The 57671-nt window shown below is 70.5% G+C and carries 49 protein-coding genes; 31 read left to right on the top strand and 18 right to left on the bottom strand.

Features of this window, described 5'->3' with window-relative positions; translation table 11 throughout:
* Window positions 1–87: 87 nt before the first annotated feature.
* On the bottom strand, window positions 88–1062 hold the full coding sequence (locus ACIBQZ_RS00005) for an alpha-hydroxy acid oxidase (protein ID WP_396086780.1): 975 nt from the start codon (window positions 1060–1062) through the stop codon (window positions 88–90).
* Between the two features lie 353 nt (window positions 1063–1415).
* Window positions 1416–2372 carry an aldo/keto reductase gene (locus ACIBQZ_RS00010; protein WP_396086188.1) on the bottom strand — a complete coding sequence of 319 codons (957 nt, stop codon included), beginning with the start codon at window positions 2370–2372 and terminating at the stop codon, window positions 1416–1418.
* 152 nt (window positions 2373–2524) lie between these two features.
* Here ACIBQZ_RS00010 and ACIBQZ_RS00015 point away from each other — a divergent pair, with 152 nt between their 5' ends.
* A complete protein-coding gene (locus tag ACIBQZ_RS00015; protein ID WP_396086189.1) occupies window positions 2525–4129 on the top strand; it encodes a beta-1,3-glucanase family protein in 1605 nt (534 codons plus the stop codon).
* A 44-nt stretch (window positions 4130–4173) separates the two neighbouring features.
* Here the strand turns inward: ACIBQZ_RS00015 and ACIBQZ_RS00020 are convergent, their stop codons facing one another.
* From ACIBQZ_RS00020 to ACIBQZ_RS00030, 3 genes are read right to left on the bottom strand one after another with little or no spacing between them, the layout of a single operon-like run.
* Window positions 4174–4998: an SWIM zinc finger family protein gene (locus tag ACIBQZ_RS00020; protein WP_396086190.1), complete on the bottom strand. Its 825-nt coding sequence runs from the start codon at window positions 4996–4998 to the stop codon at window positions 4174–4176.
* A 1-nt stretch (window position 4999) separates the two neighbouring features.
* On the bottom strand, window positions 5000–8140 hold the full coding sequence (locus tag ACIBQZ_RS00025; protein WP_396086191.1) for an SNF2-related protein: 3141 nt from the start codon (window positions 8138–8140) through the stop codon (window positions 5000–5002).
* Between the two features lie 55 nt (window positions 8141–8195).
* Complete coding sequence (locus ACIBQZ_RS00030) at window positions 8196–8576, bottom strand: VOC family protein (RefSeq protein ID WP_396086192.1); 381 nt, start codon at window positions 8574–8576, stop codon at window positions 8196–8198.
* A gap of 66 nt (window positions 8577–8642) precedes the next feature.
* On the opposite strand from ACIBQZ_RS00030, the gene ACIBQZ_RS00035 reads away from it, so the two are divergent.
* From ACIBQZ_RS00035 to ACIBQZ_RS00135, 21 genes are all read left to right on the top strand, one after another.
* Window positions 8643–9398 (top strand): TetR/AcrR family transcriptional regulator, encoded by a 756-nt coding sequence (locus ACIBQZ_RS00035; RefSeq protein ID WP_396086194.1) that lies wholly within the window; start codon window positions 8643–8645, stop codon window positions 9396–9398.
* A gap of 33 nt (window positions 9399–9431) precedes the next feature.
* Window positions 9432–10673: a cyclic dehypoxanthinyl futalosine synthase gene (gene mqnC, locus ACIBQZ_RS00040; protein ID WP_396086195.1), complete on the top strand. Its 1242-nt coding sequence runs from the start codon at window positions 9432–9434 to the stop codon at window positions 10671–10673.
* 227 nt (window positions 10674–10900) lie between these two features.
* The gene (locus tag ACIBQZ_RS00045) at window positions 10901–12076 is read left to right on the top strand and encodes a hypothetical protein (protein ID WP_396086196.1); all 1176 of its coding nucleotides are present in this window, start codon (window positions 10901–10903) and stop codon (window positions 12074–12076) included.
* A gap of 367 nt (window positions 12077–12443) precedes the next feature.
* A complete protein-coding gene (locus ACIBQZ_RS00050; RefSeq protein WP_396086197.1) occupies window positions 12444–13139 on the top strand; it encodes a demethylmenaquinone methyltransferase in 696 nt (231 codons plus the stop codon).
* A 52-nt stretch (window positions 13140–13191) separates the two neighbouring features.
* On the top strand, window positions 13192–13473 hold the full coding sequence (locus ACIBQZ_RS00055; RefSeq protein ID WP_396086198.1) for a hypothetical protein: 282 nt from the start codon (window positions 13192–13194) through the stop codon (window positions 13471–13473).
* An 88-nt stretch (window positions 13474–13561) separates the two neighbouring features.
* The gene (locus ACIBQZ_RS00060; RefSeq protein WP_396086199.1) at window positions 13562–14857 is read left to right on the top strand and encodes a geranylgeranyl reductase family protein; all 1296 of its coding nucleotides are present in this window, start codon (window positions 13562–13564) and stop codon (window positions 14855–14857) included.
* Window positions 14858–14936: 79 nt separating this feature from the next.
* Window positions 14937–15302: an NADH-quinone oxidoreductase subunit A gene (locus ACIBQZ_RS00065; protein ID WP_396086200.1), complete on the top strand. Its 366-nt coding sequence runs from the start codon at window positions 14937–14939 to the stop codon at window positions 15300–15302.
* 3 nt (window positions 15303–15305) lie between these two features.
* Window positions 15306–15977 (top strand): NuoB/complex I 20 kDa subunit family protein, encoded by a 672-nt coding sequence (locus ACIBQZ_RS00070; RefSeq protein WP_396086201.1) that lies wholly within the window; start codon window positions 15306–15308, stop codon window positions 15975–15977.
* Window positions 15974–16666, top strand: coding sequence for an NADH-quinone oxidoreductase subunit C (locus tag ACIBQZ_RS00075; RefSeq protein ID WP_396086202.1), 693 nt, complete (start codon window positions 15974–15976; stop codon window positions 16664–16666). Before ACIBQZ_RS00070 ends, ACIBQZ_RS00075 begins: the two co-directional genes overlap by 4 nt.
* Window positions 16663–18003 carry an NADH-quinone oxidoreductase subunit D gene (locus ACIBQZ_RS00080; protein ID WP_396086203.1) on the top strand — a complete coding sequence of 447 codons (1341 nt, stop codon included), beginning with the start codon at window positions 16663–16665 and terminating at the stop codon, window positions 18001–18003. The genes ACIBQZ_RS00075 and ACIBQZ_RS00080 overlap by 4 nt, the downstream gene beginning before the upstream one ends.
* Window positions 18004–19098, top strand: a complete 1095-nt coding sequence (nuoE, locus tag ACIBQZ_RS00085) for an NADH-quinone oxidoreductase subunit NuoE (protein WP_396086204.1) — start codon at window positions 18004–18006, stop codon at window positions 19096–19098.
* Complete coding sequence (gene nuoF / locus ACIBQZ_RS00090; RefSeq protein ID WP_396086205.1) at window positions 19095–20411, top strand: NADH-quinone oxidoreductase subunit NuoF; 1317 nt, start codon at window positions 19095–19097, stop codon at window positions 20409–20411. Before nuoE ends, nuoF begins: the two co-directional genes overlap by 4 nt.
* Window positions 20411–22885, top strand: a complete 2475-nt coding sequence (locus tag ACIBQZ_RS00095) for an NADH-quinone oxidoreductase subunit G (protein ID WP_396086206.1) — start codon at window positions 20411–20413, stop codon at window positions 22883–22885. The genes nuoF and ACIBQZ_RS00095 overlap by 1 nt, the downstream gene beginning before the upstream one ends.
* Window positions 22882–24273: an NADH-quinone oxidoreductase subunit NuoH gene (gene nuoH / locus ACIBQZ_RS00100; RefSeq protein ID WP_396086207.1), complete on the top strand. Its 1392-nt coding sequence runs from the start codon at window positions 22882–22884 to the stop codon at window positions 24271–24273. Before ACIBQZ_RS00095 ends, nuoH begins: the two co-directional genes overlap by 4 nt.
* Before the next feature lies 1 nt (window position 24274).
* Complete coding sequence (nuoI, locus tag ACIBQZ_RS00105; RefSeq protein WP_396086208.1) at window positions 24275–24859, top strand: NADH-quinone oxidoreductase subunit NuoI; 585 nt, start codon at window positions 24275–24277, stop codon at window positions 24857–24859.
* Window positions 24856–25629: an NADH-quinone oxidoreductase subunit J gene (locus ACIBQZ_RS00110; protein ID WP_396086209.1), complete on the top strand. Its 774-nt coding sequence runs from the start codon at window positions 24856–24858 to the stop codon at window positions 25627–25629. Before nuoI ends, ACIBQZ_RS00110 begins: the two co-directional genes overlap by 4 nt.
* Window positions 25626–25925 carry an NADH-quinone oxidoreductase subunit NuoK gene (gene nuoK / locus ACIBQZ_RS00115; RefSeq protein ID WP_396086210.1) on the top strand — a complete coding sequence of 100 codons (300 nt, stop codon included), beginning with the start codon at window positions 25626–25628 and terminating at the stop codon, window positions 25923–25925. Before ACIBQZ_RS00110 ends, nuoK begins: the two co-directional genes overlap by 4 nt.
* A gap of 12 nt (window positions 25926–25937) precedes the next feature.
* Window positions 25938–27863, top strand: coding sequence for an NADH-quinone oxidoreductase subunit L (gene nuoL, locus ACIBQZ_RS00120; RefSeq protein ID WP_396086211.1), 1926 nt, complete (start codon window positions 25938–25940; stop codon window positions 27861–27863).
* Window positions 27860–29398: an NADH-quinone oxidoreductase subunit M gene (locus tag ACIBQZ_RS00125; RefSeq protein WP_396086212.1), complete on the top strand. Its 1539-nt coding sequence runs from the start codon at window positions 27860–27862 to the stop codon at window positions 29396–29398. Before nuoL ends, ACIBQZ_RS00125 begins: the two co-directional genes overlap by 4 nt.
* A gap of 2 nt (window positions 29399–29400) precedes the next feature.
* On the top strand, window positions 29401–30933 hold the full coding sequence (gene nuoN, locus ACIBQZ_RS00130) for an NADH-quinone oxidoreductase subunit NuoN (RefSeq protein ID WP_396086214.1): 1533 nt from the start codon (window positions 29401–29403) through the stop codon (window positions 30931–30933).
* A 506-nt stretch (window positions 30934–31439) separates the two neighbouring features.
* On the top strand, window positions 31440–32432 hold the full coding sequence (locus ACIBQZ_RS00135; protein ID WP_396086781.1) for a polyprenyl synthetase family protein: 993 nt from the start codon (window positions 31440–31442) through the stop codon (window positions 32430–32432).
* A gap of 97 nt (window positions 32433–32529) precedes the next feature.
* Here ACIBQZ_RS00135 and ACIBQZ_RS00140 read toward each other — a convergent pair whose 3' ends face one another.
* Window positions 32530–33753, bottom strand: a complete 1224-nt coding sequence (locus tag ACIBQZ_RS00140) for an MFS transporter (RefSeq protein WP_396086215.1) — start codon at window positions 33751–33753, stop codon at window positions 32530–32532.
* Between the two features lie 153 nt (window positions 33754–33906).
* On the opposite strand from ACIBQZ_RS00140, the gene ACIBQZ_RS00145 reads away from it, so the two are divergent.
* The 3 genes from ACIBQZ_RS00145 (at window position 33907) to ACIBQZ_RS00155 (ending at window position 35993) form a co-directional block, all read left to right on the top strand.
* On the top strand, window positions 33907–34701 hold the full coding sequence (locus ACIBQZ_RS00145) for an IclR family transcriptional regulator (RefSeq protein ID WP_212989640.1): 795 nt from the start codon (window positions 33907–33909) through the stop codon (window positions 34699–34701).
* Between the two features lie 69 nt (window positions 34702–34770).
* Complete coding sequence (locus ACIBQZ_RS00150; RefSeq protein ID WP_396086216.1) at window positions 34771–35286, top strand: sigma-70 family RNA polymerase sigma factor; 516 nt, start codon at window positions 34771–34773, stop codon at window positions 35284–35286.
* On the top strand, window positions 35283–35993 hold the full coding sequence (locus tag ACIBQZ_RS00155; RefSeq protein ID WP_396086217.1) for an anti-sigma factor family protein: 711 nt from the start codon (window positions 35283–35285) through the stop codon (window positions 35991–35993). Before ACIBQZ_RS00150 ends, ACIBQZ_RS00155 begins: the two co-directional genes overlap by 4 nt.
* A gap of 12 nt (window positions 35994–36005) precedes the next feature.
* On the opposite strand, the gene rarD is transcribed toward ACIBQZ_RS00155, so the two are convergent.
* The 4 genes from rarD to eccE form a co-directional block, all read right to left on the bottom strand.
* A complete protein-coding gene (gene rarD / locus ACIBQZ_RS00160) occupies window positions 36006–36953 on the bottom strand; it encodes an EamA family transporter RarD (RefSeq protein WP_396086218.1) in 948 nt (315 codons plus the stop codon).
* 63 nt (window positions 36954–37016) lie between these two features.
* Complete coding sequence (locus ACIBQZ_RS00165; RefSeq protein WP_396086219.1) at window positions 37017–37463, bottom strand: GNAT family N-acetyltransferase; 447 nt, start codon at window positions 37461–37463, stop codon at window positions 37017–37019.
* Between the two features lie 4 nt (window positions 37464–37467).
* Complete coding sequence (locus ACIBQZ_RS00170; RefSeq protein WP_396086221.1) at window positions 37468–37851, bottom strand: phage holin family protein; 384 nt, start codon at window positions 37849–37851, stop codon at window positions 37468–37470.
* 433 nt (window positions 37852–38284) lie between these two features.
* A complete protein-coding gene (eccE, locus tag ACIBQZ_RS00175) occupies window positions 38285–40138 on the bottom strand; it encodes a type VII secretion protein EccE (RefSeq protein WP_396086222.1) in 1854 nt (617 codons plus the stop codon).
* A 300-nt stretch (window positions 40139–40438) separates the two neighbouring features.
* Between eccE and ACIBQZ_RS00180 the strand changes: the two genes are divergently transcribed.
* The 4 genes from ACIBQZ_RS00180 (at window position 40439) to ACIBQZ_RS00195 (ending at window position 45014) form a co-directional block, all read left to right on the top strand.
* Window positions 40439–40759: a WXG100 family type VII secretion target gene (locus ACIBQZ_RS00180; RefSeq protein WP_396086223.1), complete on the top strand. Its 321-nt coding sequence runs from the start codon at window positions 40439–40441 to the stop codon at window positions 40757–40759.
* Window positions 40760–40782: 23 nt separating this feature from the next.
* Window positions 40783–41076, top strand: coding sequence for a WXG100 family type VII secretion target (locus ACIBQZ_RS00185; protein ID WP_396086224.1), 294 nt, complete (start codon window positions 40783–40785; stop codon window positions 41074–41076).
* Window positions 41077–43029: 1953 nt separating this feature from the next.
* Window positions 43030–44652: an SseB family protein gene (locus ACIBQZ_RS00190; RefSeq protein ID WP_396086226.1), complete on the top strand. Its 1623-nt coding sequence runs from the start codon at window positions 43030–43032 to the stop codon at window positions 44650–44652.
* Window positions 44649–45014: a hypothetical protein gene (locus ACIBQZ_RS00195; protein ID WP_396086227.1), complete on the top strand. Its 366-nt coding sequence runs from the start codon at window positions 44649–44651 to the stop codon at window positions 45012–45014. The genes ACIBQZ_RS00190 and ACIBQZ_RS00195 overlap by 4 nt, the downstream gene beginning before the upstream one ends.
* On the opposite strand, the gene ACIBQZ_RS00200 is transcribed toward ACIBQZ_RS00195, so the two are convergent.
* The 6 genes from ACIBQZ_RS00200 to acs form a co-directional block, all read right to left on the bottom strand.
* Entirely contained in the window at window positions 45015–45935 is a 921-nt protein-coding gene (locus tag ACIBQZ_RS00200; protein ID WP_396086228.1) for an alpha/beta fold hydrolase, read from the bottom strand.
* An 18-nt stretch (window positions 45936–45953) separates the two neighbouring features.
* Complete coding sequence (locus ACIBQZ_RS00205) at window positions 45954–46397, bottom strand: hypothetical protein (protein WP_396086230.1); 444 nt, start codon at window positions 46395–46397, stop codon at window positions 45954–45956.
* Between the two features lie 112 nt (window positions 46398–46509).
* Entirely contained in the window at window positions 46510–48894 is a 2385-nt protein-coding gene (locus ACIBQZ_RS00210) for an immune inhibitor A domain-containing protein (protein ID WP_396086232.1), read from the bottom strand.
* A 151-nt stretch (window positions 48895–49045) separates the two neighbouring features.
* Window positions 49046–49429, bottom strand: a complete 384-nt coding sequence (locus ACIBQZ_RS00215; protein ID WP_396086233.1) for a hypothetical protein — start codon at window positions 49427–49429, stop codon at window positions 49046–49048.
* A gap of 73 nt (window positions 49430–49502) precedes the next feature.
* Window positions 49503–51911, bottom strand: a complete 2409-nt coding sequence (locus ACIBQZ_RS00220; RefSeq protein WP_396086782.1) for an immune inhibitor A domain-containing protein — start codon at window positions 51909–51911, stop codon at window positions 49503–49505.
* 272 nt (window positions 51912–52183) lie between these two features.
* On the bottom strand, window positions 52184–54169 hold the full coding sequence (acs, locus tag ACIBQZ_RS00225) for an acetate--CoA ligase (protein WP_396086234.1): 1986 nt from the start codon (window positions 54167–54169) through the stop codon (window positions 52184–52186).
* 199 nt (window positions 54170–54368) lie between these two features.
* Here acs and ACIBQZ_RS00230 point away from each other — a divergent pair, with 199 nt between their 5' ends.
* A complete protein-coding gene (locus tag ACIBQZ_RS00230; RefSeq protein ID WP_396086235.1) occupies window positions 54369–55112 on the top strand; it encodes an oxidoreductase in 744 nt (247 codons plus the stop codon).
* Between the two features lie 42 nt (window positions 55113–55154).
* Window positions 55155–55634 (top strand): PH domain-containing protein, encoded by a 480-nt coding sequence (locus ACIBQZ_RS00235; RefSeq protein WP_396086236.1) that lies wholly within the window; start codon window positions 55155–55157, stop codon window positions 55632–55634.
* A gap of 273 nt (window positions 55635–55907) precedes the next feature.
* Here ACIBQZ_RS00235 and ACIBQZ_RS00240 read toward each other — a convergent pair whose 3' ends face one another.
* On the bottom strand, window positions 55908–56708 hold the full coding sequence (locus ACIBQZ_RS00240) for an HAD family hydrolase (RefSeq protein ID WP_396086237.1): 801 nt from the start codon (window positions 56706–56708) through the stop codon (window positions 55908–55910).
* 553 nt (window positions 56709–57261) lie between these two features.
* A complete protein-coding gene (locus ACIBQZ_RS00245) occupies window positions 57262–57396 on the bottom strand; it encodes a hypothetical protein (RefSeq protein ID WP_396086239.1) in 135 nt (44 codons plus the stop codon).
* Between the last annotated feature and the right edge of the window lie 275 nt (window positions 57397–57671).

The raw sequence follows: 57671 nt of genomic DNA on the forward strand, positions 1-57671 counted from the left end.
TCGTACGAATCAAGGAGACACGACGTCAGCGGGCGACCAACACGATTTTCAGCCCGGAACGGGCCACCTCGCCAGAGGCGACAGGGACTAGCCCCTGGTGACGACGTCGGCGGTGATGTCCTCGACCGCCGGCAGGCCGGCCTGCGCCATCGTCCGCGCCAGGTCGGCCCGATAAAGATCAAGGCAATCCCGTACGCCGTCAGCCCCGCCGGTCGCCAGCGCCCACAGCACCGGCCGGCCGAGCAGCACCGCCGTCGCCCCCAGCGCCAACGCGGTGAGCACGTCCCCGCCGTCCTGGATCCCGCCGTCCACCAGCACCGGCACCCGCCCCGCGACCGCCGCGGCGACCGGTCCGAGCGCCCGCGCGGTGGCGACCGTCCGGTCCAGCTGGCGACCGCCGTGGTTGGAGACGATCACGCCGGCGGCCCCCGCGTCGACGCACGCCACCGCGTCCCGGGCCCCCAGCACGCCCTTGACCAGCACCGGCTTCCCGGAGATCCGGGCCAGCCACCCGATCGCGCCGAGCTCGAGCGCCGGATCCTGCTCCATGCCGACGGTGCGGGCGGCGGGCGAAAGCTCCCCGGCCTGCGGCACCGGCCGCAACGGCACGTACGGGGCATCCGCGGTCAACACGATCGCACCCGCCCCGGCAGCCACCGCCGCGCGCACCTGCCGCTCGGTGATGTCCCGATCCCGCAGCACGTACGACTGGAACCACCAGGGCCGCGTCAACGGAATCTCCGAGAGCGGCCGACCCGCCCGGGAACTGAGCACCAGCAGCGAACCCGCCGCCTCGACACCCCGCGCCGTCTCGGCCTCACCCTCCGGATGCGCGAGCGTGTGCAGCGCGGTCGGCCCGGCCAGCACCGGGCCCGCGAGCCGCGCGCCGAACAGCTCGACCTCGGTGCTGACCCGGGAGACGTCACGGAACAACTGCGGCACAAACCGCCAGTCGCGCCACGCGGCGGCCGCCTCGTCCCGGCTCACCTGCGCGCCGAAGCCGTCCTGGTAGTAGTCGAAGACGGCCGGGGGGAGAACCGCCCGGGCCGCTTCCTGCCGCATCGTCACGCTGCGCTCATCCCTGCTGTCATCGGCGTTTGCTCGCTCCCAGCTTGCCGGGAGCGGCATCGAACGTCACTTGGTCGCTCAGCCCACTGACATCGACCTTTCGGCGCCGCCCGGTCGATCCCGCGGCGCCGCGACGCGCGACGACCGCGGACAGGTCCCGGCCGACGCCCAGCGTGACCGGGCGGCGGGCCGCCGGTGGCGGAGCGCTGCGATCGCTCAGCCGGCCGGAACCGGGCGGCTTGCCGCCGGTGGCCCCGCCGCTCAGCGGTTGGTCTGGGCGGCTTGCCGCCGGTGGCCCGTCGCTCAGAGAGTTGGCTCCGGGCGGCTTGCCGCCGGTGGCTTGTCGTTCAGCGGGTCAGGATCTGGTCGAGGGCCGCGACGTCCTCGACAGTGAGGCGCCACTGGCCCGCCGCCGCGTTCGCTCGCACCTGGTCCGGTGTCGTCGCTCCCGCGATCACGCTGCTCACCGCGGGCTGGGCGGCGAGCCCGGCGATCGCCACGTCCAGCAGGCTGTGCCCCCGCTCCTTGCCGTACGCGGTCAGCGCCTCGATGGTGTCCCAGTCCGCACCGTCGAGCCAGCGCTGGTACCGCTCCTGGGCCAGCCGGGTCCCCGCCGGCGGCGTCTCGCCGCGCTGGTACTTGCCGCTGAGCAGGCCGCTGTCCAGCGGGAAGAACGGCAGCAGGCCCAGCCCGAACTGCTCGCAGGCCGGCACCACCTCGTCCTCGACCTCGCGGTGCAGCAGGCTGTACTGGTTCTGCGCGCTGATGAACGGGGTTTGCCCGGCCGTCCGCGCGGTCCAGTCGGCGTCGGCGATCTGCCAGCCGGCGAAGTTCGAGTTGCCCAGGTAGCGGACCTTGCCGGCGCGGACCAGGTCGTCGAGCGCCGCGAGGGTCTCCTCGATCGGGGTCGCGTGGTCCGGCGTGTGGATCTGGTAAAGGTCGAGGTAGTCGGTGCCGAGCCGGCGCAAGGAGGCCTCGACCGCCCGCATGATGTAGGACCGCGAGCCGCGGGCGCCGTGGTCCGCGCCGTTGCCGCCCGCCATGTCCATGCCGAACTTGGTCGCCAGCACAACCTGGTCGCGCCGGCCCTTCAGCGCCGCGCCGAGGCACTCCTCCGAGGCCCCGTGCGGGGTGCCGTAGATGTCGGCGGTGTCGAACAGCGTGATCCCGGCGTCGATGGCCGCGTCGACGACGGCGCGGGTCCCGTCGGCGTCGAGCTTGCGCCCGAAGTTGTTGCAGCCGATGCCGACAACCGAGACCACCAGACCCGAGGTGCCGAGGCGGCGGTAGCTCATCTCACTCATGATCCGAGCCTATGCCGCCCGCGCTGCCGAAATAATCCGGCAATACATCAGCAGCTGTCTATTGACACACCGTGTTAACCATTTGATGCTGTGAGAGCGCTCTCTGGCGCCGTCCCCGCATCCCCTGCGCCGTCCGCCCCCGAGGAGTCATCGTGCGTATCCGTCCAAAACTCCTGCATGCGCTAGCCGCGCTCGCGATCACCGTCCCGCTGGCGGCGGTGGCCGCCGCCGCGCCGGCCCAGGCCATCGGCCCGGCCGTGTTGCCGGTCAGCGTCACCAACAACTCCGGCCGCGGCGAGGCCGTCTACCTGTACGTGATCGGCATCAACCTGAGCACCGGCCGCCTCGGCTACGGCAACCAGGGCGGCACCTTCACCCCGTGGCCGGCCGGTTCGCTGCCACCCTCGCCCGCCCCCGACGTGGCGATCGGTGGCCCCGGCAACGGCGGCACCACCACGATCAACTTCCCGCGTGGCTTCTCCGGCCGCGTCTACTTCTCGCTGGGGGAGAAGCTCAAGTTCTTCCTGACCCCGGACGGCCTGGTCCAGCCGGCGCCGTGGGCCAGCGGCGACGCGAACTACAACATTCTGTTCGACTGGAGTGAGTTCACCTACAACGACGCCGGCCTGTGGCTGAACAGCTCGCAGGTCGACATGTTCGCGGTGCCGCACGCGGTCACCGTGACCGGGGCGTCGGGCGCGACGAAGAAGACCGGCGAGCCGGTGAGCAACGGACGTAACAACGTGATCAACGGCATCAAGGCGCAGCCGGGCTGGGCGAACACGGTCTACACCCGCTCGGACGGCACGGTGCTGCGTGCGCTGGCGCCGGGCAAGGCGGCGGGTGCGGGACTGTTCAGCACGACGTACCTGGACTCCTACATCACGTCGGCGTGGAACGCGTACACGACCAAGACGCTGACCGTGGTGCCGTTCGGCGACCAGCCGAACACGAAGTACTTCGGCCGGACGTCCGGCAACGTCATGCGATTCACCAACAGCGCCGGGGCGCAGGTGGCGTCGTTCAACAAGCCCTCGTCGGCCAGTGTCTGGGGCTGCGACGGTGACCTGCCGGCCCCGAACGACCTGGTGGTCGGGCCGATCTCCCGCACCCTCTGCGCGGCCCTGAACCGGGGCACACTGGGCACCGTCGACACCCAGCCGAGCACCAACGCGGCGCAGTTCTACCAGAACAACCCGACCAACCAGTACGCGAAGCTGATCCACCAGAACATGGCGGACGGCAAGGCGTACGCGTTCGCCTTCGATGACGTCGGCGCCTTCGAGTCGCTGGTGCACGACGGCGACCCGCGCTCGGCCGGCCTGATCCTGACCCCGTTCGGCGCGGGCGGCCCGACCACGCCCCCGACCGGCGGCGGGCAGGCGCTGATCAGCGACTGGAACGGCAAGTGCATCGACGTGCCGAGCGGCAACTTCGTGGACAGCGCGCCGCTGCAGACGTGGAGCTGCAACGGCTCGAACGCCCAGAAGTGGACCGCGACAGGCGGCGCCCTGCAGGCGCAGAACAACAAGTGCATGGACGTGGCCGGCGGAGCAACCGCCAACGGCTCGGTGGTGCAGCTTTACACCTGCAACGGTACGGGCGCCCAGCAGTTCGTCCTGTCGGGCGCGGGTGACCTGGTGAACCCGCAGTCGAACCGCTGCGTGGACATCAAGGACTGGAACGGCGCGGACGGCGGCCGGCTCCAGCTCTGGGACTGCGCGGGCACGGCGAACCAGAAGTGGCACAAGGGCTGACCAAGAGGTTGGCGGCGGGCCTGTGCGATCGGCGCAGGCCCGCCTCACTGTGGATCGGCCAGGTCCCGGTACGCCGGGCGCAGGATGTCGACCAGCGGAATGTGCCGGACCCGGAGCGGGGGTGCGTCCAGCACGCGCAGCAACAGCTCCGGTGGCGCCGTCAGCCGTCCGGGGCGCTCCCGCAGACGGCTCAGCGAGATGGCCGGGGTGTAGAAGTCGGCCAGCCGGGCGTCCAGCTCCACCTCGTCCACGGCCAGCGGGTCGATGGTCTCGACCGGCTCCGGCAGGCCGCGCAGGGCGGCCAGCAACTCCTCCCGGCCGCGTCCCCGCCAGGCCAGCACCAGGAACGGATCGTCGTCGAAGGCCTCCGCCAGCACGTACAGCACCGCGGACACGTGTTTGCAGGGCTTTCCCCAGTCCGGGCATGAGCACGTCATGTCCAGCTCGGACGGGAAGAGTGGCAGCTCCAACTCGTCGAAGAGCTCCACCAACTCGTGCGGGATCTCGCCGGCCAGCAACGCCGCGCGATACAACGCCTGCGCGCCCAGCGCCACAAGGATCCGCGTCCACTGTGCCTCGTCGTAGGCCGGGATGGCGATCGTCACCCGGTACGGCTCCGGCCGGGAACCCTGCACGCGTCCCGCGACCCGGCCGGGCGTCAGCTCGAAGTCGATGACCTGGCCCTTGCGGGCGTACGTCCGGCCGCGTGCCAGCCGGCCCGGGTCGCAGGAGCGTTCGAGGATGTCGACGAACTTCCGGGACCACCACTGCTCGCCGATCTTGCCGCGTTTGGCGCGTACGGCGATGCCGCCGTCCACCCGGATCGGCCCGGTGCTGTCGAACCAGCGTCCCTGCGGGTCCACCGGCATGTCAGCGCACCGCCGCCGGGTCGAGCGAGAACAGCTCGCGCAGCTGGTCGGTGTTGAGGTCGGTCACCCAGTCCTCGCCCGTGCCGACCACGGAGGATGCCAGCGCCTTCTTGCGCTCGATCATCGCGTCGATCTTCTCCTCCAGCGTGCCGGTGCAGATGAACTTGCGCACCTGCACGTTGCGTGACTGCCCGATGCGGAACGCCCGGTCGGTGGCCTGGTCCTCGACCGCCGGGTTCCACCAGCGGTCGACGTGGATGACGTGGTTGGCGGCCGTGAGATTGAGGCCCGTGCCGGCCGCCTTGAGCGACAGCAGGAACAGCATCGGCTCGGTGTCGTTCTGGAAGCGCTCGACCAGCTCGTCCCGCTTCGCCTTCGACAGCCCACCATGGAGCCACAGCACCGGCCGATCCAGATGCGCGGCCAGGTACGGCTGCAGCATCGTGCCGAACTCCGAATACTGCGTGAAGACCAGCGCCTTGTCGCCGTCCTCGATGATCTCCTCGGTCAGCTCCTCCAGCCGGGCCAGCTTGCCCGACCGCCCCGGCAGCCGGGAACCGTCCTTGAGCAGGTGGGCGGGGTGATTGCAGACCTGTTTGAGTTTGGTCATCGCGGCGATCACGTTGCCCCGCCGCTGGATGCCCTCGCTGCTGTCGATGACGGCCATCATGTCCTCGACCACGGCTTGGTAGAGCGTCGCCTGCTCGGCGGTGAGCGTGCACCACGCCTTCATCTCGTTCTTCTCCGGCAGGTCGGAGATGATCGACTTGTCGGTCTTGAGGCGCCGCAACACGAACGGGCCGGTGGCCCGCTTGAGCGCGGCCGTCGCGTCGGCGTCGCCGCGCACCTCGATCGGCTCCTGGAACCGGCGGCGGAACCGTTTCGCGGGCCCGAGCAGCCCGGGGTTGCAGAACTCCATGATGGACCAGAGCTCGGCAAGGTGGTTCTCCACCGGCGTACCGGTCAGCGCCAGCCGCGTCCGTGCCGGAATGGCGCGCACGGCCTGGGCCTGCCGGGTGCCGCTGTTCTTGATGGCCTGCGCCTCGTCACAGGCAACCCGTCCCCATTGGACCTCGCGGAGCGCGGCGAGATCCCGCAGGGCGGTGCCGTAGGTGGTGATGACAACGTCGGACGAGGTCACCGCCGACCGGAAGTCGTCATCCCGCTTGCGGGCGCCGCCGTGGTGCACGTGCACCCGCAGCGACGGCGCGAACCGGGCGGCTTCCTTCTGCCAGTTGCTGACCAGCGACATAGGACAGACGAGCAGCGTCGGCGCCACCGCCACCCTGGGGTCGGACCGCTCGGCGAGCAGCAGCGACAACGTCTGCGCCGTCTTGCCGAGCCCCATGTCGTCGGCGAGGATGCCGCCCAACCCGAGCCGCGCCAGGAAGTGCAGCCACGAAAGCCCCCGTTCCTGGTACGGCCGCAGCGTCCCCTGGAAGCTCGCGGGCGTCGGCACCGGCGCGAGCCGCTCGGCCGCCTGCCCGGAGATCAGGTCACCGAGCGCACCGTCCGCGTCCACCTCGACCAGCGGCAGATCCTCCTCGCCGCCGTCCACCACCTGCTGCAGCACCTCGCCGGCGGTGAGCTCACCTTCACGCCGCCGGCCGACGGCCTTGAGCGCGGCCTTGAGCTGCCGGTCGTCCAGCTCGACCCACTGCCCCCGGACCCGGACCAGGGGCACCTTGAGCCGGGCCAGCTCGGCCAGCTCCTCCGCGCTGACCGTGCCGTCGCCGATGACCAGGTCGATCCGGAAGTCGACCAGCTGCTCCAGCCCGAAGCCGGAGTCGGCGGCCGCCTTGCCGGACGGCGTCTTGCTGCGCGTCCGGGTGGTCAGCTTGAGCCCGACCGCCTTGCGCCCGGCCCAGGACGGCAGCTGCACCCCGAAGCCGGCGGCCTGCAGCAGGGGAGCGGCCTGGCGGAGGAAGTCGTGGGCCTCGCCGGTGTTCAGCGCCATGCCGTCGGGCTGGGCGTCGAGCAGAGCCTCATGCAGGGCGGGGAAGAGCCGAACCGCCCGGCCGAGCCCGGCAAGCAGCGTCTCGTCGGGGTTGGCGGGCAGGCCGGGCATCCGGGCGCCGGCCCAGAGATCACCGGCGGGCAGATAGAGGCTCGGGTCGTCGGCCGACTGCAGGGCGAAATCCAGCGCCCAGTCGTCGGTGCCCGGCGCCGGCTCGGTCAGCCGGAAACTGACCCGGATCGGACCGTTGGCATCGTGAGCGGACCGCAGCCAGCCGACCAGTGGCTTGGCCAGCTCGGCGACGTCGGCGGCCTTGGCGCCGGGCAGGGTGGGATCGGCGCTGGTCAACGAGAAGAGCCAGCGCTCGGCGAGGGCCGTCCTCGGCCCGGGCCGAAGACCCAGCAACATCCGCTCGGGCATCAGCGCTCGGGCAGCGCAGTCGACCAGCACCTCAAGCGCATCCCGCAAAGTCCGCCCGACACTCCCACTCCCCGCGGACCCGCCCGAGCCCGCGCTTCCCGGGGGTCCACCCGAGCTGCCCGCGCCCCCGATCGAGCCGCCCGGATCATCTGTGCCGGCCGTGCCGCTGCCGCCGGCCGCCCGGCAGACCGGTGGCATGGCCGCCGCGAAGTCTCGATAGCTTGCCGCGTCGGCCCCCGTCAGCACCGGCCGCCACCGCCCCGCCGGCGTCCCCGATTCCACCACCAGCTGCGGCAACATCCGGCCCCGGCGGGCCAGGTCGCACGCGTGCCCGGCCAGCACGCACAGATAGCGCAGCGACGCCGCCGCCATCCACGGCCCGTCGGGATCCGGCTCCGCGAGAGCCCCCAGGGCCGTCAACGCCTGCTCGCCCGGCACCACCAGCGCCGGCGTCTCCCACGTCGTGAGGCGCAGGCCGCGCCCCGGTGTCTCGCTGCCCGCCTCCGGTGACGCCAGCGGGCCCTTCGGCGTGCCGGGCAGGTGCAGGGTCAGCTCCGACTCGGCTGCCTTGGCCAGGGCGTCGCGGACGTCGTCCGACGAGCCGGTCAGCGCCGACGCCAGAGCCTCGGCCGGCACCGCGAACGGGTGCGGCCGCCGGCGGGCCCGGGAAGAGGTGGTCAGGGGGAGAGCGGGGTCCTCGGCCCAGAGCGCGAGCCTTCCGGGCGCCGACTCACCGGCGATCCACACGCCATGCACGACGAGCACTGCGACTCCGATTCCGATCGACCTGTCGAGATTAACGACTCAGCGTGCCGGTGGCTCATGACGCGGCCCACTCGACCAGTTCGTACGAGATGCCGTTCGGGTCCTCGACCATGAACAGGCGCTCGCCCCAGGGCTCCTCGCGCAGCGGGAGGGTGATCGGCACGCCTTCCGCGCGCAGTCTCTCCTGCTCGGCCTCCAGATCGTCGACCACGAAGGCCACGATCACGCCGGCGGCCCGCTGGTCGCGCAGGGGCTCGGGCAGGACCTCGATGCCGCGGCGCAGGAAGACCACGTCCATCGCGGCGTCGTCGCGGCCCAGGGAGGCGAACCCGTCGGCCGCCATCCGCTCGACGAAGCCGAAGTGGCTGGCGAGAAACTTGCTCGAGGCGGTCACATCGTCGACGGTGAGCGAGACGGCAGAGGATGAGATGCGCACGGTGCCCCCAGGTCGTTTAGTTGGACGCCGTATAAGATACGCCGTACAAGAAAGGAGCGCCACCCCGTGGCCGAGGCCCGACGCACGATCGACCTGCTCTGGTTCGAGGAGCCGGCGCACCGGCGTGGCCGGAAGAAGGGCCTGACCGTCACCCAGGTCGTGGATGCCGCCATCGCGCTCGCCGACGAGGAGGGGCTCGACGCGGTCAGCATGCGCCGGGTCGCGCAGGAGCTGGGTGTCGTCCCGATGACGCTCTACACCTACGTGCCGGACAAGGCCGCGCTGCTCGACCTCATGCTCGACGCTGTCTACCTGCGCATGCCGCGGGAGGACACCGCGCACGCCTCCTGGCGTGAGCGGCTCGCCGCGGTGGCCGAGGACAACCGCGTTCTCTACTCCCGGCACCCCTGGGCGGCCGGGGTCGCGCAGAGCCGGCCGCCGCTGGGCCCCGGCCTGATGGCCAAGTACGAGCACGAGCTGCGCGCCTTCGACGGCTCCGGCCTCGACGACGTGGAGACCGACTCCGCGCTGACGTACCTGCTGGGTTTTGTCCGCGCCTCGGCCCGCGCGGCCGCCGAGGCCCGCGCCGAGGCCGAGCGCAGCCGGCGCAGCGACCACGAGTGGTGGGCCGAGAACGGTCCGCTGCTGGCCAAGGTCTTCGATCCGGAGAGCTACCCGACGGCCGTGCGGGTCGGCGGCGCGGCGGGCGCCGAGCTGGGCGGCGCCTTCAACCCCGATCACGCGTACGTGTTCGGGCTGGAGCGGGTGCTGGACGGGCTCGGCGTGCTCATCGAGCGACGCGGCAGTGACCGACGCCGCTGACGATCGCCGGATCGGGCACGTAGGCTTCGAGTCGTGACGGCGAACCCGGAGATCAACAGCATCCTGCAGCGTGGGGCCGACGGTGGGCGGATCACGCCCGAGGAGGCGCTGCTGCTCTACACCGATGCGCCCTTCCACGCCCTGGGTGAGGCGGCCGACGCGATCCGGCGCCGGCGCTATCCGGACGGCATCGTCACGTATCTGATCGACCGCAACATCAACTACACGAACGTCTGCGTCACGGCCTGCAAGTTCTGCGCCTTCTACCGGGCGCCGAAGCATGCCGAGGGCTGGTCGCACCCGATGGAGGAGATCCTGCACCGCTGCGGCGAGGCGGTCGAGCTCGGTGCGACGCAGGTGATGCTGCAGGGCGGCCACCACCCCGACAACGGCGTGGAGTACTACGAAGACCTCTTCTCCTCGGTCAAGCGGGCCTACCCGCAGCTGGCCATCCACTCGATCGGCCCCAGCGAGATCCTGCACATGGCCAAGGTCTCCGGCGTCTCCATCGAGGATGCGGTCCTGCGGATCAAGGCCGCCGGCCTCGACTCGATCGCCGGCGCGGGCGCCGAGATGCTGCCCGACCGGCCGCGCAAGGCGATCGCGCCGCTCAAGGAGTCCGGCGCCCGCTGGCTCGAGGTCATGACGGTCGCGCACCGCAACGGCCTCAGCTCCACGGCCACCATGATGATGGGCACGGGCGAGACGAACGCCGAGCGCATCGAGCACATCCGGATGATCCGCGACGTGCAGGACCTCGCCGTGGCCAACGGCTACGTGGACTCCGCGGTCGAGGCCGAGGGCAGCGTCGGCGGCTTCCGCGCGTTCATCCCGTGGACGTACCAGGCGGAGAACAACCACCTCAAGGGCCGCACCCAGGCCACCACGATGGAATACCTGCGCTTCATCGCGGTCTCCCGGCTCTTCTTCGACAACATCGCGCACCTGCAGGCGTCCTGGCTGACCACCGGCAAGGACGTCGGCCAGCTGGCGCTGCACCTGGGCGTCGACGACCTCGGCTCGATCATGCTGGAGGAGAACGTGATCTCCTCGGCCGGCGCCAAGCACCGGTCGAACCTGCACGAGCTGATCTGGATGATCCGTACGGCGGGCCGCATCCCGGCGCAGCGCGACACGCTGTACCGGCACCTCGCGGTCCACGCGACGGAGGCGGACGACCCGACGGACGAGCGGGTGGTCTCGCACTTCTCGTCGATCGCGATGCCCGGCGGCGGCGCCGGGCGCACCGAGCTTCCGCTGGTCGACGTCTCCTGAAGAACGGTACGAGACCGTCCCGACGCCGGTAGCTGCGACATCACCCGCTGTGCAGCTCGAATAGGCCGTTCGGATGAGTGGCGCGCCCCCTGTAGGTCTTTGCATTTCGGGCATAGGGAGCAGTGCCGACGGAATTGATGATGATCTTTCGCTTTCGGGTCGCGCACCGTGCAGGTCGCTCCTAGGCTTCAGCCCTCAATTCGTCCGTTCCAACGGGAGCTTCCTTCATGGCGATGCGTTCTGTGACCCGGCTCTGCACGGCCAGCCTGCTGGCCGCCGGCGCCCTCACGCTCACGGCGACGCCGGCCCTCGCGGCCGACGTCGACTTCGGTGTCGACATCAAGGGCACCACGTTGGCCCTCGGCGCGAATGAGAAGCAGTCCCCGATCACCTTCTCGAACTACGGCAGCACCAAGCCGTCCGAGGTGAGGATCAAGGTCAGCGCTGACGCGGACCTCCGTGGCAATGCAGAGGTGGCTCTGTACGGCAACGCCAGCCCCCAACCCTGCGAGCTGGACGAGCAGGGCCGCGCCGACTGCCTGCTCGACAAATCGCTCATTCCGGCTCCGGGTGGCTCGGTCGACCTGAACGCGTTGATCCAAAAGATCGGCTCGGCCTCGGGCAAGGCCGGCACGCTGACCGTGACGGTCGAGGTGGCCGGCGACAGCAACAAGGAGAACGACAGCGACACCGTCGATGTCACCTTCTCCGAGACTAAGGGCGTCGACCTGACCGTCTTCGCCGCTGACGTGACGCAGTACGACGTCGACGAGCACCACACCGGCAAGCCGATCCCGCCCGGCGGCAAGAGCGTGGCCGAGGCGTTCATCTACAACTTCGGTGACCAGACCGCGGGTGGCTTCACCGCCGTGGCGAACTTGCCCGAGGGAGTGACCTTCGTCGACCAGGAGGCCGACGACTGCGACTTCTCCGTCGACCGGCGTTCCGTGCGCTGCGTGGTCGGGGCCGACCAGCTCCCCCTGCCGCCGAGGACCGCGGCCGTCGTCCAGCTGAACGTCGTCGTGGCCCCGGACGTCAAGGGGCCGGTGACGCTGCAGGGCGGTGAGTGGACCTTCGAGGCCGGCGAGACCGTCGACCCGGATCGCGCCCGGATCGCCGCCGCTGGGGCCCTGCCGGACTACGTCTCCCTGGTGGACCCGGCCGAGATCGCCGAGCTCGACCCGGCCGACAACGTCGACGGCTTCGCGGTCATCGTCGCCGGCCCGGCCGGCGGCACGGGTGGCGGCACCGGTGGCGGGGACGACCCGGGTCTGCCGGTGACCGGCCCGGTCGCGGGCACCATCGCCGGCGCCGGCGGTGCGGCCCTGATCGCCGGTGCGGTCATGTTCCTGGTGTCGCGCCGCCGCCGCGTTGTGCTGGTGACCCCGGGCGACGGCAAGTAGCGGTGGGCTGAACCCCCGGGCTGAGGGGTGTTGATGGGCCGGATGACCGAGGTAGTCGGCCGATCGGCCAGGTGCGCCTCGGTGGACCGGTGAGGGGCTGATTGCTCCTCGGTAACGAGCTGCGTGTGTCTCTGGTACGCGACGTTCGCGCTGGTTACGTTGCCTTCGTAACACCGCAACACTGAAGCGTCGCCACGACTCATGACCGTCGGCGGCGGGGTCGGACCCGACCGATGGCGGTCGTATATATAACGCACAAGGCACGGGCGGGATGGGTCACCATCCCGCCCGTTCTGTGTTGTGAGACAGGCTTCAGTCCGGTCACGGGTGGCGGGTGGGGCGGTCGGATGGGGCAGAGTACACAGGCGTGACGCGCGCAGATCTGGACAAGCAGCCGCACGAGGTCGCCGAGATGTTCGACGGCGTGGCCGAGCGGTACGACCTCACCAACACCGTGCTCTCCTTCGGGCAGGACCGCGGCTGGCGCCGTGCCACCCGGGCCGCGCTCGGCCTGCGCCCGGGGGAGCGGGTCCTCGACGTGGGTGCCGGCACCGGGGTGTCGACCGAGGAGCTGGGCCGGTCCGGGGCGTTCGCCGTCGGCGCGGATCTGTCGACCGGCATGCTGCGGGCCGGTCGGCGCAGCGGGCGCGGTGTGCCCCTGGTCGCCGGAGACGCGCTCAAGCTGCCGTTCCCGGACGCGACCTTCGACGCGGTGACCATCTCGTTCGCCCTGCGCAACGTCGTCGACACCGGCGCGGCGCTGCGCGAGCTGGGGCGGGTCACCCGGCCGGGCGGGCGCCTGGTGGTGTGCGAGTTCAGCCACCCGACCAACGCGGCGTTCCGCACCGTCTACTTGTCGTACCTGATGCGCAGCCTGCCGACGGTGGCCCGCGGGGTGTCGAGCAACCCGGAGGCGTACGTCTACCTGGCCGAGTCCATCCGCGCCTGGCCGGACCAGTCCGGTCTCGCCGCCCGCATCGCGGGCGCCGGGCCGTGGGCGCGGGTCGGCTGGCGCAACCTGACCGGTGGGGTTGTTGCCCTGCACAGGGCCACGAAGATGTAGAGAATGGGCGTTTGCCCGGTTCGCAATGGTCCGGGGTGTTTAGCTCGGCTACATGACGACAATCGACTGCCAGGTCGACGACTCGGACATCGACGTCCCGATCGACGACCGTGACGAGGGTGAGCGCCGGGCCCTGGAGCTGGCGCATCGTATCCGGTTGGTGGCCGCGCAGGACCCGGAACAGGCGCAGCGGTTGGTGGATGAGCTGATCGTCGCGCTGGACACCGCGATGGGCGGTACGTTTTCGGAGCACCTGGACGGAGTCGCCCGCGAGGTCCTGCGCCGGGCCCTCGCCAAGAGCCGGAACTGTTCCGAAACAGTTAGGGTTCCCTAACCCCTATCCGCTTCGATGGCCGTCTTAGACTCCGACCTGGGCTGGCTTGTGAACTGTTTCACGAGCCCGCGCTTGACGGAGGTGAGCCGTGAACGACCTCGCTGTTTCAGGAGGAACCGTCGCCGACGAGGCCGACGTGATCGTGGTCGGGGCGGGGCCGGGCGGATCCGCCGCGGCCTACCACATGGCGCGGCACGGCCTGCGCGTCCTGCTGCTGGAGAAGACCGAGTTCCCGCGCGAGAAGGTCTGCGGTGACGGCCTCACTCCACGCGCGACCCGCCAGCTGATCCGGATGGGTGTGGACACCTCCGAGAAGGCCGGCTGGCTGCACAACCGCGGCCTGCGCGTGATCGGCGGCGGCGTCCGCCTCGAGCTGGACTGGCCGGAGCTGGCCAGCTTCCCCAGCTACGGCCTGGTCCGCACCCGCCTCGACTTCGACGACATGCTGGCCAAGCGCGCGGTCGAGGCCGGCGCGCTGCTGCGCACCGGCGTCACCGTGACCGGTCCGGTGCTCGACGCCGACGGCCGCGCGATCGGGGTCGAGGCCAAGGGCCCCGATCGGGAACCGGTCCAGTATCGAGCGCCGCTGGTGATCGCGGCGGACGGCGTGTCCGGCAAGTTCCCGCTCGCGATGGGCCTGGCCAAGCGCGACGACCGCCCGCTCGGCGTGGCCGTCCGGCGCTACTACCAGTCACCGGTACGCGCCGACGACGACTACCTGGAGTCGTGGCTGGAGCTGCGCAGCGCGCAGGACCGCGACCGGCTGCTGCCCGGCTACGGCTGGATCTTCGGCCTCGGCGACGGCCGGGTGAACGTGGGCCTGGGCATCCTCAACTCCTCCAGCGCCTTCGGCCGGACCAACTACCGCGCCATGCTCACCGACTGGCTGAACACCACACCCGAGGAGTGGGGCATGCGCGGCGAGGCCAACGCGGACGGCCCGATCCTGGGCGCCGCGCTGCCGATGGGTTTCAACCGGGTGCCGCACTACACGCGCGGCGTCATGCTGGTCGGCGACTCCGGTGGCATGGTCAACCCCATGAACGGCGAAGGCATCGCGTACGCGATGGAGTCCGGCGAGCTGGCGGCCGAGGTGGCCGTCCAGGCCCTCGCGCGCCCGGCCGGCGCCGACCGCGAGCGCGCACTTCAGGCCTACCCCGCGGAGTTGAAGGTCCGTTTCGGGGGGTACTACCGCCTCGGTGGTGTGTTCGTGAAGCTGATCGGCAACCCGCAGATCATGCGGATCGCCACCAAGCACGGCATGCCGCATCCCACCCTGATGCGCTTCGTGCTCAAGCTGCTGGCGAACCTCACGGACCCCCGGGACGGCGACGCGATGGACCGGATCATCAACGGCCTGACGAAGGTCGCACCGGCGGTATGAGAGACAAGGCCACCCCGGTCGACCAGACGCCAAAGCGGATTAATAGTGTGAAGCGGCTAACAGTCGAGCAGGAGACGGTATGACGCTCAATCCCTACGTACCGATCGTCGGGCTGCTGATCCTCGGCGCGCTCTTCGCCCTGTTCTCGGTGTCGGTCGCGCCGATCGTCGGCCCGAAACGCTACAACCGGGCCAAGCTCGAGGCGTACGAGTGCGGCATCGAGCCGGCGCCCCAGCCCATCGGTGGCGGTCGCTTCCCGGTCAAGTTCTACCTGACCGCGATGCTCTTCATCGTCTTCGACATCGAGACCATCTTCCTCTACCCGTGGGCGGTGTCCTTCGAGGCGCTCGGCCTGTTCGGCTTCGTCGAGATGGTCCTCTTCATCGTCACTGTCTTCATCGCCTACACGTACGTGTGGCGACGCGGCGGATTGAACTGGGACTGACATATGGGAATCGAAGAGAAGCTACCGAGCGGCATTCTGCTGACCTCGGTGGAGAAGCTTTCCAACTGGGCCCGCAAGTCGTCGTTCTGGGGCGCCACCTTCGGCCTGGCCTGCTGCGCCATCGAGATGATGGCGGCCGGCGGGCCGCACTACGACCTCGGCCGCTGGGGCATGGAGGTCTTCCGGGCCTCGCCGCGGCAGGCCGACCTGATGATCGTCGCCGGCCGGGTGAGCCAGAAGATGGCCCCGGTCGTGCGGCAGATCTACGACCAGATGCCCGAGCCGCGCTCGGTCATCTCGATGGGCGTCTGCGCCTCGTCGGGCGGCATGTTCAACAACTACGCGATCGTGCAGGGTGTGGACCACATCGTGCCGGTCGACATCTACCTGCCGGGCTGCCCGCCGCGGCCCGAGATGCTGATCGACGCGATCCTCAAGATGCGCGAGAAGGTCATGGCCGCCCCGCTGGGCCCGAACGGCCGCAAGATGCTCGAGGCCCGCAAGGCCGAGGGCAAGATGCCGCTCGTCGCCGCCGGCGCCATGCCGTCCTCGTACCGGGTCGACAAGGTCCGCCGGGCCGAGTGGACGCAGGCCGTCAAGGAGGGCCGCGAGGAGCAGTTGCGCATCGAGAACTGGATGAAGCTGCAGCCGCATCTCCGGGAGGATGGCAAGTGAGCGTCGCATCGACTCCGGAGGGCGCGCAGCTCGGCTCACCGGCGGAGACCCCGCCCAGCCCGGACAAGGGCATGTTCGGCGTCGAGGGCACCGGTGACGTGTCCGGCTTCGGCGGCCTGGTCCGCCGGCGGCCCACCGATGTCGACAGCCCGCGCCCGTTCGGCGGCTACTTCGACGAGGTGTACGACGCGCTCGAGGAGGCCTATCCGGGCTTCGCGGACGCGATCGAGAAGGTCGTCGTCTACCGGGGCGAGCTGACTCTGCACATCAAGCCGGAGCGGATCGCCGAGGTCTGCCAGATCGTGCGGGACGACGAGTCGCTGCGCTTCGAGCTGTGCTCCTCGGTGGACGCGGTCGACTACCTGGGCAGCGACCCCCGCCGCTTCCACATCTCGTACCAGCTCACCTCGATGACGTACCGCCGCCGGGTCCGCCTGGAGGCGGCGGTGGCGGAGGGCGTCAGCCTGCCGAGCGTGACCAGCATCTACCCGACCGCCGACTGGCAGGAGCGGGAGATCTACGACATGTTCGGCGTGGTCTTCGCCGGCCACCCCAACCTCACCCGCATCCTCATGCCGGATGACTGGGAGGGGCACCCGCAGCGCAAGGACTATCCGCTCGGCGGCGTACCCGTCGAGTACAAGGGCGCCGTAATTCCGCCGCCGGACCAGCGGAGGGTCTACCAATGACAAGCCAGACGACCAGCGGAGCCGGGTACGCCACCGAGCGTGAGACCACCGAGGGCCGGGTCTTCACGGTCACCGGCGGCGACTGGGACAGCATCACCGGCAGTATCGACCCGCTGAGCAACGAGAAGATCGTCGTCAACATGGGTCCCCAGCACCCGTCGACGCACGGCGTGCTGCGGCTGGTGCTGGAGCTCGAGGGCGAGACCGTCACCCAGGTGCGCCCGGTCGTCGGCTACCTGCACACCGGCATCGAGAAGAACCTCGAGTACCGCAACTGGACCCAGGGCACGACCTTCGTGACCCGGATGGACTACCTGGCGCCGCTGTTCAACGAGACCGGCTACTGCCTGGCGGTCGAGAAGCTGCTCGGCATCACCGACGACATCACCGAGCGGGCGAAGACCATCCGGGTGCTCTTCATGGAGCTCAACCGGATCTCGTCGCACCTGGTCTGGATCGCCACCACGGGCATGGAGCTCGGCGCGATCTCGATGATGCTGTACGGCTTCCGCGAGCGCGAGTACATCCTCGACATCTTCGAGGAGACCTCGGGCCTGCGGATGAACCACGCGTACATCCGCCCGGGCGGGGTCGCGCAGGACGTGCCGGAGTCGGCCATCCGCAAGATCCGTGACCTGCTCGTGTACCTGCCGAAGAAGCTCAAGGAATACGAGGCGATGCTCTCCGGCCAGGTCATCTGGCAGGAGCGCACCCAGGGCGTCGCGGTGCTCGACGTGACCGGCTGCCTGTCGCTGGGCATCACCGGGCCGGTGCTGCGCTCGGCCGGGCTGGCCTGGGACCTGCGCAAGACCATGCCGTACTGCGGCTACGAGGACTACGAGTTCGACGTGCCGACCGCGACCACCGCCGACGTCTGGGGCCGCTACCTGGTCCGGATGGCGGAGATCCGGGAGTCGCTGAAGATCGTCGAGCAGGCCCTGGACAAGCTCAAGCCGGGCCCGATCATGATCGCGGACAAGAAGATCGCCTGGCCGGCCCAGCTGGCCGTGGGCCTCGACGGCTCGGGCAACTCGCTCGAGCACGTCGCCAAGATCATGGGTCAGTCGATGGAGTCGCTGATCCACCACTTCAAGCTCGTGACCGAGGGTTTCCGGGTGCCGGCCGGCCAGGTGTACGTCGGCATCGAGCACCCGCGCGGTGAGCTGGGCGTCCATGCCGTGTCCGACGGCGGCACCCACCCCTACCGGGTGCACTACCGCGACCCGAGCTTCGTGAATCTCCAGGCCATCCCCGCGATGGCCGAAGGTGCGCTGCTGGCCGACGTCATCGCCGGCGGCGCCTCCCTGGACCCCGTGATGGGTGGGTGTGACCGCTAAATGTCCGATACCACACTGGACTTCTCCCCCGCAGCAGCGCCGCTGGCCGAGAAGCTCCTGGCGCCGGCGCGCGAGATCCTCGCCCGTTACCCCGCCGGCCGGGAGCGTTCCGCACTGCTCCCGCTGCTGCACCTGGTGCAGACCGAGGAGGGCTTCGTCAGCCCCAACGGCGTCGCGTTCTGCGCCGAGATCCTGGGCATCAACAAGGCCCAGGTGGGCGCGGTCGCCACCTTCTACACGATGTACAAGCGCCGGCCGACCGGCGAGTACCTGGTCAGCGTCTGCACCAACACGCTGTGCAACGTGCTCGGCGGCCAGGAGGTCTACGACGGCCTCGTGGAGCACCTCGGCGTGGGGCACGACCAGACCACGGCCGACGGCAAGATCACCCTGGAGCACGCCGAGTGCCTCGCGGCCTGCGACTACGCGCCGGTCATGACGGTCAACTACGACTTCGCGGTGGACAACACCACTCCGCAGGACGCGGTCGAGCTGGTCGAGCAGCTGCGCAAGGGCGAGCGGCCGATGCCGTCCCGCGGCGCCCGGATCTGCTCGCTCAAGGAGATGCAGGTCCAGCTCGCCGGGTTCGCCGACGAGCGGGACGGCGCGGTCGCCGACGGCCCGGCCGGCGCGCCCACGCTGCGCGGCGTGACGCTGGCCCAGGAGCACGGCGTCGCGGTGGCGAACTTCAACATCGACACCCCGATCACCACCACCAAGCCGGCCCGCGACGAGTCCGCCAAGGCGGTCAAGGACCCGGGCCCGGCGGCGGCGCAGCCGGCCGAGGACAAGCACCCCGGCCTGGTGGCCGGCGTGGCGAAGAAGGTCAAGACCGCGGCGGCCACGGTGGTGGACAAGGTGGAGCACCGCAAGGCGGGCGCACCGGTCCAGGCCGGCGACGTCAAGGACCCGGAGGTACGGGCGGCCGAGACGCGCAACCCCACCGCCGACACCCCGACCCCGGACGCGTCGAAGACGGCCGCCGCCACGCCGGTGCCGTCCAACCCCGCCGAGGCCGCCGGACTCGCCGACAACCAGCCCGCCGGCGACGGTAAGCCCGCCGGCGACAGCGTTGGCAACGAGGAGAAGAAGTGACTCAGCCCCGGCGTGAGGTTCTTCAGAAGCTCACCCCCGTCCTCACCAAGCGCTGGCTCTCGCCGGACGCCTGGAAGATCGACACCTACGAGCGGCTCGACGGGTACGCCGCGGTCCGCAAGGCGCTGGACGTCCACCCCGACGACCTGATCCAGCTCATCAAGGACTCCGGCCTGCGCGGCCGGGGCGGCGCCGGCTTCCCGACCGGGCTCAAGTGGGGCTTCATCCCGCAGGGCGACGGCAAGCCGCACTACCTGGTCATCAACGCCGACGAGGGCGAGCCGGGCACCTGCAAGGACCTGCCGCTGATGACCTACGACCCGCACTCGCTCGTGGAGGGTGCGATCATCGCCGCCTACGCGATCCGGGCCAGCCGGGCGTTCATCTACATCCGCGGTGAGGCCGTGCACGCCGCCCGCCGGCTGCGCCACGCCATCAAGGAGGCGTACGCCAAGGGCTACCTCGGCGAGAACATCCTCGGCTCCGGGTTCGACCTGGACCTCGTGGTGCACAGCGGCGCGGGCGCGTACATCTGCGGCGAGGAGACGGCGCTGCTGGACTCGCTCGAGGGCTTCCGCGGCCAGCCCCGGCTGCGCCCGCCATTCCCCGCGATCGCCGGCTTGTACGCGAGCCCGACGGTGGTCAACAACGTCGGCACCATCGCGTCGGTGCCGTACATCGTGCTGGGCGGCGCGGAGTGGTGGAAGAGCATGGGCACGGAGAAGTCGTCCGGCCCGATGATCTACTCGCTCTCCGGCCGGATCGCCAACCCGGGCCAGTACGAGTGCGGCCTGGGCATCACCCTGCGCGAGCTGATCGAGCTGGCCGGCGGCATGCAGCCGGGCCACAACCTGAAGTTCTGGACGCCCGGCGGCTCGTCGACCCCGCTGCTGACGGCCGAGCACATCGACACCCCGATGGACTTCGAGGGCGTCGCCGCGGCGGGCTCGATCCTGGGCACCACCGCGATGCAGATCTTCTCCGACCAGGACTGCCCGGTCTACGCGACCTGGCGCTGGCTGGAGTTCTACCACCACGAGTCCTGCGGCAAGTGCACCCCGTGCCGCGAGGGCAACTACTGGATGGTCCGCACGTACCGCCGGATCCTCTCCGGCCAGGGCACGGTCCAGGACCTGGACACCCTGCAGGACACCGCGGACAACATCTTCGGCCGGTCGTTCTGCGGCCTCGGCGACGGCGCGGCCACGCCGGTCATGTCGACGCTGAAGTTCTTCCGGCAGGACTACCTCGACTACATCGAGGGCCGGACCGCCCCGCGGCTGTCCGAGAAGGCCCTGGTAGGAGCCCACTGATGACCGACGTCGCCAAGAAGACCGACATGGTCGCCCTCACCGTCGACGGTGTCGAGGTGACCGCCGCCAAGGGCGAGCTGGTCATCCGGGTCGCCGAGCGGATGGGCATCGCGATCCCGCGGTTCTGTGACCACCCGCTGCTGGCCCCGGCCGGCGCCTGCCGCCAGTGCCTGGTCGAGGTGGAGGGCCAGCGCAAGCCGGTCGCCTCCTGCACTCAGACGGTGGCCGAGGGCATGGTGGTCAAGACCCAGCTCACCTCGCCGGTCGCCGCCAAGGCGCAGGGCGGCGTGATGGAGCTGCTGCTGGCCAACCACCCGCTGGACTGCCCGACCTGCGACAAGGGCGGCGAGTGCCCGCTGCAGAACCAGGCGATGTCCGCCGGCCGGGTCGACACCCGCTTCCACGAGCACAAGCGCGAGTACGAGAAGCCGATCCACATCTCCAGCCAGGTGCTGCTGGACCGGGAGCGCTGCATCCTCTGCCAGCGCTGCACCCGGTTCTCCGAGGAGATCGCCGGCGACAAGTTCATCGACCTGATGGACCGCTCGTCCGGCGAGCAGATCAACGTCTACCGCGACGACTTCTTCGGCGGCGAGGGCTACGGCGACGGCAACGCCGGCGAGGACCCGGGCGACGTCCCGTTCAACTCGTACTTCTCCGGCAACACCATCCAGATCTGCCCGGTCGGCGCGCTGACCGGCGAGCAGTACCGGTTCCGGGCCCGCCCGTTCGACCTGGTCTCCTCGCCGACCGCCTGCGAGCACTGCGCGGCCGGCTGCGCGATGCGGGCCGACCACCGGCGCGGCAAGGTGCTGCGGCGCCTGGCCGGCGACGACCCGGCGGTCAACGAGGAGTGGAACTGCGACAAGGGCCGGTGGGGCTTCCGCTACACCACCGGCTATGACCGCATCACCACCCCGCTGGTCCGCGACGCCAAGACCGGCGAGCTGCGGGAGGCGGCCTGGAGCGAGGCGCTGCTGGCGGCCGCCGAGGGGCTCCAGGCGGCGAAGGGCCGGGGCGTCGGCGTGCTGACCGGCGGCCGGCTCACGGTTGAGGACGCGTACGCGTACGCGAAGTTCGCCCGGGTCGCGCTCGGCACCAACGACATCGACTTCCGGGCCCGCCCGCTCTCCGGTGAAGAGGCGGACTTCCTCGCCTCCTCCGTTGCCGGCGTCACCGACGTGACCTACGAGGACGTCGAGAACGCGCCGGCCGCGGTCATCGTCGGGCTCGAGCCCGAGGAGGAGTGCCCGATCCTGTTCCTGCGGCTGCGTAAGGGCCACGGGAAGAACAAGCTCAAGGTCACGGCCGTGGCGCCGTACCTGAGCAGAGGTTTTGAGAAGCTCGGCGCGACGCTGGTCGCGGCCGTGCCCGGTGACGAGGCCCGGCTGCTCGGCACCGACGCGACGGTGGCCGCCGCGCTCGCCCTGCCCGGCGCTCTGCTGATCGTCGGCGAGCGGCTCGCGAGCGTGCCCGGTGGCCTCTCGGCCGCCGCCGCGCTGGCGGCCCGCACCGGCGCCCGGCTCGCCTGGGTGCCGCGGCGCGCGGGTGACCGGGGCGCGGTGGACGCGGGCTGCCTGCCCAACCTGCTGCCCGGCGGTCGCCCGGTCACCGACGCGGGTGCGCGGGCCGAACTGGCCGCGGCCTGGGACGTCGAGGCCGGTGTGCTGTCCGGCACGGTCGGGCGCGACACGGACGCGATCGTCGCGGCCGCCGCGGACGGCACCCTGGGCGGCCTGCTGGTCGCCGGCGTGGACCCGGCCGACCTGGCCGACCCGCGGCTCGCCGGGCAGGCGCTCGACGCGGTGCCGTTCCTGGTCAGCCTGGAGCTGCGGCAGAGCGCGGTCACCCGCCGCGCCGACGTCGTGCTGCCGATCGCGCCGGCCGCGGAGAAGGCCGGCACCTTCATGGACTGGGAGGGCCGGCTGCGGACCTTCGAGGCCGTGCTCAAGACCGCCGCGATGACCGACGGCCGGGTGCTGGAGGCCATCGCCGCCCTGATGGAGGTCACGCTCGGCACCGGTGACGTGGCCGCGGTCCGGCGGGAGCTGGGCAGCATGCCCGCGAGCCGCTCGGCCCGCCCGGCCGCGCCGGCCGTCGCCGCGGCGGCGCTGCCGCAGCTCGGCGCGCAGGACGCGGTGCTCGCCTCCTGGCACCACCTGATCGACCTCGGCTCGCTGCTCGACGGTGACGAGGTGCTGGCCGGCACGGCTCGCACCCCGGTGGTCCGCCTGGGCAAGGGCCTCGCCAAGACGCTCGGCGTGGCCGACGGCGACGCCGTCACGGTCGGCACCGACCGCGGCGCGATCACCCTTCCCGCGGCGATCACCGATCTGCCCCCGCAGGTCGTGTGGCTGCCCACGAACTCGCCGGGCTCGACGCTGCGTCGCAGCCTCGGCGTCACCTCGGGTGCGGTGGTCCGGCTCAGCGCCGGCAAGCCGGGTCCGATCCTGGCTCAGGGGGCTACCGCATGAACCAGCTGATCCTGGCGCAGGATCCGACGCTGCAGACGTTCGAGAACGACGTCTGGTGGATCGTTCTCATCAAGCTGCTCGGCGTCTTTGTCATCCTGCTGCTGCTGACGCTGTTCACGATCAACTACGAGCGCAAGGTCGTGGCCCGGATGGCGGTCCGGCCGGGCCCCAACCAGGTCGGGCCCAAGGGCTGGCTGCAGAGCCTCACGGACGGCGTCAAGCTGCCGTTCAAGGAGGAGATCATCCCGAAGACCGCCGACAAGGTGGTGTACTTCATCGCCCCGGTGATCTCGGCGACGGTCGCGTTCACCGCGTTCTCGGTGATCCCGTTCGGGCCGGTCGTGTCGATGTTCGGCCACAAGACCGCGCTCCAGCTCACCGACGTGCCGATCTCGGTGCTGGTGCTGCTCGCCTGCTCCTCGATGGCGGTTTACGGCGTGGTGCTGGCCGGCTGGGCCTCGGGCTCGACGTACCCGCTGCTCGGCGGTCTGCGCTCGGCCGCGCAGATGATCTCGTACGAGGTCGCGATGGGCTTGAGCATCGTGGCGGTGTTCATGACCGCGGGCACCATGTCCACGTCGCAGATCGTCGCCGCCCAGGCGGGCAACAACCCCACCACGGCGTTCGACATCTTCGGCTGGAGCCCCACCGCGCCGAGCTGGTACGCGGTCCTGCTGCTGCCCAGCTTCATCATCTACTGCATCGCGGCGGTCGGCGAGACCAACCGGGCGCCGTTCGACCTGCCCGAGGCGGAGTCCGAGCTGGTCGGCGGCTTCCACACCGAGTACTCGTCGTTCAAGTTCGCGCTCTTCTTCCTCGCCGAGTACATCAACATGATCACCGTCTCGGCGTTCGCCACGACGCTGTTCCTCGGCGGCTGGCGCGCACCGTGGCCGATCACCGAATTCTGGGCGGGCGCCAACTCCGGATGGTGGCCGCTGATCTGGTGGCTGGGCAAGGTGCTGCTGCTGCTGTTCGGCTTCATCTGGCTGCGGGCCACGCTGCCCCGGATGCGGTACGACCAGTTCATGCGCTTCGGCTGGAAGGTGCTGATCCCGGTCAACCTGGTCTGGATCCTGTTCCTGGCCGGCGTCCGGGTCACCAACGACCGGATCGACGGCGGCGCCCGCTGGCTCGTCTACCTCGCCGCGGCGGTGGTGGTGCTCGGCATCGCGCTGCTCTGGCCGGCCAGCAAGAAGCCGCGTGAGTTCTCCATCGAGGAGCAACTGGCCGCCCGGCCGCCGGGCAGCTTCCCGGTTCCGCCGATGGACCTGCAGGTGCCACCCAGTCCCCGGGCCCGCCGGGCGGTCGCCGAACGGCTGCCCGCCACGGTCGGCGGCACCACCCCTGCCGACAGCCTGAACGACACGTCAGACAAGGAGGTGTGACGTGGGAACGTTCACCGGCTCGTTCAAGGGCTTCGGGGTGACCTTCGCGCACATGTTCCGCAAGGTCATCACGACCGATTACCCGTTCACCCCGCCGACGCCGGCGCCGCGCTACCACGGGCGGCACATCCTCAACCGGCATCCGGACGGCCTGGAGAAGTGCATCGGCTGCGAGCTGTGCGCCTGGGCCTGCCCGGCGGACGCGATCTACGTCGAGGGCGGCGACAACACCGAGGAGCAGCGCTTCTCACCGGGTGAGCGGTACGCCAGCATCTACCAGATCAACTACGCCCGCTGCATCTTCTGCGGGCTCTGCATCGAGGCCTGCCCGACCCGTTCGCTGACCATGAGCAACGAGTACGAGCTGGCTCGCGACAACCGTCAGGATTTGATCTTCACCAAGGAAGACCTCCTGATGCCACTGCTGCCCGGTATGGAGCAGCCGCCGCACCCGATGCGGCTGGGTGACACCGACAAGGACTACTACCTCGGTGCGCTGACCAACCCGGGCACATCGGCCGGCGCCGAGCGGGCGCCGCTGACCGTGGCGGTCACCGAGGACGCACTGGGCGAGGTGGCTCGATGATCGAGTACGCGGCCGCCGCGGCCAGTCAGGTCTCCACCGGCGAGGAGTGGGGCTTCTGGATCCTGGGCACGCTCGCCGTCATCGGCGGCCTGGGCATGGTCATCGCGCGCAACGCGGTGCACTCCGCCCTCTGGCTGGTCGTCACGATGCTGTGCCTGGGCTTCATCTACGTGATCAACCAGGCGCCGTTCCTCGGCGCGGTGCAGATCATCGTCTACACCGGCGCGATCATGATGCTGTTCCTGTTCGTGCTGATGCTGGTCGGCCGGGACGCCTCCGACTCGCTGATCGAGACCCTGCGCGGGCAGCGGATCGCGGCGATCCTGCTCGGCGTCGCGTTCGGCGTGCTGGTCGCGACCGGTCTGGGCCGCTCGTTCGACGGCGCCACGGCCGTCGGCCTGACCGAGGCGAACAACGCCTACGGCGGCAACGTGCAGGGCATCGCCCGGCTGCTGTTCACCAAGTACGTCTTCGCCTTCGAGATCACCTCCGCGCTGCTGATCACGGCGGCCGTCGGTGCGATGGTGATGGCGCACGTCGAGCGCGCCAAGGAAGACATCGCCGACCAGGTCACGCGCATGAAGGCGCGTTTCCGGCCGGGCTCGTACCCGGGGGCGAAAGCGGGCCCGGGCGTCTACGCGAACACCATGTCGGTGGCCGCGCCGGCCCGGCTGCCGGACGGCAACGGCTCGGAGCGCAGCATCTCGGCGATCCTGCCCGTGCGTGAGCTGAGCGCGAGTGAAGCCGCACTGAAGAGGACAGAGAAGTGACTCCTGACTACTACCTGGTGCTGGCGGCGATCCTGTTCACCATCGGCGCCACCGGCGTCCTGGTGCGCCGCAACGCCATCGTGCTGTTCATGTGCATCGAGCTGATGCTGAACGCCGCGAACCTCGCCCTGGTGACCTTCAGCCGGATCAACGGCTCGCTCGACGGCCAGATCATCTCGTTCTTCGTGATGGTGGTCGCCGCGGCCGAGGTCGTCATCGGACTGGCCATCATCATGTCGATCTTCCGGACGCGGCGTTCGGCCAGCGTCGACGACGCCAACCTCCTCAAGTACTAAAGGGGCCTTCACGTGGAACAGACAGTGGAGTACGCCCACGCGACGGGGCTGCTGAGCGGAATCTGGCTGCTTGTCGCCATTCCGCTCGCTAGCGCCACGGTTCTGCTGGTGCTGGGCAAGAAGGCCGACAAGTGGGGGCACTGGCTCGGCGTCGCGGCGGTCGCCGCCACGTTTGTGCTCGGCCTGTCGATGTTCCTCAGCCTGCGCGGGCTCGACCCGGAGGCCCGGTCGGCGGAGCAGAGCCTGTGGGACTTCATCGCCGTCGGCAAGCTGCACGTCGACTTCGGGTTGCTCTTCGACCCGCTCTCCGGCGTGTTCGTCCTGCTGATCACCGGCGTCGGCTCGCTGATCCACCTGTACGCGGTGGGCTACATGGAGCACGACGAGGGCCGGCGGAAGTTCTTCGGCTACTTCAACCTCTTCGTCGCCGCGATGCTGCTGCTGGTCCTGGGCAACAACTACGTGATGCTCTACTTCGGCTGGGAGGGCGTCGGCCTGGCGTCGTACCTGCTGATCTCCTTCTGGTACACCCGGCCGTCCGCGGCCACCGCCGGCAAGAAGGCGTTCCTGATGAACCGGGTCGGCGACGCCGGCCTGGCCATCGGCATCTTCCTGATGTTCGCCACCCTGGGCACCACCCAGTACGACGAGGTCTTCAACGGCGTCAGCGCGCTGTCCGCCGGCACCGTCCTGGTCATGGGCATCCTGCTGCTGCTCGGCGCGGCCGGTAAGTCCGGTCAGTTCCCGCTGCAGGCCTGGCTCCCCGACGCGATGGAGGGCCCGACCCCGGTCTCGGCCCTGATCCACGCCGCGACGATGGTCACCGCCGGCGTCTACCTGATCGCCCGGTCCAACCCGATCTTCTCGGCGAACGCCACGCTGCAGACGATCGTGGTCAGCGTCGGCGCGCTCACCCTGCTGATCGGCTGCATCATCGGCGCGGCCAAGGACGACATCAAGCGGGTGCTGGCCTGGTCGACGGTCAGCCAGATCGGCTACATGTTCCTCGGCGTCGGGCTGGGCGGCGGCGCGTACGCGCTGGCGATCATCCACCTGCTCGCGCACGGCTTCTTCAAGGCCAACATGTTCCTCGGCGCCGGCTCGGTCATGCACGGGATGCACGACCAGGTCGACATCCGGCGGTTCGGCGGGCTGAGCAAGTACATGAGGTGGACCTGGCTCACCTTCATGATGGGCTGGCTCGCGATCATCGGCATCTTCCCGCTGTCGGGCTACTGGTCCAAGGAGCCGATCATCGCGGCGGCGTTCGAGCGGGGGGACTGGACCTCCTGGCTCTTCGGCGGCGCGGCCCTGCTCGGTGCCGGCCTGACCGCCTTCTACATGACCCGGCTGTTCGTCCTCACCTTCCACGGCCCGAAGCGGTGGACCGAGGACATCCACGAGCCGCACGAGTCGCCGCTGATCATGACGGTTCCGCTGATGCTGCTGGCGCTCGGCTCGATCGGCGCCGGTTACCTCATGCACACCAGCGTCGCGCAGTGGCTCGAACCGGTCCTGGGTGCCGAGGAGGCGGCGCACGAGCCGGTGATCGGCCACGGCTGGATCACCGCGCTGGCGACCCTCATCACCATCGCCGGTGCGGGCCTGGCCTGGGCGCTGTTCCGCAACGGCACCGCCAAGGTGGCGGAGCCGGCCGGTGTGGTCGTCACCGCGGCCCGCCGCAACCTCTACACCGACGCCTTCAACGAGGCCGTCTTCGAGCGGCCCGGCATCTACCTGACCCGCGCGCTGGTCTTCCTCGACAACAAGGGCATCGACGGCGCCGTCAACGGCCTCGCGGCCGCCGTCGGCGGCAGCTCGGGTCGCCTGCGCCGGCTGCAGACCGGTTTCGTCCGCTCGTACGCGTTGTCCATGCTCACCGGCGTAGTCCTGGTCGTCGGTGCCTTCCTCGCAATCCAGTTGGGATGGTTGGCGTGACCGACTTTCCGTTCCTGTCCATCCTGACGCTGTTCCCCCTGCTGGGGGCGGCTGTGGTGGCCTTCATCCCGAAGACCAGGGCGCACCTGGCCAAGACGGTCGCCCTGGGCTGGTCGCTGGCGGTGCTCGCGCTGAGCATCGTCATGTGGATCGTGTTCGAGGCCGGCGGCGACCGCTTCCAGTTCCGCGAGTCCTACCAGTGGATCCCCACCTGGGACGCCCGGTTCACCTTCGCGGCGGACGGCATCGCCCTGGTGATGCTCATGCTGATCGCGATCCTGGTGCCGGTGGTGATCCTGGCGTCCTGGAACGACGTCGAGGAGACCCAGCGGTCGGTGCCGATCTACTTCGCCCTGCTGCTCGCCCTCGAGTGCACGATGATCGGCGTCTTCGCGGCCGCCGACGTGTTCCTGTTCTACGTGTTCTTCGAGGTCATGCTGGTGCCGATGTACTTCATCATCGGCTCGTACGGCGGCGCCCGCCGGCAGTACGCGGCGGTCAAGTTCTTCCTCTACTCGCTGGTCGGCGGTCTGTTCATGCTGGCCGCCGTGATCGGCCTCTGGGTCGTCGGCGGGCACACGTTCGACTGGCAGAAGCTCAGCGAGGTCTCGGGAGCGTTCGACACCACCACCGCACGCTGGCTGTTCCTCGGCTTCTTCATCGCCTTCGCGGTCAAGGCGCCGTTCTTCCCGTTCCACACCTGGCTGCCCGACGCCGGTGTCGCCGCCCCGGCGCCCGCCGCCGCGCTGCTCGTCGGTGTGCTGGACAAGGTCGGCACCTTCGGCATCCTGCGGTACTGCCTCTCGCTGTTCCCGGAGGCGTCGCGCTGGTTCGCCCCGGCGGCGCTGATCCTCGGCGTCATCGGCATCATCTACGCCGCGCTGCTGGCGGTCGGCCAGAACGACCTGAAGCGGCTGGTGTCGTACACCTCGATCGCCCACTTCGGGTTCATCGGGATCGGCATCTTCGCGTTCACCACCCAGGCGGGCACCGGCTCGGTGCTCTACATGGTCAACCACGGCCTCGCCACCGGCCTGCTGTTCCTGGTCGTCGGCATGTTCGTGGCCCGCCGCGGCTCCTCGCTGGTCAGCGACTTCGGCGGGGCCGGCAAGCTGCTCCCGGTGCTGGCCGGCGTGCTGTTCTTCGCCGGTCTGGCCTCGCTGGCGCTGCCCGGCACCGCGCCGTTCGTCAGCGAGTTCCTGGTGCTGATCGGCACGTTCACGGTGCACAAGGTCTACGCGGTCATCGCCACCGTGGGCATCATCCTGGCCGCCGCGTACGTGCTCTGGATGGTGCAGCGCACGACGCAGGGCACGCTCAACCCGGCGCTCACCGAGGTCCCGGCGATGCACAAGGACATCAGCCTCCGCGAGAAGTTCGTGGTCGCGCCCCTGGTGGTCCTGCTGCTGATCCTCGGCTTCTACCCGAAGCCGGTCACCGATGTGATCAACCCGGCGGTGGAGGCAACCATGCAGGACGTCGGCACGACCGATCCGGCGCCGACCGCGGTCGCGAACGGAAAGGTGGCTCCGTAGCCATGGGAGACCTCAAACTACCGGAGATCAATTACGGCGCCCTGTCGCCGATGTTGATCCTGTTCGGCGCGGCCTGCCTCGGCATCCTGATCGAGGCGGTGCTGCCGAAGGGCCGGCGCAACGGGGTGCAGCTGACCCTCGCGCTCGCCTCCCTGGTCGCGGCGCTGGCCGCGGTCATCCTGACCCGCAACACCCGGGTCGTGACCATCGGCGGCGCGGTCGCCATCGACGGCCCGACGCTGTTCCTGCAGGGCAGCATCCTGCTGCTCGGCGTGGTGTCGATGCTGCTGATCGGCGAGCGCACGGTCGAAGCCGGCGGCGCGTTCGTGTCGCAGGCGGCGATCACGGTCGGCTCGGAGAAGGACCTGCGGCAGGCGGGTGGCCGGCCCGGCGCCACCGAGGTCTACCCGCTGACCATCTTCTCGCTCGGCGGCATGCTGCTCTTCGTCGCCGCGAACGACCTGCTGACGATGTTCGTCGCGCTCGAGGTGCTGTCGCTGCCGCTGTACCTGCTGTGCGCGCTGGCCCGGCGCCGGCGCCTGCTCAGCCAGGAAGCGGCGCTCAAGTACTTCCTGCTCGGCTCGTACGCGTCGGCGTTCTTCCTGTTCGGCGTGGCCCTGATCTACGGCTTCGCCGGCGCGGTCGACCTGGCCGCGATCCACGACGCCGTCGCCGACCCGGCCCGCAACGAGGTGCTGCTCTACGGCGGCCTCGCCCTGGTGGCCATCGGCCTGCTGTTCAAGGGCGCGGCGGCGCCGTTCCACGTGTGGACGCCGGACGTGTACCAGGGCGCACCGACGCCGATCACGGCGCTGATGGCGGCCTGCACCAAGGTCGCGGCGTTCGGCGCGCTGCTGCGCATCCTCTACGTCGCCTTCGAGGGCGTGGTCTGGGACTTCCAGCCGGTGCTCGGCGCGATCGCCGTCCTGACGATGCTGACCGGCGCGATCCTGGCGGTCACCCAGACGGACATGAAGCGGCTGCTGGCGTACTCGTCGATCGCCAACGCGGGCTACCTGCTGGTGGGCGTCCTGGCGCTCAACAAGGAGGGCCTGTCCAGCACGATGTTCTACCTGGTCGCGTACGGCTTCTCGGTGCTGGCGGCGTTCGGCATCGTCTCGCTGGTACGCGACGCGGACGGCGAGGCGACCCACCTGTCCCGCTGGGCGGGCCTGGGCCGCAAGAGCCCGCTCTACGCGGGTGCCTTCTCGTTCATCATGCTCGCCTTCGCGGGCATCCCGCTGACCAGCGGCTTCACCAGCAAGTTCGCGGTCTTCGGCGCGGCGATCGAGGGTGGCCAGACCTGGCTGGTCATCGTGGGCGTGGTCACCAGCATGCTGCTGGCGTTCCCGTACCTGCGGGTGATCGTGATGATGTGGCTGTCCGAGCCGGGCGAGAGCACCCCGACGGTGTCGATCCCGGGCTTCCTGACGTCGGCGGCGCTGGTGATCGGCGTGATCGTGACGCTGGCGCTGGGCGTGATCCCGGCACCCCTGCTGGACCTGACCAACGACGCAGCCCAGTTCGTGCGATAACCGGAAAGCACTCCGGCCGGCTCCGTTCCGGCCGGGGTGCTTCCATCAAGATCAAGGTCATGTCGTGCGTGGTTGCATGGCGCCGACCGTCGCTCCCGCCGAGACCGGGCAAGGGCGACCAATCGCCTGGCGGCTCATGACCGGCCACCCTTACCCTGCCAGCTGATTGCACCCCCGCCCCCTTCGGGGCTGGTCCCGAGACCTTGGTAAATATCGGCCCCTATGAGGGCCACTTTTTACCAAGGTCTCCGAGTTGCACCTCCCGGCTGGACCGGTGGGAGAGCAGGGTCACTTGTGCCAAATTCTCTGCGCTCGCCTCGGCCATCGACCCGGCCGGTAGCGGCCTGATCAGGGTGAGTTGGCAGGTGCTCGGGTGCCGTGGCGGCGGGACTTTTCCGGTTCCGTACCTTCGCAGTGTTTTTGATCTTGCTGGTGGGACCCCTGGGCCCGCCCGGGTCGGGGTCGTATGGCATCGTGAAACTGTGGTGAGCACCGGTGACAGCGCGCTGACGTCGTTCGGCCTCGACATCGATCCTGCGGTCGACGCGTCGGTGACGGCGACGCTTGCCGTGGTGGAGGATGCGCTGCGCAGCAACGTCGCCAGCGCCGATCCGCTGGTGTCCGAGGCCGCGCGGCACCTCATGGATGCCGGCGGCAAGCGGTTCCGGCCGCTGATCCTCGCCCTCGGGGCGCAGATGGGCGACCCGACGCGGGCCGAGATCGTGCCGGCCGCGCTGGTCGTCGAGCTGACCCACCTGGCCACGCTCTACCACGACGACGTCATGGACGAGGCCACCGTGCGCCGCGGCGCGCTCAGCGCCAACGCCCGCTGGGGCAACTCGATCGCCATCCTCGTCGGTGACTACCTTTTCGCGCAGGCCGCCGACATCGCCGCGTCGCTCGGGCCCGAGGCGGTGCGGCTGCAGGCGCGCACGTTCGCCCGGCTCGTGCACGGCCAGATCGCCGAGACCGCCGGGCCGCGCGGTTCCGACCCGATCGCCCACCACCTGCACGTGATCACCGAGAAGACCGCGTCGCTCATCGCGACGTCGGCGCGCTTCGGCGGCCTGTTCTCCGGCGTCACCCCCGAGCAGGTCGAGGCCCTCACCGGGTACGGCGAGACGATCGGCATCGCGTTCCAGCTCTCCGACGACCTGCTCGACATCGCGTCGGAGTCGGTGCAGTCGGGCAAGACGCCGGGCACCGACCTCCGCGAAGGCGTGCCGACCCTGCCGGTGCTCTACGCACTCGCCGGCGACGACACCGACGCTTCCGCCGTGCGGCTGCGCGAGCTGCTCGCCTCCGGGCCGCTGGTCGACGACGCGCTGCACGCCGAGGCGCTGGGGCTGCTGCGGGAGTCCGGTGCGATGAAGCGGGCCCGGGAGACCGTCCGCACCTATGCGGAAGAGGCCCGCTCGCGCCTCGTGCCGCTGCCGCAGGGATCGCCGCGGCAGGCCATGGAGTCGCTCTGCGACTTCATCGCCGACCGCACCGGCTGAGCCGCGACCGCACCGGCTGAGCCGCGACCGCACCGGCTGAGCCGCGACCGCACCGGCTGAGCCGTGACGGCTGAGCCCACCGCGGCGGCTGGGCCCGTCAGCCGGCCTCTGTGAGCGCCGCAGCGCGGTTTGCATGGCGGTGCAGCATGCGGCTGCCGAGCACCATCGCCGCCGCCGCCCACAGCATCGCGATTCCCGCCACCGTCCACATCGTCGGGTAGCCCGCCGCCGTGGCCACCGCGCCCAGGCTCAGCGGGCCGATGCAGCCGCCCGCGTACACGCCGGTCTGGGTGATCGAGGTGGCCGCCGCCGGGGCCTGCGGGTGCAGCCGGACCACCGCGAAGTTCATCAGCCCCGGCCACGCCCACCCCAGGCCGAAGCCCAGCACCACGCCCACGATCAGCGGCGCCATGCCGGCCTGGGAGAGCAGCGCCAGCCCGCCGGCGCCCACGGCCAGCATCCCCGCGATGACGCCGATCTGGCGGTCCGGAAGGCGATCCGCCAGCCAGCCGCCGCCGATCCGGGCCAGCACCCCGACCGCGCTGCCCAGGGTCAGCGCCAGCCCGGCCGGTCCGGGCGCCAGGCCGCGGGACACCGCCGAGTCGACCAGGAAGGTGCCCAGCGCGTTCGCGGAGCCGGCCGCCAGGGTCGCGCCGATGCCGATCACCACCAGCGCCGCGGTGGCCCGGTCGCCGCCGTTTGCCGCCTTGTGCCGGCGCTCGTTGCGTTCGGCCGGCACCAGCAGCAACGCCGCCGCGGCCCCGGCAGCCGCGAACACGAACGCCCAGCGCCATCCCACGGTCAGCGCCACCACCGGCACCGCCGCCCCGGCCAGCAGTGTGCTCACTGGGATCGCCGCCTGCTTCACGCCGAACGACAACCCCTGCCGGCGCACCGGTACGTGCCGGGACAGGCTGGTGTTGCTCGCCAGCTGGCCCATCGCGTTCGCCGCCGCGCCCAGAGCCAGGATCGCGATCAGGCTCCACAGTGAGCGGGCCGCCACCGCTATCGTCAGCAGGGACACCGCGGCCAGGCTGATCCCGGCCCGGGCGATGGCGGTCGAGCCGTACCGTTCGACGAGGGCGCCGGCGGGCACGGAGGCGAGCGCGCTGGCGCCGAAGTACGCCGAGACGGCCAGTCCGAGCCCCGCGGGGCTGAAATCCAGTTCCTGGCTGATCTGGACCGCGAGACCGCCGACGAGGAAGACCGGAACCGAACAGGCGATGGTGGTCGTCAGCGCCCCGGTCGCGGCGCGCAGCGGGCGGGCCGCGTTCGCGCTGGTAGCGGCGATTTCGGCGGGGGAGGTCTGCGGCTCGGCCATCAGTCGGAGCGTATGCCGCGGCGGTGCCGACCCGGGACAGTGAGTGTCAATGACCACACGTCGCGTAGAGATCGGTCATGGTCGACACGCTTCAGGCATTCCGTCCGAGGAAGATTATTCATATGGTGTAAGTCCCCGGCGTCGGAGGTGGCTGTGCGCGACCCCCTGGCGGAGCCGTCAGATCTCATCCGGAGCGTGTCACGCGCCCTGCGCGTGCTCGAATCGGTGGGTCGGGCCCCGCGCGGACTCACCGTGAAACAGATCGCTCGGCGATGTGAGCTGACCGTTGCGACGACGTATCACCTTGTCCGTACCTTGGCGTACGAGGGCTATGTGATCCGTCGGGAAGACGGCACCTACATTGTCGGCCTGGAGATCGCGGACCGGTACCGCGAGCTCGTCTCCGCCTTCCGCGGGCCGCCGTCGGTGGGCGAGGCGTTGCGCCGGGCCGCGGTCGAGACCGGTTACAGCCACTATCTGGGCCGCTTCGTCGGCGGCCGGATCGCGGTGACCGCGTCCGCCGAGGGCGCCCGGTCGCCGTTCATGGACGACATGGTGCCCGGCTTCGACGAGGGCGGTCACGCCACCGCGCTCGGCAAGGCCCTGCTCGCCACGCTCACGGCCGACCAGCGCGCCCGCTATCTGCGCGACTGGGGCATGCGGGCGTTCACCCCGGCCACGCTGACCTCGCCCGAGGCGCTCGAGGCCGACCTGGCCGCGGGCGAGCGGCGCGGGATGCAGCTCGAGATGGGCCAGTTCCGCCAGGGGCTCGCCTGCGCCGCGGTGAACGTAGTCGCCGACCGGGACATGGAACGCCGGCTGGTGCTGGCCTGTGCGCTGCCGGCTGCGGAGATGCTGACCTCTGCCCGGGTCGTGCGCGCCAAGCTCACCGCCGCCGCCCGCAGCGTCGCCGAGGCCCTCTCCGCGGGAGACGCCGCCACTGCCTGACCTGCCGTTGAACCGCCCGCCCACCCGGCACGTAGTACGGGTTGGAGCGCGCGGAGGAGGTCGGCAGGCTTGGAAGATCAGGATGCCGAGTTGCTGCGCGCCCTGCAGGACGAGCACGGGGAAGCCCTGTTCGCGCACGCCGTACGGCTCTCCGGAGGCGACCGGCAGCGGGCGGAGGACCTGGTGCAGGAGACGCTGCTGCGGGCCTGGCGTTACCCGGAGGCACTCGACCCGGAACGTGGCGCGGTGCGGTCATGGCTGTTCACCACCGCGCGCAACCTGGCGATCGATGCCTGGCGGCGCCGGTCGGTCCGGGTGGGCGAGGTGGTCACCGACATGATTCCCGAGCCGCCGCCCAGCGCGGACGAGGCCGACCGGGCCGTGGAGGCCTGGACGGTCGCGGAGGCCCTCGGACGGCTGTCCCAGAGTCACCGCGAGGTCCTGGTGGAGTGCTTCTACCAGGGGCGTTCCGTGGCCGAGGCGGCCGCGCGGCTGGGGGTGCCGCCGGGCACGGTCAAGTCGCGGACGCACTACGCCCTGCGCTCGCTGCGCATGGTCCTGGACGAGATGGGGGTGACGGGATGAGGTGCGACCACGAGCACGACGACGGTGCGTACGTCCTGGGCGCCCTGTCTCCCGCCGAACGCGCCGCCTACGAGCGCCACCTGGCGACCTGCTCGTTCTGCCGCGAGGCGGTGGCCGACATCGCCGTGCTGCCGGGGCTGCTCGGCCGGCTGGACCCCGCCGACTTGGAGAAGCTGCTCTCGCCCGATCCGCAGCCCATGCGGACCCGCCGCACCAGCATGAGCATGCCGGACCTGGTCACGGCGGCCCAGTCGACGCGACGCGACGAGCGCCGCCGGGTCCGCTGGCGGGTGCTCGGCTCGGCGCTCGCCGCCGCCTGCCTGGCGCTGGTCGTCGGCGTCGGCGCGGTCTTCTGGATGGGCCGCGGCGCCGGTCCGGATCCTGCGGTGCCCGGCCCGGCGATCGCCATGACCCCGGCCAACGAGCGGGTGCAGGTGTCCGCCCGGATCAACCTGGCCGGTGCGGCCGGTGGCACCAAGGTCGAGCTGGAGTGCTTCTACAACGGTGACAAGGACTCGCAGCCGTACACGATCCGGCTGATGGCCTACGGCCCGGATGAGGAGAGCGAGCAGCTGGGCTCGTGGACCGCGTCGCCGGGCAAAGAGGTCAAGATGTCCGGCCTGACGCACTTCACCACCGGGACGCTCTCGCGGCTTGCGCTGGTGCGCACAGACGATCGCACCCTGCTCTCCTACAACGTCCCCTGACGGGTTCGCCCGTCAGCGTGGCGGAAGGGCGGCGGCTGGTTCGGCGGTGGCGGCCGCTGCGGCAGCCGCCGCCCTCCCATTGGCCGCGGTCCGCGCGCCGCGCAGCCCGTCCACGGTGAAGATGATCAGCGCGATCCAGACCAACCCGAACCCGGCCAGCCGGGCGGGTGGCATCGGCTCGTGGAAGAGCAGCACGCCACAGGCGAGCTGCAGGATCGGCGCGACGTACTGCAGGATGCCGATGCCGACCAGCGGCACCCGGTTGGCCGCGCCGGCAAAAAGCAGCAACGGTACGGCGGTAGCGACGCCGGACAACAGCATCAGCGCGGTGTGCCCGGCCGACACGTGCCCGAACTCGGCGCCGCCGGTGAGGTTCAGCCAGGCGAGGTAGCCCAGGGCGGGCACCGCGAGCACGGCGGACTCGATGAAGAGCCCCTCGGCCGGCGGCAGCGAGAGCCGCTTCTTGATCAGGCTGTACGACCCGAAGCTGGCGGCCAGCACCAACGCGATGTAGGGCAGGTGCCCGTAGTCGGCGGTCAGCACGGCGACGGCCAGCCCACCGAAGCCGAGCGCGACCCACTGCCACAGCCGCAGCCGCTCGCGCTGCACGGTTACGCCGAGCAGCACAACGACCAGCGGCGTGATGAAGTAGCCCAGCGCCGTCTCGACGACCCGGGACGAGTTGACGCCGTAGATGTAGGTCGCCCAGTTCACGCCGATCAGCACGGCGGCGAGCGTGATCCCGCCGAACAGCCGGCGGTCGCGCAGGATACGGCCGAGGAAGCGCCAGTTCCGCAGCACCAGCAGCACCACGCTGATGAACAGCACGGACCAGATCACCCGGTGCGCCAGGATCTCCAGCGGCGGCGCGGGAGCGAGCAGCTTGAAGTAGATCGGGAAGAAGCCCCACAACACGTACGCCGTGAGGCCGTACAGATAGCCTCGCCGTTCCTCGCCCATCCGCTCACCGTAAGGTCCAGCCGAGGGCTCGCTCCTTGCTTATGTCGTAGCTCACCAGGCCAATCAGCCGGTGGCGGCTTGCAGGTCACACTCCATCCAGCGCCCGGCGTCGACCGGTTCGAAGCCCAGCGGCGCGTAGACCCGGTGCGCGTCGCGGGTCACCAGCACGAACCGCTTCAGGCCGCGCCGCGCCAGGTCGTCGCGCAGGACGCGAACGAGCCAGCCGCCCAGGCCGCGACCGCGGCACTCCGGATCGACAAAAACATCACACAGGTACGCGAAAACGACGCCATCTGTCACTACCCGCGCGAAGGCGAGCTGGCGCCCGTCGGCCTCCCGGTACACGCCGACCGGCTCCGAGCCGGCGATAGCCCGGCGCATGGTCTCGGCGGACCGGCCGGTCGCCCAGTAGGTGCCGGAGATCCAGCCGTGCACCAGCTCATGGTCGATCAGCCCGGGATCGGTGCTCAGCAGCAGGCCGTCGCGCCGTTCCTGGAGTACGGGGCTCATCGGCTCAGTCGTCGCCGCCGTCCGGGACCAGCATGTTGAGCACCCAGCTCACCACGCCGACCAGCAGCGCGCCGAGGATCGCGCTCGGCCAGAAGTCGTCCACGTGGAACGGCAGATCGAACTGGCCGGCGATCCAGCTGACCAGCAGGAACAGCAGGCCGTTGACGACCAGCGAGATCAGGCCGAGGGTCAGCACGTAGAGCCCGCAGCCGATCGTCTTGATGATCGGGCGCAGCACCGCGTTGACGATGCCGAAGATCACCGCGACGGCCAGCAGCGCGCCGATCTGCCCCCCGAGGGACTCGGTGGTGAGACGGATGCCGTCGATCACCAGCGTTGCGATCCACAGCGAGACGGCGGTGATGACCAGCCGGATGAGGATGCCCATGGCACGGGATGGTGCCACGCCGGGGCCACCCGGGTGGGCGACACTCCCCGATCTTGACGAGCTCGTTGCCTTCATACCCCGGCAAACACGACGAATCGATAGATATCACTGGCTCCGGCGCGGCCGGCCTTGCGCACGGCCGCGGCCATGGCTGAGCCGCGGTTGGGGGCTGAGCCGCGGTTGGGGGCTGAGCGGCGGTTGGGGGCTGAGCGGCGGTTGGGGGCTGAGCGGCGGTTGGGGGCTGAGCGGCGGTTGGGGCTGAGCGGCGGTTGGGGGCTGAGCGGCGGTTGGGGCTGAGCGGCGGTTGAGGCTGAGCGGCGGTTGAGGGCTCAGCCTGGGCGAGGGCTCAGCCTGGGCGAGGGCTCAGCCCGGCCGAGGGGCTCAGCCTGGGCGAGGGCTCAGCCCGGCCGAGGGCTCAGCCCGGCCGAGGGGCTCAGCCGCGGACCGGGGGGCCGATCAGCTGGGCTTCGATCGGGGTCTGGGAGAGCATCGCCCAGCGGACCGCACGCCGGTTGATGACGCCGACCATGTCCGCGCGGATCTGGGTCAGCCACTTCGCCGCCTCGCCGAGCCCCAGCGCCGCGCCCACCAGCGCCGCCTCCTCCGGGCGCAGCGGCTGGACCAGCACCAGGTCGGCCCGGGAGGCCGCGTCGGCGTCGGCCGGGCTGAAGTCGTCCCGGACCACCAAGGTGGCCTGCCAGCCCGCGCCCGGGCGGTTGTCGGCGCCGACCGGGCCGATGTCGACCACCACCAGCAGCGGATGCAGCGCCGAGCCCGGGGGGATCTCCACGGCCCGGCCCGGCGGGATGACCGTGATCGCCTCGCCCGGCACCGCGGCGCCCCGGACGAACGGCTCCCAGGCCTGCGGGCGGGCCGTCTGCACGACCACCCGGGCGCCCAGCGCCATCGCCCGCAGCGCCACCAGCTGGGCGCAGCGGACACCGCCGACCAGCAGCGCCCTGGTCTGCTCCGGGCGGAACAGCCGGGCGATCACCGGTTCGCCCCGGCGGTTGCTGCCGATCATGAGCCCGGCCGGGGCGATCGGCAGCTGGAGGTCGTCCAGCAGGTCGGCCCGGGCGGCATCCGGGCTGGGCCGGCCGGGCACCTCCGGGATGCCGAGCGGCAGGGTCGCGGTGAGCCCGTCGAGGTGCTCACCGTCCAGCCGGCGGGCCGTGGCGCGCTCGCCGGCCAGTACCTTGCGCAGGGCCTGCGTGGCCACGGACAGAGCCGCGCTGTCGGGAGCCGCCAGCCGCACGGTGAGGTCGATGGCGGTCTCCGCGCCGGTGGCGGAGCGTGGGCCCACGCCCAGGGCGACCGTGGTCGCGGCCGCGGGCAGGGTCAACAGCCGGGACACCAGCCGGCGCGAGGTCTCGACGCGCAGGTCGGGCCAGCGGCGCAGCCGGAACGTGGCCTGGGTCAGGCTGCCGACCCGCAGGCCGGGCCAGGTCTCCTGGGCGGCGCCGATGCCGTCGTCATGGGCCAGCTCGGAGACCACCCGCAGGGCCGCGGCCTCGCCGAGCGGGCGGGCGGGGGTCGGGCCGAGCCGGCGCAGCAGCTTGCGGACCAGCCCGGAGAGCGCCCGCCGGAGATCGTCTTCGGACCAGCCGTCGGCCCGCAGCACGCGCACGGCCAACAGGGCCCGGCTGTGGCCGAGCAGGCGGCCGTCGGTGAGCTGGCGGTAGGAGTTGGCCGGGGTGCCGCCGCCGGCCCGCAGCGAGGGCGCGGGGGCGCCGACGAGAATGAGCTGGAGACGGCACGGCGGGTGCTCGGTGCCGGCCGGCGGCAGCAGGCCAGCCGGGGACGGCAGCGTGACCGTCTCCTCGGCGAGCAGACCGCTGGGGTCGCCCAGCTCCAGCACCGCGGTCAGGCCGTAGCCGTCGACGAGCACCGCGCCCGGGTCGCCGGCGAGCTCGGTCTGCTCGATCCGGGCGCCGGGCGCGACGAACTCGAGCAGCGCGGTCGGCCGGTCGGCGACCGCGACGGTGTGCCGGCGCCCGGCGAATCGCATCCCGGTGCCGAGCCACTCGAACGCCCACCGGCCGCGCAGCCGCAGCCACGTGACGGCGAGCAGGACGATCGCCACGAAGGCCGCAGCGGCGAGCGCGATCGGGCCGTTGACTGCCCCGACAAGTAAGGCGACGGCGGCCACCTGGGTGCTGACCCACTGACCGGTGCGAATACCGAATAAACGTCCATGTCGGACACGCTGGGTGCGTACCTTCGGCAGTCGCTCGCCCGCGCCGCTGAGCTCCGGGAAGCTGCGACCGCCCGCCAGGTCTGCCGTCACCGTGCGCCTGCCCTTCCCCGATTTCGCCTTGCCTGAGCGGGCTCATCGTATGGCGCGGGCCGCGGACGCAGGGGGCCCTGTGGATATCCACAGGGTCCCCGACCCGGCTACCGTGGCCGCGTCCGACCCGTTACGGTCAGCGACGGCAATGGATAAACGGCAGCTCAGGCGGGCCCCCCACTGTTACCCGGGAGCGGTTAACCTGAATGTCACGTCAACGCACCCGGGTCCGCGGCGGAAAGCGAGCCATGCCGGACCCCGGGCAGGACAGACGATCAAGAAAGCGGGGTGACGTCCGGGGTGTCCCAGACGCAGGCAAGTTCCGTGGAGATGGCGCGGGTTTCCGCGAGTTTCGACCAGGTCAACAGCGAGTTGACGGACATGCTCAACAAGCTCATCGGCCGGCTTTCCCGGCTGCAGACCGCCTGGGTCGGCAGCGGCGGCCGGGCGTTCGAGTCCGTGAAGAACCAGTACGAGCAGGACCTCAAGCAGCTCAACAAGGCCCTCGCGGACACCGCCGAGGCGATCAGGACCTCCGGTGTCAGCTACGACACCACCGACTCCTCGGCCGCCAGTCAGGTGGCCAAGTCCGGTGGCGGCGGCGTCAGCCTGCCGCTCTAACTTCGATCTCGAAGGAGCACGACATGAGCGACGGTTTGCTACGCGTTGACTTCGCTGCCCTGGCTGACGCCGGCGTCGACATCCAGAGTGCTGTCGACCAGCTCGACACCAAGCTCAGCCAGCTCCAGGCCGACGCGAAACCGCTGGTGGACACGTGGGAGGGCAAGGCGCAGGCGGCGTATTATCAGCGCCAGCAGAAGTGGGACACGGCCGCCACCGACCTCAAGAACATCCTCCGCGACATCAAGCTTGCGGTCGACCGGTCCGCGCAGGACTACGCGACGACCGAGGGCAACGCGGAGAAGCGCTTCCTCTGAGCCTTCGCAGGGGCGGCCGGGCCGTCTGGTCCCGGCCGTTCCTGACTCTCCCGCGATCCGGCTACCCCGGGTCATCGGGCAGTATCGCTACGCGACACAATCGGGTTCGATCACACTTCTTGGCTGTATGCGTACGGCCGCCCATTGTGATCGGCGCCTGACCTTGTAGGTTGTACGCGTTGAGATGGCCCGTTCGCCGCGAAGGGAGAGGTGGACGTGACCGAGTGGGAACCGGCTACGGACGCCGAGATCGCGATGCGCAATGCCCTGCGCACCGACGACCAGGAGTCCTACTTCCGCATTCTCGCCGGTGTCGACCTGCTCCTTCCGGTCTCGGCGGATGCCCTCGCCGGCCTCGCCCCGCTCGGTTGGGGCACGTGGAGCACCGGCGGCCGTACGCATGTCCTCGCCTTCACCTCGCCGTCCGCCCTGCAGGCGTGCCTGGCTGACTACACCGGCTCGGCCCGCCGCGTCGCGTACCAGGAACTGGCCGACACCTGGCCGAACCTCGAATGGTGGCTGGCGGTCAACCCGGGCCTGCCGATCGAGGGATACCTGCCGGCCTGGTTCGTGGCCCAGCTCTCCCGCGGCGACCTGCGCCTGCCGACCCGCGGCCCGGGCCGCGAGGGCAGCAACGCGCCGAACCGCATCCAGGACCTGCACGCCGCGGCGACATTGGCCGCGACGGCTGCGGCCCAGGGATACAACGCGGCGGCACAGACCTATGCGGGCCCGGAGTCTGGCGGGCCCATCCCGGGCAGCCCCGCGCCCAGCGGCGCTTCCAGCAGCCCTGCCTACGGCGGATCTAGCTCCGGCGGTCCGGCCTACGGTGCCGGTTCCGGCGCTCCTGGGTCAGGTGGTCCGGCCTACGGCGCCGGGCCTGATGGTCCTGGGTCTGGCGGTCCGGCCTACGGCGCCGGGCCTGATGGTCCTGGGTCTGGCGGTCCGGCCTACGGCGCCGGCTCCGGCGGTCCTGGGTCTGGCGGTCCGGCCTACGGCGCCGGCTCCGGTGGTCCTGGCTCCAGTGGTGCCGGCTCTGGTGGTTCGGCCTATGGCGGTGCTGCCACGAGCGGGACCGTCCCGGGCCGGTCCGTGCCGAGTGGGTCCATGCCGACCGGACCGGCTGGTTCCGGTGGTGGGGCGCCGGCCGGCCTGGCGTCCGGCTCGACACCTTCGGGCGGTTCTGCGCCTCTTGCCGGCTCGTCGGCGTCCGCGTATGGCGGGTCGCCCTCCGACGGGCGGTTCTCGGGTGACCCGGCGGGTGGTGGATCCGCCGCCGGCCTGGGTGGCCGGCTGCCTGATTCCTCTTCTTCCGCCGCTGCCGGTTCCGGCGCCCCGGTCGGGCCGGGTGGCCTGCCGCTGCGCACCCCCGGAGCGGTGCTGCCCAGCGGTCTGCCCTCCCGGGTGCCGGGAGCCCCGGCTGGACATGACGGCGGCATCCCCGGCGGCCAGTTCAACGGCTTCGGCACGTCGTCCGGCCCTCGTCCCGCTCAGCCCGGCGGTCCGGCCGCCGACCAGCCAGGCGATCGTGGACCCGCCGGCGGCCCGACCCACGACCCCGGCAGCCCATCGGCCCGACCCGGTGGATCACCGGCCCAGCCCGGTAGCCCATCGGCCCGACCCGGCGGATCGCCGACCCAGCCCGGCGGCCCATCGGCCCGACCCGGCGGCCCATCGGTCCGGCCCGGTGGATCACCGGCCCAGCCCGGCGGCCCATCGGCGCGGGCCGGTGGTGGTCTGCGGCCCGCGGCCGGTGCCGCCGGTGAAGTGCCTGCCGCCTATCAGCCGCCGACTCTGCCCCCGAGCGATTCGGCGGGTTCCGGCCCGCGGTCTGCCCCCGGTTCCAGTGCCCTCAGCGCCCTGGGCAGTCGCACCGCAGCCCCCACGGGTGGCGCGCCTGCCGCCCCGCAGCCGTTGCAGCGGCCCGACTCCCCGCTGCCCACGCGGACGCCGATGGCCCAGACGCCGCCGTTGCCCGCCCACATCCCGCCGCCGCCGGGCACCGATGATGTCCCGGGTGGCTCCGGCGAGACCGGGGTCAGGGGCCAGGACGACGACCAGAGCGCGCCCCCCGGTGGGCTGCCGCGCCGTCAGGTCACCGCGCCCGAGGAACGGCCGCCTTCCATGGCCGCCGCCGCTCAGGCCCTCGCCGGCAACCGCGCTGCCCCGCCTGCTACCCAGGAGCAGGCCAAGTCGGCGCAGCCCGGCCTGGTGCCGCCGGTCATCCCCGGCGCAGGTGGTGCCGGCCGCTCCGCGAGCACCCCGATCGTCCCGGCCGGAGCATCCCGGCCCACCATCCCGCCCGCGCCGTCGACGCCGTCCCCGCAGCCACCCGGCGCGGCGCCGTCCCGGCCCGACCCGGCACCGGCCCGACCCGGCACCTCCGGCCCGGAAGCGGCCCAAACCACAACGACCGGCACCGGCGACGCCAGGACGACGGGCGCCGACACCACTGATGCCGCAACGACCGACGCGGACGCCACATCCGGCACCGGACCAGCCGATACCTGGTCGGCCGGCAGCGGTCCCGGCACCGGCACCGGCAGCGGTCCCGGCATCGGCAGCGGTCCCGGCCAGGACGGACCGGTCGGCACCGCGGCCGACTCCGCCGACTCCAGGACGAGCTTCGACGACGACTTCGTACCGGCGAACGAGGTCGAGCGCGACCTCTACCGCGCCGTCGATGAGAGCAGCACCGATTCCTTCCTCTCCACGCTGCTGCTCGCCACCGTTCTCGTGCCCGTCGCGTCCAACTCGCGGCCCGGCAGCGCTCCCGGCGAGTCCGGGTTCGCCTTCCGGACCGAGGAGATCGACGGTGACCGGTTCCTGGTGGTCTTCACCAGCCGGGACCGGCTCGCCGAGCACTTCGCCGAGCCCACCCGCACGGTCGGGGTGCGGTTCGTCGATCTGATCCGGAACTGGCCCGATCCGGCCTGGTCGTTCGCCGTCAATCCGACGTCGCCGATCGGCGCGAAGTATCCCGGTCCGCAGGTCATCGCGCTTGCCACCTGGGCGGTCGAGGCCGGGCTGGGCGGCGAGCCGGTGGACGCGCCGGCGCCGGTGCCGCAGCCGCAGCCCGCCGAGGCCACCGCGCAGCTGACCATGATGCAGAAGGCAGTGCCGGCCGAGCAGGTCGACTACTACCTGGAGCGGGGCTACGACCGGGTTGCCGGGTTCGTGCACCGGTCCGGCGAGGTCGAGCACCTGCGCAGCCCCGGCGATCTCTTCGCGGCCCTCGGCCTGCTCTACGACGGCTCGCCCTATCAGGGCGACGCCAAGGAGGCCTTTGTGCTCCGCTGGCCGGCTCACCGGCCCAGCCTCTACCGCATCCCGTACGGCGGGCAGAGCGAGCAGGCACTGCGGGCCATGGACGGCTGGGTCATCGAGCGGCCGCCGTTCCGGGGCAACGGGTTCGCCCCCGGCGAGGGCAAGGACGTCATCGCGGAGTTCAAGGTGGACAGTGTGCGGCTGCCGCACGGCGCGCAGTTGTGGCGGATGGACGCCGACGGCACCGAGCAGATGATCGCGGTCTTCGACTGTGACGCGCCGGTGTGGCGCCGGGTCGGTGAGCAGTGATGCGGGACGGCTACGTGGTCAACTGGCAGGGGCGCGAGTACGACGCCGCGCCGGACGGCGAGAACGTGCGGGTCTACGCGCCCGAGCCCGCCGACGGCTTCGACGAGGTCCGGCCCGGCCGGCACGTCCGGGTGCTCAAGCCCGGCGAGTTCGGCGACCTGGTGTACGTCCGGACAACCTGTTCGTGGCGCGGCGAGCCGTTCATCGTGCTCGCCGAGGCCGACAACTGGCTGCGCCTGGAGTACACGGGTGGCCGCGCGCCGGTCGCCCGGGAGCTGGGGCTGGAGGAGTTCGACTTCGGCGTCTACCAGGGCTGGGCCCCGGCGAACGAGGTCACCGAGCTCTACGAGCACCGCGTCTGATCAGGCCTTGAGCCAGCGCAGGATCTCGCCGGTGACCAGGTCGGGCGCCTCCTGGTGGAGGAAGTGGCCGGCGTCCGGGATCAGCCGCCACTCGTACGGCGCGATCACGTAGCGGCCCGAGCCCTGTGCCGTGCGGGGCAGCACCGCCGTGTCCAGCTCGCCGTGCATCTGCAGGGTCGGGGTGACCAGCGGCTGCTGCATGAGCTTGACGAAGCGGTAGCCCTGGAGCCGCAGCGCGGACCGGAACACCCACCGGTACGCCTCGAGCGCGCAGAACGCCGCCTGCGGGATCTGGATGGCCTCCCGGCACCGGGCGGCGTACTCCGCGTATTCGGCCGTCTGCGTCCATCTCGGACTGCTCCAGTGCTCGATCAGCTCGCCGACCACGGCCGCGTCGTTCCTGGTCAGCACGTGCTCGTAGCGGGGCACCTGGAACCGCAGGATCGACGCGCTGGCCGCCGCCTGGCCGCGGGGGTCGGCGAAGAGCGCCGCGCGCAGCCGCAGCGGGTGGGCCGCGCCGAGCACCACCAGCCGGCTGACCATCTTGGGGTGGAAGGCCGCCGCGGCCCAGCCGATCATGCCGCCGGCGCCCGCGCCGACGATCATCGCCGAGCGTTCGCCGAGCGCGCGGATCAGGCCGGTCACGTCGGCGGCCATCGTGTAGCCGTCGTAGCCGCGCGGGGGCTTGTCGCTGGCGCCGTATCCGCGCAGGTCGACCGCCACCGCCCGGAAGCCCGCGTCGGCGAGCCGGGTCAGCACGTCGTGCCAGGCCCACCAGAACTCCGGGAAGCCGTGCAGCAGCAGGACGAGCGGCCCGGTGCCCGCCTCGACGACGTGGAACCGGCTGCCGTTGGCGCCGACAAAACGGTGGGTCCAGGGGCCCTCCGTCAGTACGCACGCCTCGTCCACCTGGGCACTCATGCGAACCAGCGTACGGGCCTAGGGAAACCGCTGGATGGCACCCATGGCGACCGGGATGCCCTCACCGCAGTCGATGCGCAGTTTCGCCGGGGTCAGTTCGGCCCGGATGTGGTCGCCCTTGGCGAGTTTGATGCCCTCGACGGAGTACATGGCGTAGGCGACACCGTCGAAGGTGACCAGCCCGTAGCAGGGGCCGCCGCCGCCGCGGGTGATCGTGCCCTCGATCCAGCCGGGCGAGGGGATGTTGTCCGTGGGCGTCTTCGGGATGCCGGCCGGCTTGGACGGCGCGGGCCCGGTGGGCACCGAGTTGTACGGACCGCTGGGTGCGGGCGCGACCGTGGAGGCCGAGTCGCTGGGGGTGACGGGCACGGAGTTGCCGGGTGTCACTTCGGCGCCGGAACACCCCGTCAGACTGCCGAGGACCAGGAACGTTGCTGTGGCCGTACGGGAAAACGAGATCATGACCCACCTCCGTGAGTGAGACCCGGGCCCGGCCCTGCGGGTTCCCGTGGGGGTGAGAAAAGGGCGACGCCCGGGGGCCTCGGCCCCCGGGCGTCGCTGTGGTGCGGGTGGATCAGGAGAACTTGACCTTGAGCGAGGTGCCCTTCTGCTCCACGACCTTGATCTTGACGCCGACGGCCGGCAGCTTGACGCCGGCCCACGGGATCTCGTCGTAGAAGTACTTCTTGGTGTCGTCGAACGTCGGCTGCGCGGCCTGGCCGCGGATGTAGCTGGCCTTGCCGTTGATGTGCAGCGTGAACGAGTCCGCCTTGGTGGTGCCGAACGGCGCGTCGTAGAGCTGGATGCGCGAGCGCCACGGGGTGCCGTCGAGGTTGTAGAACGGCGCCGGGCGGCTGTCGATGATCAGGTTACGACCCTGGCCGGGGTGCACGTTGACGTTGTTGTCAGCGACCGACGTGTCGTTGTACGAGATCAGCAGGCCCTGCTGGTACGCGAAGTGCTCGACCCAGTCCGGCCTGGTGCTCGCCCAGCCGAAGTTGTACGGGCCGGTCTTCAGGTACTTGTCGAACTTGGTGTACGTGCGGTTGCCCGCGATGTAGAAGTTGTCGTACTCGTCGGTGTAGGACGAGCCCTCGATGCTGAAACCGGCAGCGGTCCAGGTCGGGGTGGCCTCGGCACCGTCGGTGGAGACCGCGGCGCCGTTCACCGTGATGGTGAGGTCGTCGCCGAAGAAGCCGCCCGCGGACAGGCCGCCGTCGGTGATGTAGTGCAGGCGGACCTGCACCTTCTTACCGGCGTACGCGGTCAGCGGGATGCTGACGTTGCGCCACTCGCCGGCGCTGTCGCCACCCAGGGCCGGACGCGGGGGCACCGCGCCGTCCTTGATCAGCGGCTCGCCGTTGACCGTGCCGTCGAGCGCGGTCCAGGTGGTGCCGTCGGTGGAGGCCTCGAAGTAGAGGTAGTCGTAACCCTCTTCGATGTTGTAGCGGCCCTTGAGGTCGAGCGACGCCGAGGTGGCCCCGGTCAGGTCGACCGACTTGGTGAGCGTGGTGTTGAGGTTGTCGTCGTTGCCGGAGAAGTACTGCTTGGTGCCGGCGAACGGCGCACCGAGGTCGGTGGTGACCTCCTTGTCGGGCAGCACCACAACCGCGGCCTGCGCCTTGGAGCTGTTGTACTCCTGCGGGCCGAGCTCGAGGGTCTTCTTCTGACCCGCGACCACGGTCTCGTAGTCGAGCCAGCCGAGCTGGAGCTTCTGCCAGGCACCGAGGTCGCCCGGGCGCGTGCCGAGGGGCTCGCCGGCGCCGGAGAGACGGCTCTGCGCCATCAGGGTCCAGAACTCGCTGTTGTTGTTCGAGCCACCGGAGGTGTCGTAGTCGTCCGGCAGGCCGAGGTCGTGGCCGTACTCGTGAGCGAAGACGCTCAGGCCGCCGTTCTCGGGCTGGACGGTGTAGTCACCGATCCAGACGCCGGTGTTGCCGATCTGCGTGCCACCCGCCTTGTTGGTGGCGGGGCCGGTGACGCCGGCCGAGGTGTTGTACGCGTACCAGCGGTGCGCCCAGATGGCGTCCTCACCCTGCTGCGGGTCACCGTCGGACTGGTCGCCGCCGGCGTGGACGATCTGGAAGTGGTCGATGTAGCCGTCCGACTCGTTGAAGTCGCCGTCGCCGTCGAAGTCGTAACGGTCCCACTGGTCGTAGGACTTCATGTCGGCGGCGATCTGCGCGTCGGTGCGGCCGGCGGCCTTCTGGTCGGCGACCCACTTGTTGGCGGCGTCGGTGACGAGCGCCCACATGTTGGTGTCGGTGCAGGCGCCGGTGATGTCGCAGTCGCGACCGTAGCGGGCCTCGTTGTAGTTGACCTTCACCCAGTCGGAGACCTTGCCGTCGACGCTGTAGCGCCCGGACGACTGGGTCTCGTAGTAGGTCTTGAGCGACTCGACGCCTTTGCCCTTACCGAAGTAGAGCTCCTGGTAGTGGGCCTGGTTGTAGTCAGACTGCCACACCGTGCTGTTGTCCTTGGTGCGGTCCGGCGAGGGGATCGCGTTGTGCAGCGGGCCCTCGAAGGTCGTCGGGCCCGGCGTCGCCGGGTCGCTGTCGACGTCCGGGTAGTCCGGGTGCCGGTCGTTGCCGAATTCCGCCAGGATCACGAAGATCTTGTCGGTCCGCTCGTTGGTCAGCTCGACGTACTGGTCCTGACCGGCGCGGGCGACGCGGCGGTTGGTCTCGCCACCACCGCGGGTCTTGCCAAGCTTGGCAACGGTGCTACCGCCGCGCTGCTGCGTCTTGACGGTGCCCTTGAGGATGCCGTTGATGGCCGCCTCACGCAGCTCCCGGCGCTTGTCCTCGAACGGGTTGGGAAACTCGTCCACCGGGGCCTTCTTGCTGGCCGTCGCCGGGGCCGGATCCACCGGAGGGGCCGCCATCGCCGCGGCCGGGAGGGAGATCCCGACGCTGCTGACCATTGCGGCACCGAGTAGTCCCACGACTACTTTGCGCACTTACTACCTCCGTTGACGTGACCGAGTCGCTGGGTGCAGCGGATCGGCGGTAAACGGCCCCGTGATTCGGGGCTCACGTGAACGTATGCAAACAGTCAGATGTATGGAAGTGCTGGCAACAAAAGAATTGAGATCTTTATGTTGTTCGCGCTCAGCGCAGCGGTGTCAGCGTCTTGACCTCGACGAGAGTTCCCGGTCCGCAGTCGATCCGTAACCGGGACGGCACCGCGTCGACGGTAATCCGAATGCCGGTCGACAATGCGCGACCCTTGGCTTCATAGAGGGCATATTGGACTCCGTCGTCGGTGACGAGGCTGTAGCACGGTCCCGATCCGCCGCGGCTGACCGTGCCGACGATGACCGTGGTCGCCTTGGTGTCGTCGGTCGGTTCGCTCGGTGGCGCCGTGGGTGCGCTCAGTGTCGGCAGGGCGCTCGCGGGCTCCGCGCCGCTCGGGAGCTCGCCGCCGGCGGCACACCCGGAGAGCAGGAAAAGGACGACAAACCCGATTTTCTTCACGATGACTGGGACGTGCACCGATCCTCCTTGGTTCCGACACGACGGCGCCCGGGGAGTGGACTCCCCGGGCGCCGTGTTTGTTACGGGTGGATCAGCCGAACTTGACCTTCATCGAGGTCCCGTTGACGTCGACCACCTTGATCTTGACGCCGACGGCGGGGAGCTTGACGCCGTGGTTCGGCAGCTCGTCGTAGAAGTACTTCTTGGTGTCGTCGAACAGCGGCTGCGCGGCCTGGCCCCGGATGTAGCTGGCCTTGCCGTTGATGTGCAGCGTGAACGAGTCCGCCTTCTTCAGGCTGAACGGCGCGTCGTACACCTGGATGCGGGCCCGCCAGGGCAGCCCCTCGAGGTTGTAGAACGGCGCCGGGCGGCTGTCGATGTACAGGTTGCGGCCGCTGCCCGGGTGGACGTTGGTGTTGTTGTCGACCTGCGACGTGTCCCAGTAGGAGATCAGCAGACCCTCCTGGTACGAGTAGTGGTCCACCTTGTCCGGCAATGTCGGGAGGTAACCGAAGAAGTACGGGCCGGTCTTCAGGTACTTGTCGTACGACACGTAGCTGCGGTGGCCGGCGATGTAGAAGTTGTCGAACGTCTCGATCGAGGTGCCGCCGACGATGGTGAAGCCGTTCAGGGCCCAGGTGCTGGCACCCTCGGCACCGTCGGTGGAGACGGTCGCGCCGTCCGCGGTGACGGTGACGTCGTCGCCGAAGAAGCCGCCCTCGGAGACACCGCCGTCCGTCAGGTAGTGCAGCCGGAAGTCGATCTTCTTGCCGGCGTAGGCGTTCAGCGGCACCGCGATGTCGACCCACGCGCCACCCGTGCTGCCGGTCAGCGACGGCGTGCCGCTGGCGTCCGTCGGGAAGGCAGCGCCGTTGACCGTGCCGTTGAGGCGGGTCCACGTCGTGCCACCGTCGGTCGAGGCCTCGAAGTAGAGGTAGTCGTAGTCGACCTCGATCTCGTAGCGGCCCTTGAGGGTGACCGCGCCCGTCGTCTTGCCGGTGAGGTCGATCGCCTTGCTCATCGAGGTGTTCAGGTCGTCCGCGTTACCGGAGAAGAACTGACCGGCGCCCGCGAACGGGGCACCGAGGTCGGTGGCGACCTCCTTGTCCGGCAGCACCACCACGGCGGCCTGGGCCTTCGCGGTGTTGTACTCCTGCGGGCCGAGCTGGAGGGTCTTCTTCTGGCTGGGCACGACGGTCTCGTAGTCGAGCCAGCCGAGCTGCAGCTTGTTCCAGGCCCCGAAGTCGCCGGGGCGGGTGCCGATGCCCTGGTCCTCCTTGGCGCTGAGCCGGCTCTGCGCCATCAGAGTCCAGTGCTCGTTGTTGTTGTCGCCGCCACCGGAGGTGTCGTAGTCGTCCGGCAGGCCGAGGTCGTGGCCGTACTCGTGGACGAAGACGCTCAGGCCGCCGTTCTCGGGCTGGATCGTGTAGTCGCCGATCCAGATGCCGGTGGTGCCGATCTGGGTGCCGCCGAGCAGGTTGCCGGCCGGGCCGGTGCGACCCTGGTCGGTGCCGAAGGCGTACCAGCGGTGGCTCCAGATGGCGTCCTCACCCTGGTACGGGTCACCGTCGGCCTGGTCGCCGCCGGAGTGGACGATCTGGAAGTGGTCGATGTAGCCGTCCGACTCGTTGAAGTCGCCGTCGCCGTCGAAGTCGTAACGGTCGTACTGGTCGAACGACTTCATGTCGGCGGCGATCTGGGCGTCGGTGCGCCCGGCGGCCTTCTGGTTGGCGACCCACACGTTGGCGGCGTCGCGGACCAGGGCCCAGGTGTTGTTGCAGACCTGGCTCGCGCAGACGGCCGGGTCGTCGCCGTTGGCGTCGGTGGGCAGGTCGTTCGAGCGGCCGTAGCGGGCCTCGTTGAACGGCACCTTCACCCAGTCGGTGACCTCGCCGTCGACGCTGTACCGGCCGGAGGACTGGGTCTCGAAGTAGGTCTTGACCGACTCGACGCCCGTGCCCTCACCGAAGTACAGGTTGCGGTAGAAGTCCGCCGAGTAGTCCGCCTGCCACACCGTCGAGTTGTCCACGGAGCGGTTCGGCTCGGGGATCTCGTTGTGCAGCGGACCGTCGAAGCGGGCCGGCCCCGGGATCGCGGGGTTGGTGTCCTTGTCCGGGTAGTTCGGGCTGCGCTCGTTGCCGAACTCGGTGAGGATCACGAAGATCCGGTCGGTCTTCTCGCGGCCGACCTCGACGTACTGGTCCTGGCCGGACTTGGCGACGGTGCGGTTGCTCGTGCCCGAGCCCTGCGTCCGTCCGACCTTGACGACCGAGCTGCCGTCCTTCGTCACCGCCTTGGCCTTGCCGCTCACCACGTCGGCGACGGCCTGCTCGCGCAGGGCCCGCCGCTTGTCCTCGAGCGGGTTGGGCAGATCATCGACGGGTGCTGCGTTGGCATCGGCCTTTGCGACCGGCGCTGGATCCACTGGCGGGGCGGCGTTGGCACCACCGGGGAGCATGACCCCGACACTGGTGACCATCGCGGCGCCGAGCAGTCCCACGACCACCTTGCGCACTACGTGTACCTCCGTTGACGTGACCGAGCGCTGGGGTGCAGCGGACGGCGGTAAACCGGCCTCGGATTCGAGGCTCACGTGAACGTATGCAAACGGACCGATGTCTTGGAAGGGGTGGGAGATATTGATGAGCGATGGTTACGCATTATGGTTTTGCCATAATGCAAGCACCGGCAAAAGCCCGAAAGTGGACTGTGCACATGAAACGGCGGCAGACCCTACAATCGCAGGCCTGCCGCCGTTAATAGATAGGTGTCTCAGTCTTCGGACTTACCCGCCTGCATGCCCGACGAGATCAGGTCCATCACGGCCGAGTCCTGCAGGGTCGTGACGTCGCCCAGCGAGCGGTTCTCCGCGACGTCCTTCAGCAGCCGCCGCATGATCTTGCCAGAACGGGTCTTCGGCAGTTCGGCGACGAGCATGATCTGCCGCGGCTTGGCGATCGGGCCGAGCTTCTTGGCGACGTGGTTACGCAGATCCTGGATCAGTTTCTCGCCGGCCTCACCCGAAGTGTCCACATTGCCGCGAGGAATGGTGAATGCCACGATTGCCTGGCCGGTGGTCGGGTCGGTCGCACCCACCACGGCCGCCTCGGCGACCGACGGATGCGACACCAGCGCGGATTCCACCTCGGTGGTCGAGATGTTGTGCCCGGAGATCAGCATGACGTCGTCGACCCGGCCGAGCAGCCACAGCGCGCCGTCGTCGTCCCTCTTCGCGCCGTCGCCGGCGAAGTAGACCCATTCGTCGCCGGCGCCCGCACCCTTGCCGAAGCGCGACCAGTACGTGTCCTTGAAGCGCTGGTCGTCACCCCAGATCCCGCGCAGCATCGACGGCCACGGCTCGCGCAGCACCAGGAAGCCGCCACCGCCGTCGGGCACCGACTCGGCCTCGTCGTTGACCACGTCGGCGGAGATGCCGGGCAGCGGGGTCATCGCCGAACCGGGCTTCGACGCGGTCACCCCGGGCAGCGGCGAGATCATCATCGCGCCGGTCTCGGTCTGCCACCAGGTGTCCACAATGGGGGCGTTGTCGTGGCCGACGTGCTCGCGGTACCACATCCAGGCCTCGGGGTTGATCGGCTCGCCGACGCTGCCGAGGATGCGCAGCGAGGACAGGTCGTACTTGGCCGGGATGTCGTCGCCCCACTTCATCATCGTGCGGATGAGGGTGGGCGCGGTGTAGAGCAGGCTGACCTTGTACTTGTCGACGATCTCCCAGAACCGGCCGCGGTGCGGGGTGTCCGGGGTGCCCTCGTACATGACCTGGGTGGCGCCGTTCGACAGCGGCCCGTAGACGATGTACGAGTGGCCGGTGACCCAGCCGATGTCCGCGGTGCACCAGTAGACGTCGGTCTCCGGCTTGACGTCGAAGACCGCGTGGTGGGTGTACGAGACCTGGGTCAGGTATCCGCCGGTGGTGTGCAGGATGCCCTTGGGCTTACCGGTCGTACCCGAGGTGTAGAGGATGAACAGCGGGTGCTCGGAGTCGAACGCCTGCGCCTCGTGCTTGTCGTCGGCCTGCTCGACGGTCTCGTGCCACCACCGGTCCTTCTCGCCCCAGGCGACGTCCTCGCCGGTGCGGCGGACGACCAGCACGTGCTCGATGCTCGGGCACTGCGCCACGGCCTCGTCCACGGTCGGCTTGAGCGCCGAGGGCTTGCCACGCCGGTAGCCGCCGTCGGCCGTGATCACCAGCTTGCAGTCGGCGTCCTGGATGCGGGTGGCGAGCGCATCGACGGAGAAGCCGCCGAAGACCACGCTGTGCAGGGCGCCGATCCGGGCGCAGGCCAGCATCGCGACCGCCGCCTCGGGGATCATCGGCAGGTAGATGGCCACCCGGTCGCCGGCCGTCACGCCGAGCTCGGTCAGCGTGTTCGCCGCCTGGCTGACGCTCTTGAGCAGGTCCGCGTACGTGATCGTGCGGGTGTCGCCCGGCTCGCCCTCCCAGTGGATGGCGACCTTGTCGCCCCGGCCGGCCTCGACGTGCCGGTCCACGCAGTTGTAGGCGATGTTCAGCTCGCCGCCGACGAACCACTTGGCGAACGGCGCGTTCGACCAGTCGAGCACCTCGTCCCACGGCTTGGCCCAGCTGAGCCGGCGCGCCTGCTGTTCCCAGAACCCCAGCCGGTCCTCGTCGGCCTGCCGATAGGCCTCGGCCTCGACGTTGGCGTTCGCGGCAAGCTCGGCCGGCGGCGGAAACGTCCGCGTCTCCGAGTACAAGTTCTCCAGTGTCTCGCTCATGAGGGCGGCTCCTCTGCCATGACCGGTCGCTTCGTGTGAACACTAGTTCTGCCGGGGGAGCCCGGCGAGAGTTGCAAGCTGTAGCGCCATCTGGCCGCGCCGAACGGGCGCGGCGTGCTCGGTACTGCGCGAATACTTCCACTTCCGAGCCCATTCGCGCATCCCGTGTTTCCGACCTTTTTCCGGCTACGGTTGGCCCGTGACTTCCGATCCACTCGCCCCGCTGCTCGCGCTCGCCGACGTCGAGCCCGCCTTCACCGCCGCACGCGAGCGGGTGGACGCCGCGCTGCGGCACCGCGCGCTGCGCCGCAACGGCGGCCAGGTGGCCGCCGAGGTGAGCCTGCGGGCGGCGGTGGCCAGCGCGGCCCTCGAAGAGCATCGGTACGACCTGGAGGAGGTACGCGCCGGCACGGTCACCGACCCGGTGCTCCAGGGTGCCCTGCGGGTCGCCGAGGCAGTGGGTGGCCTGGTCGACCTGTGGCCCCGGGCGCCGCGTCAGGTGCTCGCCCGGCTGCACGTGCTGGCGGCCCGTGGCGTGGTGCCGGAGCCCGAACTCGGCCGGCTGGCGAGCGGCGCCGACCGGATCGACGCGCTGGCCGGGCTCGTGGCCGGCAACGAACGCACCCCGCCGCTGCTGCTCGCCGCCGTGGTGCACGCCGAGCTGCTGACGCTGAAGCCGTTCGCCGGGCCGGCCGGGATCGTCGCGCGGGCGGCGGCCCGGCTCACCCTGATCGGCCGGGGCTTCGACGCCCGCGGCCTGGTCGGCGTCGAGGTCGGGCACCTGGCCCGCGAACCGGAGTACGTGGGCGCCGCGGGGGCCTACGCCACCGGCACGCCCGACGGCGTGCGGTCGTGGCTGCGGCACTACGCGGCAGCGGTGTCCGCGGGCGCCGACGAGATCGCGGAGATCGGCGACGCCGTGCTCGCCCCTTCGGGTACGTAGCACCTCGCCCGATTGTCCGCTCGGGTTGGCATACTCGACGGGGTGGGAGACGAGTGGAAGCGTCCGTACACACCGGGCACCGGCCGCTGGCTGGTGATCGGCTGGGAGGCGGTCGCGCTCGCGCTGCTCGGCTGGAGCACCGTCGAACAGTTCGGTCTGGCCGGCCCCGGCATCCGCATCCTGGCGACGGTCATCGCGACGGTCTGGGTGGTGGGCGGCTGGCGGATCCGCGAGATGGGCGTGTACGTCGGGCCGGCGGGCGTGCGCATCCGGGGACTGCTGTGGTCGCGGACGATGCGGTGGGAGCAGATCGCCCAGGTCCGGCTGCATCAGCACACCCGCAAGATCGGGAGCTGGGAGCTGCAGGGCGGCATGACCGTACTGATCGAGCGCCGCGACGGCGCGACGGTGAACACCGAGCTGTGGGCGCAGGGGGTCGACTTCCATTCCCGGCCGCAGGTCTTCCGGGCGGTCTACCGCGAACTGCGGGAGCGCCACCTGGCGGCGGTCGCGCCGGCCTGACCCCGGACGTGAGGACGGCGCCTCACGAGTGAGGCGCCGTCGCTTCGCGCGTCCTACCGGGTTATCAAGCGTGCTCCTGGGTCGTTGTCGACAGTCCTGATGAGGTGCCGCCGCAACGTGCCTGCCGTGGCTGATCGCGCGTGGGTTCCCGGTGGCCGTGCACGGTTCCCGTTGCCAGGTCCCGCTCCTTCTTTCTACGCGCAGCCGTCCTTGATCACCAGGGTTCTACCGGGCGAAAGCCACGTAAGGAATTAGTCAGACCCATGTGCGGGCTCAGGTGAGCGCGGCGCGGGTGCGCCGGTGCCGGCCGTAGATGGCGATCCCGATCGCCACCCCCACCCCGACGCCGAGCGCGGCCGCTGCCACCGGCACAGCCGGGCGTTCGCGCAGCCTGCGCCCCAGCGGTACGGGGTGACGGAACTCCAGCACCGGCCAGGACCGCTCCAGGGCGACCCGGCGCAGCGTCCGGTCCGGGTTGACCACGCTGGGATGCCCGACCGCCTCCAGCAAGGGCAGATCACTGCTCGAATCCGAATACGCGTAACACTCCGCGAGGTCGTATCCGCGCTCGTCGGCCAGTTCGCGGATGCCGTCGACCTTGCGCGGGCCGGCCGCGTAGAACTCGACCTCGCCGCTGTACCGCCCGTCGACGATGCCCATCCGGGTGGCGATGATGTCGGTGACCCCGAGCAACGCCCCGATCGGCCGGACCATCTCATCGCCGGACGCCGAGACCAGCACCACGTCACGACCGGCCGCCTGGTGCTCGCCGATCAGCACAGCGGCCTCGGCGTACACGTAGGGGTTGATCAGCTCTTGCAGGGTCTCCGCCACGATCTGCTGGACCTGCTCGACCTTCCAGCCCTTGCACAGCGCGGCGAGGTAGTCGCGGGTGCGGGCCATGGCCTGCTCGTCCGCGCCGCCCAGCCGGTACATCAGCTGGGCGTAGGCGGACTTCACCACGTCCCGGCGACTGATCAGCCCATCGCGATAGAACGGCCGTCCGAAGGCCAGCGCACTGGACTTGGCGATGACGGTCTTGTCTAGGTCGAAGAAGGCGGCGCTCTGGCCCACGGGCCGAAAGTGTAGCCGCAACCCGCACCGGGCCGGTCGGGTCGGCCCGCGACGGGCCGAAAATACCCGCGTACCCGGAGCCGGTCACCCTGGGTACTCGACGGTGGCGCGCTCCTGAGGCATGCTTGTGGGGCGACTGGGATTCATGTTGTCTCAGAGAACACCGGCCGGAGCCCGTCGGTGCGCACAACTTCCCCACCGAGGTTCCCGGTGGTTGCGCCCCCCGCGATCACTGGGTCCGATTCGGCTCGACCCCCCCGGAGCCGAATCCCAGAACGGCCCCCGACTCCCCCGTCGGGGGTCGTTCCCATCTCCGCGCCGACCCCCGATCGGCGTTCCTATGCAGGTAGCGGCACTGGTGTGCTCCCGTCGTCATCGTCGTCCGGGCGGTCCGGGGCCGGAAAGTCAGCGGATCGTCAGCGGCCTCGAAAGCGGCCCGTACGCGGTCCGCGTAGTCCGCCGGGGCGTGGGTGTACCGGTTGAGGGTGGTGGACGCGTTCGCGTGGCCCATGACCCGCTGAATGACGTTGATGGGCACGCCGTCCGTGACCAGTCACGTCGCGTACGAATGGCGCAGATCGTGGAACCGCAGCGTTGTCGGCAGCCCGGACCGCGCGAGCGCCAGGCTCCAGACGTGCCGCCGGAAGTTGCCCCGCAGCACCGGCGTGCCGTACCGCGTCGGGAACACCAGGTCGGTCAGCGCCGGCCGCTCGGCCAGGCGCCCGAGGTGGGCGGTCAGCTCTGCCCTCAGGAAGCCGGGGAGTGGCGTCGTGCGGACTCCGGCCTTGGTCTACGGGTACGGCCGCAGGGTCACACCCTTCGGAGTCTCCTCGGCGACCTGGACCACGCGGACCGTGCCCGCGCTGAGGTCGAGTGCCCCCCCCGTCAGCCCGGCACACTCGCCCCACCGCAACCCTGCCCTGCAGCCAGGCAGACGATGGCCCGATGCCGGATCGGCACGGC

The sequence above is a fragment of the Actinoplanes sp. NPDC049599 genome, from assembly GCF_044465625.1.
Classification (GTDB): Bacteria; Actinomycetota; Actinomycetes; order Mycobacteriales; family Micromonosporaceae; genus Actinoplanes.

Coding starts and splice junctions, on each gene's coding strand:
- ACIBQZ_RS00065 (WP_396086200.1), top strand. CDS start 14,937: ATGACGCTCAATCCCTACGTACCGATCGTCGGGCTGCTGATCCTCGGC.
- ACIBQZ_RS00055 (WP_396086198.1), top strand. CDS start 13,192: ATGACGACAATCGACTGCCAGGTCGACGACTCGGACATCGACGTCCCG.
- ACIBQZ_RS00045 (WP_396086196.1), top strand. CDS start 10,901: ATGGCGATGCGTTCTGTGACCCGGCTCTGCACGGCCAGCCTGCTGGCC.
- ACIBQZ_RS00095 (WP_396086206.1), top strand. CDS start 20,411: ATGACCGACGTCGCCAAGAAGACCGACATGGTCGCCCTCACCGTCGAC.
- ACIBQZ_RS00165 (WP_396086219.1), bottom strand. CDS start 37,463: ATGAGCCCCGTACTCCAGGAACGGCGCGACGGCCTGCTGCTGAGCACC.
- nuoE (WP_396086204.1), top strand. CDS start 18,004: ATGTCCGATACCACACTGGACTTCTCCCCCGCAGCAGCGCCGCTGGCC.
- ACIBQZ_RS00020 (WP_396086190.1), bottom strand. CDS start 4,998: ATGCCGGTGGACCCGCAGGGACGCTGGTTCGACAGCACCGGGCCGATC.
- acs (WP_396086234.1), bottom strand. CDS start 54,169: ATGAGCGAGACACTGGAGAACTTGTACTCGGAGACGCGGACGTTTCCG.
- ACIBQZ_RS00200 (WP_396086228.1), bottom strand. CDS start 45,935: ATGAGTGCCCAGGTGGACGAGGCGTGCGTACTGACGGAGGGCCCCTGG.
- ACIBQZ_RS00155 (WP_396086217.1), top strand. CDS start 35,283: ATGAGGTGCGACCACGAGCACGACGACGGTGCGTACGTCCTGGGCGCC.
- ACIBQZ_RS00140 (WP_396086215.1), bottom strand. CDS start 33,753: ATGGCCGAGCCGCAGACCTCCCCCGCCGAAATCGCCGCTACCAGCGCG.
- ACIBQZ_RS00205 (WP_396086230.1), bottom strand. CDS start 46,397: ATGATCTCGTTTTCCCGTACGGCCACAGCAACGTTCCTGGTCCTCGGC.
- nuoH (WP_396086207.1), top strand. CDS start 22,882: ATGAACCAGCTGATCCTGGCGCAGGATCCGACGCTGCAGACGTTCGAG.
- ACIBQZ_RS00170 (WP_396086221.1), bottom strand. CDS start 37,851: ATGGGCATCCTCATCCGGCTGGTCATCACCGCCGTCTCGCTGTGGATC.
- ACIBQZ_RS00190 (WP_396086226.1), top strand. CDS start 43,030: ATGGCCCAGACGCCGCCGTTGCCCGCCCACATCCCGCCGCCGCCGGGC.
- ACIBQZ_RS00080 (WP_396086203.1), top strand. CDS start 16,663: ATGACAAGCCAGACGACCAGCGGAGCCGGGTACGCCACCGAGCGTGAG.
- nuoN (WP_396086214.1), top strand. CDS start 29,401: ATGGGAGACCTCAAACTACCGGAGATCAATTACGGCGCCCTGTCGCCG.
- ACIBQZ_RS00110 (WP_396086209.1), top strand. CDS start 24,856: ATGATCGAGTACGCGGCCGCCGCGGCCAGTCAGGTCTCCACCGGCGAG.
- ACIBQZ_RS00185 (WP_396086224.1), top strand. CDS start 40,783: ATGAGCGACGGTTTGCTACGCGTTGACTTCGCTGCCCTGGCTGACGCC.
- rarD (WP_396086218.1), bottom strand. CDS start 36,953: ATGGGCGAGGAACGGCGAGGCTATCTGTACGGCCTCACGGCGTACGTG.
- ACIBQZ_RS00005 (WP_396086780.1), bottom strand. CDS start 1,062: ATGCGGCAGGAAGCGGCCCGGGCGGTTCTCCCCCCGGCCGTCTTCGAC.
- ACIBQZ_RS00010 (WP_396086188.1), bottom strand. CDS start 2,372: ATGAGTGAGATGAGCTACCGCCGCCTCGGCACCTCGGGTCTGGTGGTC.
- ACIBQZ_RS00070 (WP_396086201.1), top strand. CDS start 15,306: ATGGGAATCGAAGAGAAGCTACCGAGCGGCATTCTGCTGACCTCGGTG.